Raw genomic sequence first — 54,469 nt, forward strand, 5'->3', positions numbered from 1 at the left:
GGACGCGGCGGTGTTCCGCACCCAGGAATCGCTGGAACAGGGCTGCAAGCGTATTTCGGCGATCTGGGGCGAGCTTTCCGACATCAAGGTGTTCGACCGCTCGATGATCTGGAATTCCGATCTGGTCGAAACGCTGGAGCTGCAAAACCTGATGGCCTGCGCCATCACCACCGTCCACGGCGCCGAGGCGCGCAAGGAAAGCCGCGGCGCGCATGCCCGCGAGGATTTTTCCGAGCGCGACGACAAGAACTGGCGCCAGCACACGCTCGCCCGGCTGAACGACAAGGGCAAGGTGACGCTCTCCTATCGCCCGGTCCACACCGAGCCGCTGCTTGAGGAAAAGGACGGCGGCATCGCGCTGAAAAAGATCGCGCCCAAGGCGCGGGTATATTGACGATGGACGTTGCCGGGAGAGGCCGGGCCCGCGGCCGCCCGGCTCCGATGCGCGCCACGCGAAAGGAATGCCGAGACGATGGTTGAACTCGCTCTTCCCAAGAACTCGAAGATCAACGAAGGCAAGACCTGGCCGAAACCGGACGGCGCGACCAACATCCGCGAATTCCGCATCTATCGCTGGTCGCCGGACGACGACGACAATCCCCGCGTCGACACCTATTACGTCGACATGGACGATTGCGGGCCGATGGTGCTCGACGCGCTGTTGTGGATCAAGAACCGGGTCGACCCGACGCTGACGCTGCGCCGCTCCTGCCGCGAGGGCATCTGCGGCTCCTGCGCCATGAATATCGACGGCACCAACACGCTTGCCTGCACCAAGGGCATGGACGAGATCGACGGCGGGGTGAAGGTCTACCCGCTGCCGCACATGCCGGTGGTCAAGGATCTGGTGCCCGACCTGACCGTGCCCTACGCCCAGCTCTCCTCGATCGAGCCCTGGCTCAAGACGGTCTCGCCCGAGCCCGCCAAGGAATGGCGCCAGAGCCACGAGGACCGGCAGAAGCTCGACGGGCTCTACGAATGCATCCTGTGCTTCTGCTGCCAGACCTCGTGCCCGTCCTATTGGTGGAACGGCGACCGCTATCTCGGCCCGGCAGTGCTGCTGCAGGCCTATCGCTGGCTGATCGACAGCCGCGACGAGGCGAGCGGCGAGCGGCTCGACAATCTGGAAGACCCGTTCCGCCTCTATCGCTGCCACACGATCATGAACTGTACCCAAGCCTGTCCGAAGGGCCTCAACCCGGCCAAGGCGATCGCCGAGATCAAGAAAATGATGGTGGAACGGCGGGTCTAGGACGAAACTCGCGATCTTGACGGCGTTTCATCCAAACGCCGCCAGGAGGCAGAACCTGACGGACGAAATCGGGGCCCTTTGTCGCGTGTGGGCCATGACTGCGCGCGACAGCCTCAAGCATATTGAGCGGCATCGAAAGACGCGACACGCGTTGGAACTACAACACCTCGTCGATACCCTACCGGATTGGACGCCTTGGACAGCAACGACCTCCCCCTTCTCAATCCGCTCGAGACGCGCGTTCTTGGCTGTCTGGCCGAAAAGAAAACGCTGACGCCGGACGTCTACCCGATGAGCCTCAACGGCGTGCACGGCGCGGCCAACCAGAAGACGGCGCGCGATCCGGTCATGACGCCGGAAACCGTCGAGGTCCGTCGCGCTCTTGCCCAGTTGCAGGACAAGGGCCTGGTGCGCCAGGCCTTCGCCTCGCGCGTCGAGCGCTACGAGCACCTGATGGCGCAGCGCTTTTCGCTGACCCAGGGCCAGACCGCGCTGATTGCGCTGATGATGCTGCGCGGCCCGCAGACCGCGCGCGAGCTCCTGACCCGCTGCGAGCGCATGGCGAACTACGCCGCGCTCGACGACCTGCTCGCCGATCTCGATCTTTTGATCGGCCGCCGGCCGGCCCTGGTTCAGCTCGTCGAGCGCGGCCCCGGCCAGCGCGAGGATCGCTACATGCATCTTCTGTCCGGGCCGGTGGCGGCGACCGCCCATACCTCGCGCGCCCAGCCGCTGCCGGCACCGACGCCGAGCGCGCTGGAAAACCGCGTCGCGGCTCTTGAGGAGGAGGTGGCGGCGCTGCGCGCGGACCTTGCCGCCCTCGCCGCCGGCCGCGCGCCGTAGGGCCGGCGACCGTCTCACGCAGTCGTGTTGCGCCGTGAGTTGCTCCAAAACGGTCGCCCCCTAGCTTGAGCAGGGTTCGTTCCACGGAGATCGCCATGTTTCGCTTCCTCACCGCCCTCGCCCTTTTCGCCGCGTCGGCTTCGACGCCGCTGGCCGCGCAGGAAACCCGGACCGCGATCTTTGCCGGCGGCTGTTTCTGGTGCGTCGAATTGGATTTCGATCGCGTACCGGGCGTGACCGCGACGGTCTCGGGCTATTCCGGCGGCGAACTGGAAAATCCGACCTATGGTAACCATACCGGCCATCGCGAAGTGGTCCGGATCGAATTCGATCCTTCGAAGGTCGACTATCGCACACTGGTCGACATCTTCTTCCGCTCCGTCGACCCGACCGACGCGGGCGGCCAGTTCTGCGACCGCGGCCATGCCTACACGACCGCGATCTACGCGCTCGACAGCGAACAGCAGTTGGTCGCGGAAACGGCGAAAGCCGACGCCGAGGCCGAACTCGGCAAGCCAATCGTTACCCCGGTGGAACCGGCCGGCGCGTTCTGGGAAGCGGAAGCCTACCATCAGGACTACTACCGCAAGAACCCGTTGCGTTATAAGTATTATCGCTACGCATGCGGTCGCGACGACCGGATCGAGGAATTGTGGGGCGAGGCCGCCCATCGCGGCATTCCGGCACATTAGCGCGGTTCATCCTGAGCCGTATGTTCCCCATTCGTGGCGAGGAGAAGCCCTGACCGTGTCCAACAAGATTGCCGTGACATTCTTGGCGGCGGGTGCGTTGCTGTCGGCCGCGTCTCTGGCCCATACCCAGCAGCTCGCCGAGGAAATGAGCTGCGCGCAGGCCGTCGTGCATTACGAGCAAAACGGCTCGATCTATGTCATGACGAAGCGGAAATTCGCCGTTCCGGTCACGGTCGGCACGCCCATCGGCCAGGCGGACACCGTGTTCTGCACCGGGAGCGGCGCACAACCCCGTCCCCAGACCGTACGCACGCGCGATAAACGCCGCTGCGCCATCGCCGTGCGCTGCTAGAGAGCGTTTCCAGGCGAAGTGGAAGCCGGTTCGCCGTTCAAAAACGCGTTAAGACAACACGTTAGAGCCGGTCTGCGGTCCCGTGAAAAGCAACCGGCTCTAGCGCGCCGCTTTCGCCCGCCGGGCCTTTTTCGCCCGCGCGCTCTCGATATGTTCGAGCGCGATCGCTTCGGCGACGGCGTCGGTCGTGCGGCCCTCCGCCTCCGCGCGCTGGAATATCGCGCCGAGCGTACGCGGGATCACCCTCACCCGTTTCATCGCCGCCTCCGCGTCGTAGCCCGGCGGCGTCAGTTCCTCGGCAACGTTGATCAGCCCGCCCGCATTGATGACGTAGTCCGGCGCGTAGAGGATGCCCCGCGCGCGCAGTCTTTCTGCATCCTGCGGGGTGGCAAGCTGGTTGTTGGCCGAGCCGGCGACGATGCCGGCCTTCAGGAGCGGAATCGTCGTTTCGGACAGCACCGCGCCCAGAGCGCAAGGCGCGAAGACGTCGACACCGGCCGTCACGATCGCATCGCCTTCCAGCGCGACCGCATCAAGATGCGTAACCGCCTTTTCGGCCCGGGCAGGGTCGATATCGGTCACGGAAAGCCGCGCCCCCTCGTTTCTAAGCCGTTTGGCCAGCGACCAGCCGACCGCGCCCAGCCCCTGCACCGCGACACGTACGCCGTCGAGCTTTTCCGAGCCGGTCTTGTGTTTCAGCGCCGCCTTGATGCCCAGGAATACGCCCTGCGCGGTGACCGGCGAGGGATTGCCGCTGCCGCCGCGCGTCGTTCCGGTCACGTTCGGCGTGCGCGCCCGCAGATAATCGGCATCCGCCAGCGATAGGCCGACATCCTCGGCGGTGATGTACTGGCCTTCGAGCGCGGCCAGCATCTCGGCATAGGCGTCCAGAAGCTCGGGCGTCTTGTCCGACTTGGCATCGGCCACGATCACCGCCTTGCCGCCGCCCAATGCCAGTCCCGCGACCGCCGCCTTCAGCGTCATGCCGTGCGACAGTCTGAGCGCGTCGGTCAGCGCGGCCTCGAACGTCTTGTGTGGCCAAACGCGCGTTCCGCCGAGAGCGGGGCCGAGCGTGGTGTCGTGCACAGCAACGATCGCAGTCAGTCCGCGCGCCTCGTCGCGCCCCAGCCAGACCTGCTCGTGATCGGCAAAATCAGCGAGCCGGCTCGCCTCCTCGGTGATGTCGCTGAGTTTCAGGCTCGATTTGCCGCCCGGCACCTTGACGGTACGCGGTTCTGCCGCATGCAGCATGACGTCTCCTCCGCTTCGAGGCCGCAACAAGCCCCTGATGACGGGCGGTGAGCAGCCTTTGGCAAACTATAGGCCGTTTGGGGCGACTTTTGCTTTCGAACTACCTGCCTTCGGCGACCCGACCTTGCGCGGCAACCGCCGAAACCGGTCACAATCGTTCGGGCAAGCCGCCAAGCGCCGACGTCACGCAAGCCGCGCCTCGAGCCGGATCTCGATCGCCGAGAGCGCGCCGGAAACCGGACAGGACGCCTTCGCCTTGTCCGCCAGGTCTTTGAACGTGGCCGCGTCGATGCCGGCAACCTTGCCGGCAAGAGTCAGCACGCTGGCCGTGATGGCGAAACCGCCGCCGGCCGCGGGGCCGAATTCAACCCGCGCCGAGACATCCAGCGCCTCGGCCGGCGTGCCGTTTTCAGCCAGCAGGTGAGACAACTGCATGGCGAAGCAGCCGGCATGCGCCGCCGCTATCAGTTCTTCGGGATTGGTACCTGACTGGCCGCTTTCGTCCTGGAACCGCCCCTTGAACGAATAGGGCAGGTCGGCAAGCGCGCCACTTTGCGTCTCAAGCGTTCCCTGGCCTTCCGTCAGTGTGCCTTTCCAGACGGCTTTTGACGTACGGTGCATGGCATTCTCCATCGATTCCGGCGGCAGACCGCCAATCCCGGAGCATCATAGCCGAAAGCACACGGCGCCGTGATGGCGCGATGATGACATTCGTGCGACGTGTCGAAACGCGCCCGTTCAAAAGCCGATCGAAAGTCCGGACCGTTTCAGATCGCCTCGCCGCGCAGAAGCCGCGGCGCCTCGCCGGCCAGGCCTGCCGCCTGACGGATGAAGAATTCCTTCAGCCGCGGCATCCGGTCGACCATGCCGAGCCCGAGATCGCGCATCGCGCGCAAGGGCCCGAAATCGTTTGAGAACATGCGGTTGAGCACGTCGGTGGTGATGCCCATCTGCACCGTGTCGAAGCGGCGCCAGCGCGCGTAACGCTCCAAGACGTCGAGCGCGCCGATATCCTCGCCGAGCCGATCGGCCTCGACCACCACCTCGGCCAGAGCGGCGGCGTCCTTGAAGCCGAGATTGAGCCCCTGGCCGGCGATCGGATGGATACCGTGCGCGGCATCGCCCACCAGCGCGAAACGGGGCGCAACGAACTCGCGCGCCAGCGTCAGCCCGAGCGGCCAGGCCCGGCGCGGCCCTTCGACGCTGATTTCGCCGAGCTTCAGTCCGAAACGGAGCTCCAGTTCCGTCTCGAAAACGATATCGTCCTCGGCGACCAGGCGTTCGGCCTCCTCGGTGCGTTCCGTCCACACGATCGACGAGCGGTTTCCCGTCAGCGGCAGTGTCGCGAACGGGCCGGCCGGCAGGAAATGCTCCTCGGCGCGGCCGTTGTGCGGGCGTTCGTGCTTGACCGTGCACACAATGCCGGACTGGCCGTAATCCCAATGCACGGTCTTGATGCCGGCCATGTCACGCAAGCGCGACTTCACGCCGTCGGCGGCGACCAGCAGGGACGCCTCGATCGAAGCCCCGTCGGCCAGCATGACGCTGACGCCGGCGGGTCCGGCCTCGAACCGCTCGACCGCCACGCCTTCCAGGAGATCGATCCCCAGTTCGGCCGCCCGTCGCCGCAGGGCGCCATTCAGCACCTTGTTGGGCGTCATATGCGCGAACGGCTCCCCGGCGGAGACCTCGCCGTCGAACGTCAAGAACACCGGCCGCACCGGATCGGACGTGCGCGAATCGGTAACGACCATCTCGGTGATCGCCTGCGCCTGCGGCGCGATCTCGTCCCAGCAGCCAAGCTGCGACAGCATCCGGCACGCCGCTGCGGCGATCGCCGAGGCACGGCCGTCGCGTTGCCAGACGCCGGGCGGCGCGGCGTCAACCACGACGACCTTCAGTGCGGGCCGCGCCTGCGCAATCGATACCGCCGTCGCCAGCCCGACATATCCGGCACCCGCGACCACAACGTCGATCCGTTTGCGTTTTGCCATCTTCGCCATCATCAACTCCTCTGTGCGCGGGCCGGATCGTCGCGCGCAACCCGTCGATCCGGTTGACTTCGCCCTTGCCTTTCTGCTCGAAAACCCGCCAAGTCTGAACAATCGGACGTGTCGACGAAATCGGGGCCGTGACGATGTCGCCAGCCATGCAGGAACTTCTGGCCATTCTCGACCTCGAGCGGCTGGAACACAATCTGTTTCGTGGTCGCAGCCCGCAAACGGCCTGGCAGCGCGTGTTCGGCGGCCAGACCATCGGCCAGGCCCTCGTCGCCGCCCAGCGCACCGTCGACGCCGACCGGCAGGTACATTCGCTCCACGGCTATTTCATGCGTCCCGGCGACACCAAGGTGCCGATCGTCTACGAGGTCGACCGCATCCGCGACGGCGGCTCCTTCACCACGCGCCGGGTTGTCGCCGTCCAGCACGGCAAGGCGATATTTTCGCTCGAAGCCTCCTTCCAGCTCGCCGAACCGGGGCTTGACCATCAGTTTCCCATGCCGCTCGACGTGCCGCCGCCCGAAAAACTCGAGACCCAGCGCGAACTGCTCGAGCACATGGACAACGTGCCCGACACGATTCGCCGTTTCTGGGCCCGCGAACGGCCATTGGAAATCAAGCCGGTCAATCTCGAACACTACACCAGCCGCGACAAGCTGCCGCCGCGCCAGAACATCTGGCTGCGCACCACCGGCCCGGTCCCCGACCAGTGGCCGTTGCGTGCCGCCGTGCTTGCCTATCTCTCCGACATGACCCTGCTCGACACCTCGACCTTCGCGCATGGGCGTGCCGTCTTCGATCCCGACCTCCAGGTCGCCAGTCTCGACCATGCGATGTGGTTCCACCGCGAGCACCCGCTCGACGACTGGCTGCTCTACACCCAGGACAGCCCGTCCGCGTCCGGCGCCCGCGGCTTCACTCGCGGCGCCATCTATGGCCGCGACGGCGTGCTGATCGCCTCGGTCGCGCAGGAAGGGCTAATCCGGCTGCGCAGCGGCCCCGAGCGCACAGCCTAAAATATAGGCACGGCCCGCATTCTGCATGAATTTTCTGCAGAATGCCGTTTCGTACATGCGAAACGGTCCGGCGGCTGATTGGATTTCCCAAAACATTTCAAGCGATTGTTCGCAGGCCATCGAAACTGGCACGGAGCTTGAATTGCCCTTGTCACGCTCCGGTCGTCCGCGGGCCGCCGGTGGTGTGATGGAACGCGGGACCCCGCACAAACAAGGGTGAAGCCTGATGAAAATCGTGATGGCTATCATAAAGCCGTTCAAGCTCGACGAGGTCCGGGAGGCGCTGACCGGCGTCGGCATCCAGGGTCTGACCGTCACCGAGGTGAAGGGATACGGGCGCCAGAAGGGACATACCGAAATCTATCGCGGCGCCGAATACGCCGTCAGTTTCCTGCCAAAGGTCAAGATCGAGATCGTCGTCGCCGACGAGCTTGCCGAGCGGGCCGTCGAGGCGATCGGAGCGGCCGCTCGCACCGGACAGATCGGCGACGGCAAGATCTTCGTCCACGGGATCGACCAGGCGGTGCGCATTCGCACCGGAGAGACCGACATCGATGCGATCTGACCGTCAACCCGATTTCAAGGAGACCAAGATGACCATTCCAACACTTATCCGGCGCGGCCTTCGGCCCGCCCTGGCCGGCGGCCTGAGCGCCGGTGTCCTTGCGCCCTTCGCCGCCTATGCCCAGGATACGGCCGAGGCGGCCGCGCCCGTCATGGACAAGGGCGACACCGCGTTCATGATGATCGCCACCGTGCTGGTGTTGTTCATGATCCTGCCGGGCCTGGCGCTGTTTTACGGCGGGCTGGTGCGCGCCAAGAACATGCTGTCGGTGCTCATGCAATGCACGATGATCACCGCCGTCGTCATCGTGATCTGGACCGTGTGGGGTTATTCCTTCGCCTTCGGCGGCGGCACCAGCCCGTTCTGGGGCGGGTTCGGCAAGCTGTTCCTGTCCGGCGTGACGATGGACAGCACCGCGGCGACCTTCACCGACGGCGTCGTCATTCCCGAATTCGTCTTCATCTGCTTCCAGATGACCTTCGCCTGCATCACGCCGGCGCTGATCGTCGGCGCCTTCGCCGAACGGGTGAAGTTTTCAGCCGTGGTGCTGTTCGTCATCCTGTGGGTCACCTTCGTCTATTTCCCGATCGCACACATGGTCTGGGACGGCAGCGGTCTGCTGTTCGGCTGGGGCGCGCTCGACTTCGCCGGCGGCACCGTGGTGCACATCAATGCCGGTATCGCCGGGCTCGTCGGCTCCATCATGATCGGCAAGCGCACCGGCTACGGCAAGGACAACATGGCCCCGCATTCCATGACCCTGACCATGGTCGGCGCCTCGATCCTGTGGGTGGGCTGGTTCGGCTTCAACGCGGGTTCCAACCTCGAGGCGACCGGCGGCGCGGCACTTGCCATGATCAACACCTTTACCGCGACCGCGGGTGCGATCATCGCCTGGGTGGTGATCGAAGCGCTCGCCCGGGGCAAGGCCTCCATGCTCGGCGCGGCTTCCGGCGTCATCGCCGGCCTTGTCGCGGTGACCCCGGCCGCCGGGCTGGTCGGCCCGGTCGGCGCCATCGTGCTCGGCGCGATCGCCAGCGCGGTGTGTTATTATTTCGTCGCCGTCGTGAAGATCAAACTCGGTTACGACGATTCGCTGGACGTGTTCGGCATTCACGGCATTGGCGGCATCGTCGGCGCGATCGGGACCGGCGTCTTTGCCTCCTCCGCGCTGGGCGGCATCGGCTATGCCGAAGGCGTGTCGATGGCCGGGCAGGTCTGGACGCAGATCCTGGCCGTGCTCGTCACCATCGTGTGGTGCGGCATCGGCTCGGCGATCTTCTACAAGCTCACCGATGTGTTGATCGGGCTCAGGCCGGCCGAGGACGCCGAACGCCAGGGCCTCGACCTGACCTCGCACGGCGAGGCCGCCTACCACTCGTAAACGCCAATTCCGGCCGGCAGCCTCCTGCCGGCCGGACCATTCAAAGCGCCCGCAGCCGCGAAAAGGGTTCGGCGCCGCGAGGCCTCGTGCACGAAGCGAGACTTGCACCGCGCTCCATTCTCTCCTCATATCCCAGACGCTACGCGGGGCGCCTGGGGAGGAAGAGCATTGTCGCTGGAAGATCAATATCGCATTGTCGATGCGATCAGCCGTCAGTTCGAAATCGAGCAGGGCCTGATCGCCGCACGGCTCAACTGGAATCTGACTTTTCAGGGTTTCATGATCGCCAGCTATGCGCTGGTCGCGACGGCCGAGACGTCCGATCCGGCGCGGTTTTGGATACATGGCGTGATCACGCTGGTCGGCTTCCTCGTTGCGGCCTCGACCTGGGCGGGCATCGAAGCATCGTCGCGCCGAACAACTGCGCTGCGGGGTCACTGGTTCAGGGTCGTGGGCGCCGAATCCCCGTTCCCGCGTCCATTTTCGGAACGCGGCGGATCGCTGATGGGCAGACTTCCGCCGCGCTTCATCTGCGGATCGCTGATTTTGATGTGGACGGCGCTGAGTGTTGTGGGTTCAGGTCTGTCCTTTTGACAGGTAACCGGAATCGCCGTTCCGTTTTCAAAAAGGCAAAGTCAAATCGCTCGCAAACGCGCATGGTTAATGGGGCTTTAACCCTCGCTTCCTAGGTTGGGAGGCGGCCTGCCATCCGGATCGACCGGCCGGACGACGGCACGCGTGCGAGGAAGGCGAGATGAGAACAGGCAATTCGGCGGCACTGGCCCTGGGCGGAATCGGGCAGGGAATCCAGAATTTGGTGCAACGGCTGCTGACCCGCGCGCTCGGGCTGGCGCTGCTGGCCTTCGGCGCCTTCGCCATCGCCGCCCTCGCCACCTGGAACGTCGCCGATCCCAGCTTCAGCCATGCCACCGGCAACACGCTCACCAACGCGATGGGCTATCCGGGTGCGGTCGTTGCCGATCTCGCCATGCAGTTCCTGGGCCTGGCCTCGGTCGCCGCGCTGGTGCCGGTTTTCGCCTGGAGCCTGTTCCTGCTCGCCGGCCGGCCGCCGGACCGCCTGTCGCGCCGCGGCGCGGCCTGGGCTGGCGCGGCCCTTCTAAGCGCGGCGGTTGCAGGCTGCATCGTCGCGCCGCCGACCTGGCCGCTGCCGTCCGGTCTCGGCGGGGTGTTCGGCGACATGGTGCTCAAACTGCCCGCCTTGTTGTCGGGCGGCTATCCGCAAGGCCTGCTTGCGGCCGCGCTCATGCTGCTGTTCGGCCTGCCCGCCCTATGGCTGATGATGTTCGCCACCGGCCTGATCAGCCGCAGGGCGCTGCCTGTCGACGACTTCACGGCCTCCGAGGACGAGGACGCCGACGAGGACTTCACCGAAGCCGACGATGATGATGACGGCGTTCCCGCGCTCGGCGCGGTGTTCCATTGGTGGCTGTCGGCCCGCGCCTTCGTGCGCCGGCTGTCGGGTCGGCGAGACACCGGCATCGATTACGACGACGCACCGGACGAGATCGACGACGTGTCGCAGATACGGCCCGGACGCGCCGACCGGCTGCGCGTCGAGCCTGAATTCAAGAGTCTCGACGGTCTGGCGCCCGAACCGGTCGAGGAACCGGATTTCGACGATCCGGACGAATTCGAGCCGATGCCCCGGCAAAGCGCGCCCCAGCCGGCGCGTGCGGCCGCGCGCGTTGAAAACCCGGCGCCCAAACCCAAGCCCGGCGCCCGGGTCCAGCGCGAGGCGCAAACCTCCTTCATCGACGCCAGCGACTTCGAGATGCCGACGCTGCATTTCCTGGCCGAACCGAAGAACGTCGCGCGCGACCCCAGCCTGTCGACGGACGCGCTGGAACAGAATGCGCGTCTGCTCGAGGGCGTCCTGGAGGATTTCGGCGTCAAGGGCGAAATCATCCATGTCCGCCCCGGCCCGGTCGTCACCCTTTACGAGCTCGAGCCCGCACCCGGTATCAAGTCGTCTCGGGTCATTGGCCTTGCCGATGACATCGCCCGCTCGATGAGCGCCATCGCCTGCCGCGTCGCGGTGGTGCCCGGCCGCAACGCGATCGGCATCGAGCTTCCCAACGCGCGCCGCGAAACGGTCTTCCTGCGCGAGATCCTGGCCTCGCGCGACTACGAGCAGACCAAGGCGAAGCTCGGCCTGGCGCTCGGCAAGACCATCAATGGCGAGGTGGTGATCGCCGATCTCGCCAAGATGCCGCACGTGCTCGTCGCCGGCACCACCGGTTCGGGCAAGTCGGTTGCCATCAACACCATGATCCTGTCGATTCTCTATCGCATGCGGCCCGAACAGTGCCGGCTGATCATGATCGACCCGAAAATGCTCGAACTGTCGGTCTATGACGGCATCCCGCATCTTCTCACCCCCGTCGTCACCGACCCGAAAAAGGCCGTCGTCGCGCTGAAATGGACCGTGCGCGAGATGGAGGACCGCTACCGCAAGATGTCCAAGGTCGGCGTGCGCAACATCGACGGGTTCAACCAGCGCGTCGCCCAGGCCACCAAGAAGGGCGAGGCGATCTCGCGCACCGTCCAGACCGGTTTCGACCGCGAAACCGGCGAGGCGATCTACGAGACCGAGACGCTCGATCTGGCGCCGCTGCCTTATATCGTCGTCATCATCGACGAGATGGCCGACCTGATGATGGTTGCCGGCAAGGATATCGAGGGCGCCGTGCAGCGCCTGGCGCAAATGGCGCGCGCGGCCGGCATCCACGTCATCATGGCCACGCAGCGCCCCTCCGTCGACGTCATCACCGGCACCATCAAGGCCAATTTCCCGACCCGCATCTCCTTCCAGGTCACCTCCAAGATCGACAGCCGCACCATTCTGGGCGAGCAGGGCGCCGAACAGCTTCTCGGCATGGGCGACATGCTCTACATGGCCGGCGGCGGGCGTATCCAGCGCGTCCACGGCCCATTCGTCTCCGACGACGAGGTAGAAAAGGTCGTGGCCCATCTTAAGGTCCAGGGCGTGCCCGAATATCTCGATGCCATCACCGAAGACGACGAGGACGAAGACGCCTCCGGCCCTTCGGGCTCCGGCGGCGGCAATATCGACAATTCCGACGATCCCTACGACCAGGCCGTCGCCGTGGTCTTGCGCGACGGCAAGGCCTCCACCAGCTATATCCAGAGGCGTCTTGGCATCGGGTACAATCGCGCCGCCTCGATCATCGAGCGCATGGAGCAGGAAGGCATTGTCGGTCCGGCCAACCACGCCGGCAAGCGCGAGATCCTGGTTCCGACCGAGGACGAGACATTTTGACCTGCCGGACGCATGAGAGCCAAACTAATGCCGCACTCCGCGCCTAGGTCCGACATAACGCTTAGGAGAGCCGCTATCATGAATTCTTCGCCGCACCGGGCAGGACGATTGTCGCGCCGCGCCGCGATCGCCGGTTTCGCCGCGCTCGGCGCGACCTGCCTCATGCCGCTTGTGCCCGCCACGGCAGCCGCCGCCGCGAGCCCCGAGGCGCAGAAGATTGCCAATCATTTCACCCAGATCCGCACCATGATGGGCGAATTCGTGCAATTCGGTCCGCGCGGCGAGCAGACCGGCGGCAAATTCTACATCGAACGGCCCGGCAAGATTCGCTTCAATTACGAGGCCCCCGCCGGCGTACAGGTGATCGCCGACGGCAAGTCGGTCGTCATCAACAACAAGAAGCTGAAAACCTGGGACCTCTACCCGCTGTCGAAGACGCCGCTGAAGCTGCTGCTCGACGACAGCATCGATCTGTCGACCGAAAAAGTCAGCCAGGTCAGCCAGGAAAAGGACCTGACCACGATCAGGCTGCAGGACCGCTCGGTTTTCGGCGACGCCACCATCACCATGATGTTCGATCCCGAATCCTACGAATTGCGGCAGTGGACCATCACCGATTCGCAGGGCAAGGACACGACGGTGATGATCTTCAACGTCAAGCAGGGCGTGACCTTCGATCCGAGCGTGTTCGCGATCGACTACCAGTACATTTCCCGCCACGGCGCGCGCGGTCGCGGCGCGACCAGGTAGCGCCGGACCAGGCCGGTGCGCCGCCCCTCGCGTCTTCGGCATGTCGGCGGGCAAACCGCGCTTCCGCCGCGGTGACGCAACTTTACCGGCCAATCGTCTGTGGATGAACTGCCCCCGCCGGCTCCGGCGTCGGCCTGCGCTTGCCACCACCGCCCGCGGCTGGCAGTTTCGCGCCCTCACGCCAGTCGGAACCGCCCATGCCCTTCACCCTCGCCACCTGGAACATCAATTCCGTTCGCCTGCGCCTGCCGCTGGTGGAGCAGTTCTTGAAGGACTACGCGCCCGACGTCCTGTGTCTGCAGGAAACGAAATGTCCCGACGACCTGTTTCCGGCCGCAGCCTTCGAGGCGCTCGGCTACGGCCACATCGCGATCAGCGGCCAGAAGGGCTATCACGGCGTCGCCACGCTGTCGCGGCGGCCGCTCGACGTCGTCGAAAAACGCGATTTCTGCGGCATGGGCGACCGGCGCCATGTTTCGACACGGCTTTCGGTCGGCGGCCGGTCGGTGCTGCTGCATAATTTCTACGTTCCGGCCGGCGGCGACGAACCCGACCCCGATATCAATCCGAAATTCCGTCACAAGCTCGATTTCCTCGAGGAAATGCGTTCGATCCGCGCCGGTTTCGACGGCGAGTCGGCCGCGATCCTGGTCGGCGATCTGAATATCGCGCCGCTTGAGACCGATGTCTGGTCGCACAAGCAGCTTCTCAAGGTCGTCAGCCATACGCCGATCGAGACCGAAGGGCTGGAATCGATGCGCGCCGAGGGCGGCTGGGTCGACCTGATGCGCGCCCATATCCCGCCGCAGGAGCGGCTTTACACGTGGTGGAGCTATCGCAACCGCGACTGGGCCGCCTCCGATCGCGGCCGCAGGCTCGACCATGTCTGGACCTCGCCGAACCTCGTCGACGACATGCGGGAGGTCGAGGTCCTGCGCGCCGCCCGCGGCTGGGAACGCCCGTCCGACCACGTCCCGGTCATCACGCGTTTCGGGTTCGACTAAAGCGTTTCCAGGCGAAGTGAAAACCGGTTCGCCGTTCGGAAACGCGTTAAAACAATACTTTAGAGTCGGTCTGCGAATCCGTGAAAAGCAGAACGGTTCTGGTAAAGCCCGGCAAATCCGCCTCGATCGTGGGCGCGGTCCGGTCCCGCGACTGGCACCGCCCCATCGACATCGCTAGGAAAATTTCGGCGCCAGGCGCTCGATCCGTTCCAGCATGCCGGTGAGATCGGCCGACAGCCGCCGGTGCAGCTTGGCGGCCGCGTCGGGATATTCGACCAGGATGCGCTGGAACAAGCTCCGATTGAGGCGCATCAGCTCGACTTCGCTCTCGGCCATCGCCCCGGTCAGCCGGTAGCCGCTGGAAATCAGCGCCAACTCGCCCATCACCGAACCCGTACCGAGCCGGCCGACGATGACGCGTTCGCCCTCGCGCTCGCGAAAAAGCGCGACCGTGCCCTCGACCACGACGAAGGCGCAGTCGGCCGCCGCCCCTTCGCGATAGATCTCTTTGCCGGCGGGCCGGCGCAGGCGCTCCGTCCCGAAAGCGAGAAGCCGAAGCTGGTCCTGCGTGAATTCGCGAAATATGCCCACGCCGGCGAGAATGCCGATATCGTCGTCAAGCGCCATGAAGGTGTCCCGGCCTTCCAGCCCTGCCCAACCGGTGCCTTTCGACTCAGGGGACGAGCTTGTAACCCCCGCTTTCTGTCACAAGAATTTCCGCATTGGAAGGATCACGCTCGATCTTCTGGCGCAACCGGTAGACATGGGTCTCCAGCGTATGGGTGGTGACGCCGGAATTATAACCCCACACTTCCTCCAGAAGCACGTCGCGCGTGATCACCTTCTGGCCGGCCCGGTAGAGATATTTGATGATCGAGGCTTCCTTCTCGGTCAGACGTACCTTGCCGCCGCGCTGGTCGATCAGCAGTTTCTGGCTCGGCTTGAACGTATAGGGCCCGACGACGAAGGTGGCGTCCTCGCTCTGCTCGTGCTGACGCAATTGCGCGCGCAGCCGCGCCAGCAGAACCGCGAAGCGGAACGGCTTGGTCACGTAGTCGTTGGCGCCCGCCTCGAGGCCCAGAATCGTGTCGGAATCGGTATCGTGGCCGGTCAGCATGATGATCGGCGCCTTGAAGCCGCCTTTGCGCAGCAATTTGACCGCCTCGCGCCCATCCATGTCGGGCAGGCCGACATCCATGATCAACAGGTCGATCAGCCCGGCGCGCGCGGTCTGGATGCCCTTGCCGGCCGTGGGTTCCTGGATGACCCTGAATTCCTCGTAGAGCGAGAGCTGCTCGACCAGCGTGGCGCGCAGATCGTCATCGTCGTCGACAATCAAAATGGTGCGTGAAGTCATGTTTCGGTCCATAAGCAATCGTGAAAGGGTCGATGATTCCACATCTATGAGGCACGCGCGAATCGTGAAAGACGCTCACCGTGAATTGTAAAGTCGCGTCATCATACTCCAAAAATCGTGAGCGCAATGCGGCAGGTGGCAATTCCGGCCCGCCACGGCTGGTCGTGCGGGCGCGGCCCGGACGCCCGACGCAAGGCCTGCTGCAGTGCGGGCACCACGTATTTTGCTGCGCACTCGGCCGCGCCGGCATCACAACGCGCAAGCGCGAAGGCGACGGCGCGACGCCGCACGGCCGGCTCACGCTGCTATGGGGCTATCGACGCGCCGACCGGGGCCGCGTCGACCCCTCGCGCCTGCCGCTGCGGCCGACCCCGCCCCGGCTCGGCTGGTGTGGCGCGCCCGGCGACCGCAACTACAACCGTCCGGTGCGCCTGCCCTATCCGGCCAGCCACGAGACCATGCGCCGCGCCGACCATCTCTACGATGTCGTGATCGTACTCGATTGGAACATGCGCCCCGCCGTGCGGGGACGCGGCAGCGCGATCTTCCTGCATCTGGCCCGGCCTGGCTATACGCCGACCGAGGGCTGCGTGGCCGTCTCGCGCCGCACGATGTCGCGGCTCCTGCCGATCCTGCGACAGGGCGCGGTGATCGAGGTCGTCCGCTGATTCAAGCGCCCCACCAGCCGATGATCCCGCCCATGATCAGCGCCACGCCCAGCCAGTGGCCGGCATCGATCAGTGTCAGGTCCCAGCCGAAACCCTGGTAGCGCTGGTTGACGGCGGTGATTGTCGCCATGAAGCCGAGCCAGAGGAAGAAACCGGACACGACACCGTTCCACAGCGTCACCTGGCCGGCGCCGAGATGGCCGATCACGCCGGCCATCACCCAGGCCATCACCAATTCGCACCCGAAACTGGTAATGAACAGCATGGGCTCCATGCGGGCGTCTTCCGGCTTGATTTTCGCCGCCTTCATCCAGGGCTTGCCGAGCCCGCCATAATAGACCGCGCCGAACAGGAAGGCCGCGACCGCGGCGACCAGCACCGCCAGATAGCTCACACCACCGAAATCCATGCCAGCACTCCCATGTACCCACAAAGCGTTTGCCGCATAGAACGCCGCCGATCCGGTTTCGTCAATCGAACCGCCACACCGTGGTGCGCTTGACCTCCGCGTCCTCGAGCGCCCGCGTCACCGGCACCTGGTAGGTAGCGATTTCCGTAAGCAGCGCGCGCGGCAGATAGGATCGGCCGGGATCGCCGACGAGCACGAGCGCACCGCGCGCCGAAAGCCGGCCGAGCCAGCACGACAGCCGCTCGGCGAGCGCGCGATCGTAAAAGACGTCGCCGGCAAGCACCACCTGCCAGCCTTCGTCGAGGCCGATCAGGTCGCGGTCGTCAAAGGCGATCTCGACATCGTTCGCGGTTGCGTTGAGCGCGACGGCCGCACGGCAGAACGGGTCGATGTCGGCCGCGACCACCGCGGCCGCGCCGGCCTTGCGCGCGGCGATCGCGACCAGCCCGGATCCGGTCGCGAAATCCAAGACCGTCTTGCCGGCGACGATCCGGGGATGGTCGAGGAGATGGCGCGCCAGCCCCTGTCCGCCCGCCCAGGCAAACGCCCAGAAGGGCGGCGGAAGTCCGATCGCCTCCAGTTCCGCCTCGGTCTTGAGCCACAACGCATGCGCTTCGTCGGCAAGGTGGAGCACGATCTCGGGCACGTGCGGCGGCGCCATCAGACCGGTATTGGCCGCCACGAATGCGCTCGCCTCGGTCGGCGAAAGCGTCTTTGCGGACGTGCCGACCACCGGCCGGACGTCAGATCGTATCGGGGTCGAGCCCGCCCATGCGGCAGATTTCGGCCCATTCCTCGGCGCGGACCGGTTGCACGGACAGCCGCGAATTCTTCACCAGCACCATCTCCGCCAGCGCCGGATTGGCCTTGATGTCGTTGAGGCTGACCGGCTTCGGCATGTCGCGCACCGCACGGATATCGACGCATTCCCAGCGCGGATCGTCGGTGGTGCTGTCGGGATGGGCGGGCGCGCTCACCTCCACGATCCCGACGATCTCCAGCCCCTCCTGGGAGTGGTAGAAAAACCCCTTCTCGCCGACCGTCATCGCCCGCATGTTGTTGCGCGCCTGGTAGTTGCGCACGCCGTCCCATTGCTCGCCGGCCTCGCCCTTGGCCTTCTGCTTGTCCCACGACCAGGTCGAGGGTTCCGATTTGAACAGCCAATATGCCATCTAGGCCTCCTGCGGCGTGTTGAAGACCCAGTTCCAGGCCTTGACCTCGACGGCGGCAAACAACCCGGCGCGCGCGTATGGGTCAGCCTCGGCGATCAGCGCGGCGGCCGCCCGGTCAGCCGCCTCCACGACCACCAGGCTACCGGTCGGCTTGCCCGCGTCGTCGAGAAACGGGCCGGCAAATTTCAGCGTGCCGCTGGCGTTCAGCCCCTCCAGATAGGCGACATGATCGGGTCTGGTATCCAGCCGCACCTGGAGATGGTCGGGCTTGTCGGTGCAAATCAGGGCAAACAGCATCGGTCCTCCACGTGCCTGCCGGGTCAGACTTCGCTTTTCAGCGGCCGCGACAGCAGCGCCGTCATGGCTTCGCGCACGGTGATCGCGCGGTCAAGCAAAAGCGCGACATTTCTGGTGATCGGCGCGTCGATACCGCCTTCGCGCGCGAGACGGTCGGCGATCGCGGCCGTGGCCACGCCTTCCGCCAGCGGCAGGCCGTCGAGCGGCTCGCCGCGCCCCAGCGCTACGCCATAGGTAAAATTGCGCGACTTGCCGGATCCGCAGGTCAGGAACAGGTCGCCGAACCCCGAAAGCCCCATCAGCGTTTCGCTGCGGGCGCCGAAAAACCCGGCGATGCGCCGTAATTCCACGAACCCACGCGTGACCGTGGCCGCCTGCGCGCTCGCGCCCAGCCCGGCGCCGGCCACCGCGCCAGCCGCGATCGCCATCACGTTTTTGAGCGCTCCGCCCGCTTCGACCCCTGCAAGATCGTCGCTGGAATAGCACCGCAGCGCCGGTGTCGACAAAAGCGTCGACAGGGCGCCGGCAAGTTCCGCGTCATCGGCCGCGATCGTCACCGCCGTCGGCAGGCCGGCCGCGACATCGACGGCGAAGCTCGGACCCGACAGCGCCGCGACCGGGTTTTGCGGCAGGTTGCGTGTCGCGACGACCGACAGGAGCGCGCCGGATGCCGCGTCGATGCCCTTGGCGCACAACACGACCGGGACGCCTGGCGCAAGCACCGAAGCAAGCATGCCGCTGACGGCCCCCACCGTTTGCGCCGGGGTTACCAGAAGCACCGAGGCCGCGCCGGCGACCGCATCGGCCAGATCGCCGGTGGCGCGGATATGCCGGTCGAGCGTGATATCGGACAAAAAACGCGGGTTGCGGCGCCCGCGGTTGATGGTTTCCACCGTTGCCGGATCACGCGCCCAAAGCCGGACCTCGTGTCCGGCGAGCGCCTCGGCCTGGGCCAGCGCCGTGCCCCATGCGCCGCCGCCGAGCACGGCGATCGCGGCCGCCTTCGCCTCGGGCGCGCTCATGCCTTGGCCCCGCGCTTGCCGGCCCCGATCAGCGGGGCGGCCGACATGTCGAGCGGCCAGCGCGAACGCGGCGCCTGGATCATCGGGTCTTCCTGCGCCAGCAGCCCTGCCCGCAGGCGCTCGATACCCGCCCAGGCGATCATCGCCGCATTGTCGGTGCACAGTTCGGCCGGCGGCGCCAAAAAGCCGAACCCGTGGTCTCCGCACAATCTTTCCAGCGCTGTGCGGATCGCCCGGTTGGCGGCCACCCCGCCGGCCACCACCAGCACCGGCGCCGCCACGTCGGCGAAATCGGCGCGAAACCGCAAAAGGCTGCGCGCAACGCGGTCCTCCAGCGTCTCCACGATCGCGCTTTGGAAGGAGGCGGCGATGTCGGCGACGTCCTGCTGGCTCAGCGGGGCGATCGCGCCCGCCGCCTGTCGCACCGCCGTCTTCAGCCCGGAAAAGGAAAAATCGGGCCGCGCCTCGCCCTTGAGCGGGCGCGGCAGATCGAAGCGGCTCGGATCGCCGCCTGCAGCGACACGTTCCACGCTCGGTCCGCCCGGATAGGGCAGGCCCAACAGCTTAGCGGTCTTGTCGAAAGCCTCGCCGAGCGCGTCGTCGATGGTCGACGCCCAGCGCTCGTAGGATCCCGGCCCCTTCACCAGCACGATCTGGGTGTGCCCACCCGAAACCAGCAGCATCAGATAGGGAAAGGCGACCGGCGCCATCAGCCTGGCCGACAGCGCGTGCCCCTCCAGATGGTTGATGGCGATCAACGGCTTGTTTGTCGCTGCCGCCAACGCCTTGGCCGTCATCAGACCGACCAGAAGCCCGCCTATCAGGCCCGGCCCGGCGGTCACCGCGATCGCGTCGACATCCGACAGGCGCGTATCGGCTTCGGCAAGCGCCGCCGCAACGACACCGTCGAGTCCCTCGACATGAGCGCGCGCCGCGATCTCGGGCACCACGCCGCCAAATGCGGCATGTTCCGCGATCTGGCTGAGCACGACGTTGGAGCAGATCCGGGGCGGCCGCCCCGGCTGCGCCACTACCACCGCCGCCGCCGTTTCGTCGCAGCTTGTCTCGATGCCAAGAACGCAAATGTCGGCGTGATCGGGCCGCATGATTGCCGGATGGTCCTTTCCTCGGGTAGGAAGGCCGCCAATCACAACCCTCCGTCACGGGCGGGGGTTAGCACGGACTTTGAGACATGCAAACTGGCCAGATCAGGATCGGAACCCGGGGAAGCGCGCTCGCTCTGGCGCAAGCGCACGAAACGCGCGCCAGGCTGATGGCCGCGCACGGCCTTCCCGAGGACGCCTTCGCCATCGAGGTGATCACCACCAGCGGCGACCGCATCCAGGACCGGCCGCTGTCGGAAGCCGGCGGCAAGGGGCTGTTCACCAAGGAAATCGAGCAGGCGCTGCTTGACGGCGCCATCGATATGGCGGTGCATTCGTCCAAGGACATGCCGACCCAGTTGCCCGACGGCCTGGTTCTCGGCGCGTTCCTGGAACGCGAGGATGTGCGCGACGCGCTGATCGGCGGCACCGCGCCGACGCTGGAGGCGCTCGTCGATGGTGCGACGGTCGGCTCGTCCTCGCTGCGGCGCCAGGCGCTGATCCGCAGGTTGCGGCCCGACATTTCCGTCGTGATGTTTCGCGGCAACGTCCAGACCCGGCTGAGGAAACTCGCCGACGGCCAGGTCGACGCCACCTTGCTCGCTCATGCCGGACTGCGCCGGCTCGGTATGGCCGGCATTGTCACCGAGCTGTTGCCGGTCGACAGCTTCCCGCCTGCGCCGGGTCAGGGCGCGATCTGTATTGAACACCGTCGGGAAGACCGGCGCATTGAGGCCCTGCTGCAGCCGATCCACCATCAGGAAACGGGCCAGGCGCTCGCCTGCGAGCGCGCTTTCCTGGCCGCGCTGGACGGATCCTGCCGCACGCCGATCGCCGGCCATGCCGTGATCGAGGCGGACGCGGTGCGGTTTCACGGGCTCATCCTCACGCCGGACGGCACCGAGGCCCACGAGGTTTCCGGCGCTGGCCCTGCCACGCATGCCGCCGCCATCGGTCGCGACGCCGGCGAGCGCGTGCGCGCCCGCGCCGGCACACGCTTTTTCGAAAGCTGGAGCTGACCCGGTGGCCCGCGTGCTGGTGACGCGGCCCGAGCCGGACGCGAGCATGACCGCCGCCAGCCTTCGTCAGCGCGGCCATGTGCCGCTCGTCCTGCCGCTGAGCGCGGTCGGCGGGATCGAGGCCGACTGGCCGGAGGCCGACACTGTCGACGTGGTCGCCGTGACCAGCGCCAACGCGTTGCGCCACGCCCCTGCGGTCCGACTTGAGGCCCTGCTCGGCCTGCCCTGCCATTGCGTCGGCGAACGCACGGCCGCTGCCGCGCGCCAGACCGGGTTCACAAGCATCGATATCGCCAACGGCTACGGGCAAGACATGGCCCGGCGCATGGTCGCGCGATATTCGACTGGAACGCGGGTGCTTTATCTATGCGGGCGGGTCCGCCACGGCGCTTTCGAAGAGGGGCTCGCCGCCGCCGGCCTGGACTGCACGCCCGTGGAAACCTACGAGACTGTTTTTCCGGCGCCCGACACGACCACCGTGCAAGAACTATGCGCCGGCGGCCCGCCCGACGTCGCGCTCGCCTATTCCGCGCGCGGCGCCGACGCGCTCGCCGCCCTGGCGGAGCGGGACGAAATCGCGCCTTTATTCGCGGCTATGCGGGTCGCATGCTTGTCGCCGGCGGTGGCCGAGCGGCTGGCCGGCAAAGGCGACTGGCCGATCCTCGTCAGCCCCGCGCCCGAGGAAGCGGGCCTGCTGGACCTGCTGGACAGCCTGCCCTAGCTCCGGTCGACGCAAAAGGACTACACAAGGTCATGCTGCACGTGCGAATGTAGCAGGCAACGACGGTCGCTCCCGACCGGAAACGCAAAGCTTGCGGAGCAAGGAATGGTGAAACCGCCCAAAATCCGGCATTCGAAAGGGCGCCGCGATCCCGTGACCATCGACCTTGAGCCGGACGACGTGAAACGCGACGGTCAGGGCGCGGCCAAAAGCACCAAGGCCGGTGCATCGGCGCCGGCCGAAAAGGCCGCTGCCGACAACACCAGCAAGGACGACGTATCGAAGGGCGCCGCGACGCCAGTCGGCAGCGCTGCCAGCGCCAAACCCGCCGACGACAAGACCGCCAGTATCAGGTCCGGCGAAGCCGGCAAGACCAGCGCACAGGACAAGGCGGCCGCCGGCAGCAACGAGAGCGACAAGGCCGGCCCAAAACCCGCGACGCCCGAAAACGGCGCTGCCGGGGCCGCGTCCGCCGGCAAGACCGGCGCAGCGCGCGCATTTGGCCGCGACGGCACCCCAACCTCAAAACCGGTATCGGGTGGCGCGGCCACGCCGCCGGCGGAAAAGCCCGACGAAAAACCGAAAGGGCGCGGCAGCCTCTCTTTGATCGCCGCCGGGCTGATCGGCGGCATTGTCGTGCTCGCCGGCGCCGGCGGTCTGCAATATGCAGGCCTTCTGCCGGCACCGGGTACCGGCCAGCCCGAAGACGGCGCTCTCGACACGATCCGGGCCGAGCTCGCCGCCTTGCGGCAAGAGGTCGAGGCCGGCGCCGGGCAGGGCCAGGGCGCGTCGGCCGAAGCGGTCGCGGCGGCCGAGGCGCGGATCGACGCGCTTTCCGGACGGTTGCAGACACTTGGCGAGCAGGTCGCCACCATCCAGTCCTCGATCGCCGCGGGCGGCGCCGGCGAGGCGGCCGCCCTGCAGACGCTCGATACGCGACTGAAGGCGGTGGAGGAGACCGTGGCCGACCTGGCGCAGGGATCCGGATCGGACCAATCACCGCAGCTTGATGCGCTGAACGACAAGGTCGCGGCCCTCGACGCCGCGCTGGCGCAAGCGAACCAGGCCGTGGCCAATGCGGCGGCGAGCGGAGCCGCGACCGCCGAAAAGCTCGCCGCCATCGAAACCGAGATCGCGGCGCTATCGGAACGGGTCGACGCCCAGGCGGCCAATCCGAAGATCGCGCTGGCGATCGCCGCGGCCGGGCTCAAATCGGCGATCGACCGTGGCGTGCCGTTTATGACCGAACTGGAGACCTACGCCGCCGTCGCGCCCGACACGCCCGAAATCGCCGCGCTGCGCGCGCTGGCCGCCACCGGCGTGCCGACGCGCGCCCAGATCGAGCGGGAACTGGGCGACGCCGCCAATCGCATGGTCGCGGCCGCCGCGCCGGCCGATGCCGATGCCGGGTTTTTCGAGCGGCTTCTTGCCAGCCTGCAATCGCTGGTCAAGGTACGGCCGATCGGCGAGGTCGAAGGCGAGGGCGCGGGCCCGACGGTCGCGCGCATGGAAAGCGCGATCCGCGCCGGCGACTACGAAAAGGCGATCGCCGAATTCGCCACCCTGCCCGATCCGGTCAAGGCCGCGGGCGCGGACTTCATCGCCAAAGTGGAAGCGCGGCAGACCGCCGACACCTTGGTCGAAAAGGCGCTGTCGGGCGCGCTCAGGGCCTGAGCGGAGGCATAGTCGATGATCCGAATACTCCTCTTCCTGCTTGTCGTCTTCGCGCTCGGCCTCGGCTTCTCGTGGCTGGCCGAGCGTCCCGGCGAGCTTGTGGTGACATTCGCCGGTTATCAATATGAAGTCTCGCTGATGGTCGCCGCGATCATCGTCACCGCGCTGGTGGCGGCGGTGATGATCCTGTGGTGGCTCCTGAAGGCGATCTGGACCAGCCCGCAGACAGTAGCGCGCTATTTTCGCGTCCGGCGCCGCGATCGCGGCTATCAGGCCCTGTCGACCGGCATGATCGCCGCCGGCGCGGGCGATGCCGGTCTGGCGCGCACCAAAAAGCGCGAGGCGATGAAACTGATCAGCGCCGACCAGGAACCGCTGATTCACCTGCTCGACGCCCAGGCCTCGCTGCTGGAAGGCAATCACGAGGACGCGCGACGCAAGTTCGAGGCCATGCTGGACGATCCCGAGATGCGCATACTCGGTTTGCGCGGGCTTTATCTGGAGGCGCAGAGGCTCGGCGACCGGGAGGCCGCACAGCATTATGCCGGCCGGGCGGCCGAGATCGCCCCGCAACTCGGCTGGGCCTCCAATGCCGCGCTTGAGGCGCGCACGGCGGCCGGCGACTGGGACGGCGCACTGGAAATCCTCGAGGCGCGCCGGTCGACGAAGCAGATCGAGGCCACCGAGGCCAAACGCAAACGCGCCGTGCTTTTGACCGCCAAGGCGATGGACGTGCTCGACCGCGATCCGCTTGCCGCCAAGAACGCCGCACTCGAGGCCAACCGGCTCGCACCCGACCTGGTGCCGGCGGCCGTCATCGCCGCCAAGGCTCTGTTTAGGCAGGACGATCTGCGCAAGGGATCCAAGGTGCTGGAAACCGCGTGGCACAAGACCGCCCATCCCGACATCGCCGCGACCTATGTCTACGCCCGGCACGGCGATTCGGTCATGGACCGGCTCGTGCGCGCCAAGAAACTGCGTTCGCAGCGCCAGAACAATGCCGAATCGTCGCTGGCCGTTGCCCGTGCCGCCCTTGAGGCAGGCGAACTCGACCTCGCCCGCGAGACGGCCGAGGAGGCCATGCGCATCGAGCCGCGCGAGGCCGTGTTCCTGCTTCTAGCCGATATCGAGGAAGCCCTGACCGGCGACGAGGGCCGCATCCGGCAATGGCTGGCGCGCGCTGTGCGTGCGCCGCGCGATCCCGCCTGGGTCGCCGATGGGGTGGTCTCGGAACACTGGGCGCCGGTTTCGCCGGTTACCGGCAAGCTCGACATGTTCGAATGGCGGCCGCCGGTGGAAAAGACCTCCGGCCTGCTGGAGCAGGAAAGGCAGGAAGAGGACGAACTGCGCAAACCCTTGCTGGCCGCCCCGGTCGCGCCGGCCCCGGTCGCGGAACCCGAAAAGGCCGCTGCCGGGGATGGCGAGGCGATCGAAGAAGCCGAGCTGGTGGCCGCGACACCGGCAAGCGAACCACCGACGACGACGAAAAAGGCAGACGAGGAGGCCGCCGGCAGCGCGGATGCCGATCCGTCCGAGGAGGCGCTGCAGCCGCCCCCGCCGCACGCCGCCGCCAATGACGACGCCTGGCCCAAAGAACCCGACGGGACCGCCATGCCGCAGCCCGACGACCCCGGCGTCGACCCCGAAGACAGAGACGACGATGCGCGCTCGAAGCGGTTCAAGCTGTTTTGACCGCTTCCGCTCGAAACGTCCTGGCGTCGATGCGATCGTACCTCGCCCCCGCGTATCGCGCACGCCTTCGGCAGGCGGACGGCGCGAACGATCGGGTCGGCGCGGATCGCCCTCGGCTTGATCTGTTCGCGAACCGGAGATTTGGATGTTCGATCGGCTGATTTCGTTCCTGCAGCAATTGCCCGGCGACACCGCCGATAAGGCCGAGGCCGATCGCGACGACCCGCGTATCGCCGCGGCTGCGCTTCTCATTCACCTGATGGATGCCGATGGCGTGCGCCTCGACGCCGAACGCGCCAAGCTCTCCGAAGCGCTGAACCGGGCCTATGGCCTGACCGGTCGCGACCGCGACGCCTTCATCGCGCGCGCGGAAAAGGTCGAGCGCGAATCGGTCGACCTCTACGCTTTCACCAGCGTCTTGAAACGCAATCTTGACGAACAGGCCCGCATCGAATTCATCGGCATCATGTGGGAGATGGTGTTCGCCGATGGCGAACTCAGCGAGCTGGAGGACAATATCGTCTGGCGCGTCGCCGAGCTGATCGGCGTCGAGCGTCGTGACCGGATCGCGATGCGTCAGCGCGCCGACCCGCAAAAGACGACGGGTGCCGCCGACGATGAATGACGGTGCGACGCGCCGCCGGCGCGTAGACGGACAAAAGCCCAGGATCCTGATCGTGATGCATCAGGAGATGTCGAGCCCGGGTCGTGTCGGCCACCTGCTTCTGGAAGCCGGCTTCGAGCTCGACGAGCGACGTCCCCCACTGGGCGATCCGCTGCCTGAAACACTCGCCGATCATGCCGGCGTGGTCGTGTTCGGCGGGCCGATGAGCGCCAACGACCCCGACGAATTCGTATTGCGCGAAACCGAATGGCTGAAAGTGCCACTATCGGAAAACAAGCCTTTTCTCGGCATCTGTCTCGGTGCGCAGATGTTGGTCAACCATCTCGGCGGCAAGATCGAGGGCCACCAGGCAGGTCTGGTCGAGATCGGCTGGTATCCGCTGCGGCCCACCGAGGCCGGCCGCGCGCTGATAGCCTGGCCGGAGATGGTCTATCAGTTCCACCGCGAAGGTTTTACGCTGCCGCGCGACGCGACCCTGCTGGCGACGGCCGAGACCTATCCCAACCAGGCCTTCCGCTATGGCGAAAACGCCTGGGGCGTCCAGTTTCACGCCGAACTGACCCGCATCATGATGCAGCGCTGGGTGGTGCGCGGCGCGCACCGGTTTTCCCTGCCCGGCGCCCAGCAGGGTCGCGACCATCTCGGCGGCCGGCTGATCTGGGACATGCATCTCAAGCGCTGGCTGATCGAGTTCCTCGACCTGATCTTCCACAGTCCACGACCCCATCCCGGGGACCGGCCCGACTGAAGCACGGCACCAGCCCGATGGAGTTGGCCCCCGGTTGCCTACGGCACCCCGCGCGCCGGCGGAAACCTGTTCGATCATTTCGGATTCGGGAAAATCAGCCGCTGGTGGAGCTGAGGGGAATCGAACCCCTGACCTCGTCATTGCGAACGACGCGCTCTCCCATCTGAGCTACAGCCCCGTCCAGCGGATGGCGGCATTTACTGGCCATGGACCGGCGCTGTCAAGCAGCTCGAACCGCGACATTGCCTAACCGCGCCGGTCGTGCAGGAGGGCGTGCGTGCGCGCCATACCATCAGCGGACTTGCCGCCGGGCGGGTCAATGGCTACATCTCGCGAAACCGATTGGAGACCGGCATGCTCGCGCTTATCCAGACCATCGTGCTCGCCATCGACATTTACTGGTGGCTGATCATCGCGTCGGCGATCTTTTCCTGGCTGTTCGCCTTCAATGTGATCAACGGGCGCAACCAGTTCGTCGCGACCATCGGCGATTTCCTCTATCGGGTCACCGAACCCGCGCTGCGGCCGATCCGACGCGTCATGCCTGACCTAGGCGGCATCGACATTTCGCCGATCATCCTGCTTCTGGCGCTGTTTTTCCTGCGCCAGTTCATCCTCACCACCATCGCGCCGGCGCTGATCTGATCCGGTGGCGCCGGATTTCTTCCGCGAAAACGGCGAAACGATCGAGCTTGTCGTGCGACTGACGCCGCGCGGCGGCATGGACGTGCTCGACGGTATCGGTCGCGACGCTGCCGGCCGAGCTTTCCTGAAGGCGCGCGTGCGCGCCGTGCCGGAAAAGGGCGCGGCCAACGCGGCGCTGGAAAAGCTGCTCGCCAAACGGCTCGGTGTCGCGCCCAGCCGCATCGACATCGTCGCAGGCGCAACCGCGCGGCTGAAGACCGTGCGTATCGCCGGAGCTGGCGCCGACCTGCTTGACGCGCTGCGCGCGCTCGGCTGAGCGTCGGGGCACGGCTTGGCGAAAGCCGGTTTTGCTTCCGCGGCAATATGTTTAGATTGCTTCACCACAGGCGGAGGAACCAAGAATGCGCCTACCCGCAAGACCCCTATTATTGCCGGCGGTCGCTAGCGCGGCCTTGACGATCGCCTCGCAGGCCGGCGCGCAGGACATCACCAGCGCCTACACCGACCTTGCCGCCGACAAGACCTGCACGACCTACGCCGCCGCTGACCCGAACGAAGGCGGCGACTGGGCCAATCTGGTCTGCGACGGCTATCGCGGTTACCCGGTTTTCCTGTTTTACGGCGACGCGCGCGAATCGCTGTTTTACGGTTTTCCGCCGGCCGGCGACCTGGCGCCGGTCTGGGAGAGTTTTGGCCCGTTCAATTCCACCGGTCCGAAGATCGAATGGCGGCTGGAGCGCAAGGGCGAACGCACCGTGCCCTTTGCCACCATTCATCGCTGGTTTGTCAGCGATCCCTACGACGAGACCCAGAATATCGAGGTGCTGGTGGTCGAGAAGGTCGGCCAGCCGCATGAGCGCGACGGCTGCGCCGTGGGTTATGTCGTGGCGAGTGGCAATCCAAATGCCAACGAAAAGGCGCGCACCATCGCCGACATGCAGGCAAGGGAGTTCGCCTGCGGCGCCGATCAGCCGGTCATTGACCAGGGCAGCGTCCCGGTGCCGCCCTTCCGCCGGGCGGAGAACTGAGCGGCCGCAACAGGTGATCGCGAACGCGGATGCCGCGTCTACGAAACGGTCAGCCGCGCGCCCGCTCGATCGCTTCCATGATCATCTTCTTGGCGAATGCCGCATCGTGCCAGCCGCCGATCTTGACCCATTTGCCGGGTTCCAGATCCTTATAGTGCTCGAAGAAATGCTCGACCTGCTTCAGCGTGATGTCCGGCAGGTCGGTATAGTCGGTCACGTTTTCATAACGGCGCGTGAGGTGCGGCGAAGGCACCGCGATCACCTTTTCGTCGAGGCCGGCATTGTCTTCCATGATCAGAACGCCGATCGGGCGCACATTGATCAGACAGCCGGGAATAAGCTGGCGCGTATTGCACACCAAAACATCGATCGGATCGCCGTCGCCCGAAAGCGTATGCGGCACGAAGCCGTAATTGCCCGGATAGGTCATCGGCGTATAAAGGAACCGGTCGACGACGAGCGTGCCGGCCTCCTTGTCGAGCTCGTATTTGATCGGCTGGCCGCCGACGGGGACCTCGATCACGACATTCACGTCGTCGGGTGGGTTGTTTCCAATCGAGATGGCATCGATACGCATGGGCGGCTCCTTCAAGTCGCCGATGCGCTTAAACGCTTGTGCACCGCAGCACAAGCCATCCCGGCCGACTAAGCGGCTGGCAGGCGGCGCCCGCGACGAAACGCAGCGCCGGACCTTACGCCCACACGAAGGCGATCTTGCGAATCGCCTTCTGGTCGAACACCTCGACGCCTTCAGCGACGTCGCGCCCGCCGGCGCCATGATAAAAGGACATGGCGTTGTGGTTTTCTTCCAGGGCCCACACCACCAGCCCATCGAGACCGTGATCAGCCAGTTTTTCGCGCGCGGCCGCAAACAGCCGCGAGCCGAGACCGATGCCCTGATATTCAGGCCTCAAATACAGTTCGTAAATTTCACCCTGCTGCGGCAATTCCTGCGCCCGATTGCGCCCCATCGTGGCATAACCGGCGATCTCGCCGCCGCATTCAACCACCAGCACGCAGGCCGAGCGGCGAATCGCGCTTCCCCACCAGCGACAATCGCGCCGGCTAATCATCCTGGCGAGCGCGCGATGGGGGATGATGCCGGCATAGGCGCCCTGCCAGGCCTCCATATGCACGGCGGCAATCGCCAGGGCATCGTTTTCCTGGGCACGGCGGATGTCGATCGTAAGCGCGGTCTTCATGATTTGTTAACCTTAACGCCACGGCCGGGTCGCCGGCAAGACGCTACCGAACTTGTCCGCAGGACGATCGGGCTGAAAGATCAGAGTTCGACAAGATGGTCGTCGAGCTCGTTGGGGTTGTCGGCACCCTTCGGGAAATGGCGCGCCAGGAGATCGGCGGCCTGCTCGACGGCGTCCACGAAGCCGTCTGCGATACGCGCCTCGGCCGCGCATGCAGTCAGCCGCGCGACGGCGTCATCCCAGTTCTTCTGGGCCACCTTGGTGGCGATGCCGGCATCGGCGACGATCTCGCCGTAGCGTTCGGCAAGCGACAGAAACACCAGCACGCCCGTTCGTCCATCGGTGCGATGGACGTTGTGGGCCAGGAACTGCTTGACGGCATTGTCGTGCGCGCGCCGGTAGCGCAGCCCGCGCGGCACCAGATGCAGGCGCAGCGCCGGAAAAAGCCAGATCACCGCCAGCGCGGCCGCAAACGCCGTCGCCTGCGACAGCGCGAAAGCCGGCAGGCCGATATCAGCCCAAAGCCGTTCCAGCGCCAAGGCCGCGATCACGCCCATAACCAGGACGCCCGTCGCCAGCATGAAGGCGGCCGGGAAAAAATAGTCGTCGCTGCGGCGCGCGAGCACGCAGAAGATTTCGCCCGACGTGCGCGCCTCAGCCGCGGCGATTGCCTGGTGAACGCGCTGGCGATCGGCGGACGAGAGCACGGGGTTTTCCATCATCGTCTCCTACCAGCTCCCCGAGGCGCCGCCACCGCCGGACGAACCACCGCCGCCGGAAAATCCGCCGCTGCTTCCCGAGGACCAGCCTGAACCGGACGAGCCGCCGCCCGAGCGTCCTGAAGAGCCATAGGTGATGTCCATGCCCAGCCAGCGATAGCGCCCCGGGCCGATCTTCTTGCCGAACAGCCGTGCAAACAGCGCGAAGCCGAAGGCGCCGAAAAACAACACGAACCACACCAGGATGAAAAGATGCTCGAAACCCAGCCCCGAGCCCGAAGGCTGGTTGCGCTCCGCCCGCGCCTCCAGCTCCGCCCCATTGCCCTCCAGAACCAGGATGATGTCGTCGACGGCCCGGCTGATGCCGCCGGAAAAGTCCCCGGCCCGAAACGCGGGAACCATGGTGTTTTCAATGATCAGCTTGGCGTGCAGGTCTGTCAGCGTGCCTTCCAGCCCGTAGCCGACCTCGATGCGCATGCGCCGGTCGGCCTTGGCCACAAGCAGCAGAATGCCGTTGTCCTCGCCCGCCTGTCCCAGTCCCCAGGCGCGAAAAAGCCGGTTGGCGAACGGTTCGATCGCCTCGCCATCGAGACTGTCGACGGTCGCGACCACGATCTGGTCCGACGATTTCTGTTCAAAACCAGCGAGCCTGGCAACCAGTTCGGCTTCCGTTTCAACATCGAGCAGGTCGGCATTGTCGACGACGCGGCCGGTGAGCGCGGGTAGCTCGGCCGCCCAGGCCGCCGGCGATAGGCAAAGCGCGGCTAGGCTCCAGACGGCGAGAGCGGCAACAACGCACGCCATCGCAGCGATCGGGCCTGATGCATGCCGCGATGGCCTCACCTCCACCTCCCAGCCGCCGTCAGTCGTTTTGTCCGGCCCCGAAATCGACCTTCGGCACGTCGATCTTGTCTTCGGCAACGGAGAAATTCTCGTAGGGTTCGTTGTCGGTGAACCACAGCCAGGCCCAGATCATCGAGGGCAGGGTCTTGAGCGAGGTGTTGTAGACGCGGACGGCTTCGATATAGTCGCGCCGCGCCACCGCGATCCGGTTTTCCGTGCCTTCGAGCTGCGCCTGCAGGGCGAGAAAATTCTGGCTCGCCTTCAGGTCGGGATAGTTTTCCACCACCGCCAGCAGGCGCGACAGCGCGCCGGTCAGCGCGGACTGGCCTTCCTGGAAGGCCTTGAAGGCCTCGGGGTCGGTAAGCGCGTCCGCCGATACGGTGACCTGGGTCGCCTTGGCGCGCGCTTCCACCACCGCTTCCAGCACCTCGCGCTCGTGTGCGGCATAGGCTTTCACCGTCTCGACCAGATTGGGGATCAGGTCGGCGCGGCGCTGATATTGGTTCAGAACCTCGCTCCAGGCCGCTTTGGCCCGCTCCTCGGCCGTCGGTATGGTGTTGAACCCACAAGCCGACAGCAACGGCGCCAATAAGAAAATGACCGCGAGAACGCGTGCGCCGCGCATCCCCTTGGCCGGCACAAGACCAGAAACCGCCATGAACCCTCTCCACTGCCGATCGCGCCTACAGTAGCCACCCGTCGCCGGCTTGCAAGCACATCGAAGAAGCACGCGCCCCCTGTGATGCGCCAGGCGAATCCGCTAGCATTCCGGCTCCGGAGACGAAAGATCATGGCCGAGCCCAAGAATCATGGCGACCGCGAAGCGCAGCGGATTCTGAACCGGGTCCAGCAGGAATCGGACCCGTCGGGCTCGCTTGCTGCGCGCGCGACCAAGAAAATGCGCGAGCACGTCGCTGCCGGGGATGCCGACCATAGCGACTGGATCGAGCTGTGGGGTACGCGAATCGGTCGCGTTCTGGGGCTGGTTCTGCTGGTTGTCCTGCTTGTGTCGCTGGCGCGGCTTTTTATCGGCGCATGACCGTGACATCTGCCGATCCCTCCGCCAAGCCGGCCGTCATCGTCATTTCCAGCCATGTCGCACGCGGATCGGTCGGCAACCGCGCCGCGGTGTTCGCGTTGGAAAGCCTGGGCTATCCCGTCTGGGCCGTACCGACGGTGATCTTGCCCTGGCATCCGGGCCACGGACCGGCCACGCGCATCGTTCCGGACGACGACGCCTTCGCCGCCCTGTTGCGCGACCTTGCCGGTTCGCCGCGGCTCGGCGAGGTGGGCGCGATACTGTCTGGCTATCTCGGAAGCCCGGCCCAGGCACAAGCCGTGGCCGCGCTGGTCGAGGCCGCCAGGGCGCGCAATCGGGGCCTGCTTTATGTCTGCGATCCGGTGATGGGCGATCTCGGCGGCCTCTATGTCGCCGATGGCGTCGCTTGCGCCATTCGCGACCAACTGATCCCGCTTGCCGACATCGCCACGCCCAACCGCTACGAACTCGAGTGGATGGTGCAGAGACGCCTCGACGATATCGCGGCGGTGGCGGACGCGGCCCGCGCGCTCGGTCCCGCGACGATGCTGGTGACCTCGGCGCCGGCGCGCGAGCCCGATGCGACAGCCAATCTTCTGGTGCGCGACGGCACGGCACTGCTTGCCGAACACGGTCTGATCGACAACCCGCCCAACGGGCTCGGCGATCTGACGGCCGCGGTGTTTCTGGCTCGCGTGCTTGGCGGCGCGAGCGATGCGGACGCACTCGAAAGCACGACTGCGTCGGTCTACGCGATCCTGGCGGGCACAGCCGCGCGCGGCGGCGATGAGCTCGAGATCGAAACCGACGCGCACCACCTTGTCGACCCGGTATTGCCTGTGCGCATGCGCAACCTGAGCCCGGGCAAGAGAGATGGCGTGCGATGAGCCTGGCCCAGCCGGTCGGGCGGACGGTCGCCGGGGTGGACGGCTGCAAAGCAGGCTGGATCGCGGTCACACGGAGCGGAAGTGGCCGTACCGACGTCGCGGTTTTTTCCCGCTTCACGGCCCTGGCCGACAGCCTGCCCGCCGATGCGGTGATCGCCGTGGACATGCCGATCGGCCTGCCGGACCGCTCAGGTCAGGGCGGGCGCGGTCCGGAACGGCTGGTACGCGCTGTACTCGGCGAGCGCCAGTCGGCGGTGTTTTCGATTCCCGCCCGCGCCGCCGTCTATGCCCAGACTGCGCCTTTCACCACGCTTGAAGCCTGGTATGTCGCCCATCGGCGCGCCAGTGCGGTGGCGCGGACGACCTCAAATCCGCCACGCGCCGTCTCCATCCAGGCTTTCGCCCTGTTCGCCAAAATCCGCGAGCTGGGTACGGTCCTGCGCGGCGATCCCGGCCTTGCCGGACGGGTGATCGAATCCCATCCCGAAGCAGCGTTCTGGCGGCTCGCCGGAGGCTCGCCGATGCGTCTGCCCAAAAAGATCAAGGGCCGCGTCAACCCGGCCGGCATGGCCGAGCGCCGGGTCCTTCTCGCCCGCCACGGCCTGCCGGTCGATATGCTGAACGCCGAGCCGCCGGCGGGCGCGGGCGAAGACGATCTGCTGGACGCCGCCGCGGTCCTGGTCGTAGCAGCCCGTTTTGTCAGCGGCGAAGCCGTACCGTTTCCCGATCCGCCGGCGCGCGACCGGTATGGTCTGCCGATCGCGATCTGGACCTGAAACTCGCTTTGGAATTGACCCGGGCGAAAGACTGTGGCTATCGATCATTCATGACCGATCTTCCCGAGCGCCTTCTCGCCGGATACCGGCATTTCATGGGCGGCCGCTACGCCGCCGAAACCGCACGCTATCGCGACCTTGCCGCCAAGGGCCAGTCGCCGGAGACGATGGTGATCGCCTGCTGCGATTCGCGCGCAGCGCCCGAAACCATTTTCGATTCCGGTCCGGGCGAGCTTTTCGTCGTGCGCAACGTCGCCAATCTGGTGCCGCCCTACGAACCCGACGATCGACACCACTCGACCTCGGCGGCGCTCGAATTCGCGGTGCAGAGTCTCAAGGTCAAGCACATCGTCGTACTCGGCCACGGCCGCTGCGGCGGTATCCGCGCCGCGCTCGACCCGTCCGCCGAACCGTTGTCGCCAGGCGATTTCATTGGACGCTGGATGGGGCTGGTCGCACCGGCCGCCCAGGCCGTGAGCGGCAACAGCCTGATGACCGTGGGCGAACGCCAGACCGCGCTTGAGCGCATCTCGATCCGCTATTCGATCGACAATCTGCGCTCGTTTCCATGCGTCAAGATTCTCGAGGACAAGGGCCGCCTTTCCCTGCACGGTGCCTGGTTCGACATCGGCTCGGGAGAGCTGTGGGTAATGAACCGTAAGACCGGCGATTTTTTCAGGCCCGACATCGACTGAGAGGCCCCAGCACCGCGCTCGCCGGCTCGGAAGCAAACACGTCTAACTCACCGGCCCGCCATGGCGGGGCGTCGTTGCCGTCATCGGCGCCGGCTCCGGCAACAAGCGCCAGATCGCCCAACTCGTAATCGCGATCAGTCCGAGCGCCGGCACCACGATCGCCAGCGCCGCCACCGGTTCGCCGATCAAAGCCGCCACCAGGCCGCCGACCAGCCCGGTTCCCATCTGTAGGAAACCGGTCATCGACGAGGCGGAGCCGGCGATGCGTGGAAAGGGCGCCATGGCGGCGACCGACATGGCCGGCATGACGAAGCCGATCCCGAGCGCGTGGAGGCTCACCGGCGCCATCACGATCAGAAAGGTCGGTTCCCACACGCGCAGGAAGACCGCCATTGCCAGGCTTCCGGCCGCAACGAAGGCGAGACCGATCGGCACCAGCCGCGCCGGCGGCAATTTGCGCATCGTCCAGCGCGCGGCAAGCGATCCGGCAAAGAACAAACCCGACTGCATCAGCATGCCGACGCCGAATTGCGCCGGCGTCAGCCCGACCCGGTCCATCAGGATGAAGGGAAGCACGGTGGCCTGGGCGTAGATGGCGCCCATCGTGCCGGCGATCACCAGACTGGACAGCATGAAATAGCCATTGCCGAGCAAGGTCGCGTAGGCGAAAATCAGCGCGCCCGGCCGGATGCGCGACAGGTCCCGCGACACCGTCTCGTGCAGGCAGAAAATCGTCACGAGAACAACGACGACGCTCATCAACGCCATCAGCACGAAGACCGAGTGCCAGCCGGCGAGCTCGATCGCGATCCCGCCGAGCGTCGGAGAGATCGCCGGTCCGAGCGCGAGGATAATGCCGATCAGATTGGTGATCCGTACGGCACGTTCGCCGTTGAACAGGTCCCGCACCACCGCGCGCGCAATCGCGATCCCGACGGCGGCCCCGATTCCCTGCAGCAGCCGCGCCGCGATCAGCACCTCGATCGTGGGCGCGAACATGGCCAGGACGCTGGCGGCGAAAAAAATGCCCATGAAGCCGATCGTCACCGGCTTGCGGCCAAACCCGTCCGACAGCGGCCCGCAGACGAGCTGCGCCAGGGCAAAACCGGCGAAATACAGCGAAAGCGTGAGTTTGACCGCCGCTTCGGTGGTGTCGTAGGCCCGCACCAGTTCCGGCATCGCGGGAGTAAACAGAGCCAGCGAGATCGGCCCCACCGCCGCCAGCAGCGCGCCGATCACGCCCACGCGCCGTTCCGACATGGGTGCGGATGCGTCCGGACCGGGCGCGACGACGTTCATGCCGGCCTGTCGCCGGCCTGGCTGCGCATGGTGGCCAGATCGGCACGGATCTGCTTCAGCTGTTCGAGCAACTGGGTCCACCGGGCCTGCGGCATGCCGCGCGACAGGTCGGCGCGCAATTGTTCGCTGATGCGCCGGACATGGTCCAGAACCGCGTCGGCAGCCGGCGTCAGATCGACCAGCTTGGCGCGGCGATCGGCCGGGTCAGGTCTTCGGCTGACGAGGCCGCGCGCCTCCAGCCGGTCGAGATTAGTCGACAAGGTCATGGCTTCGAGCCCCATCCGTTCGGCAAGCACGTTCTGGCGTACGCAGCCGATCCGCGCGATGTTGGCGAGCGTGCGACCTTCCGCCGGCGTGACGGACACACCGGCCTGCGCGATCCGGCGCTCCATCTCCGCGCGGATCAGCCGCGAGAGGTCGCCGATGACGAAACCGAACGTGTCGGGATCCGGATAGTGCGACAATTTACTAAGCATCCCTTATAGTAAGGTACACTTATGATTGCGCCTGTTGCGAGTCAAGCCGTTGCAAGCCGGCCCCGGCGCGCCTAAATCCAGCCGACCACACAATCGGAAAAGCCATGCCCGACACAAACGCCGCCTTCGCGCTCGAGTCTCATCCGCTGGTCGACTGGACCGGCCCCTGCGGCCTGCCGGATTTCTCGCACATCCGCGACCAGGACTTCGCCGCCGCCTTTGAGGCTGCGCTTGCCGCGCATCGCCGCGAGATCGACGCCATCGCCGGCGATCCCGAACCCGCCACGATCACCAACACGCTGGCCGCGCTAGAATGCGCCGGCCAGCCCTTGTCGCGCATCGCCGCGATTTTCTGGTGCAAGGCGGGCGCCCATACCAACGATGTGCTCCAGACGTTCGAACGCGAAATCGCGCCCGCCATGGCGCGTCATTTCTCGGCGATCTTGATGAACGCGGCGCTGTTTGCCCGCGTCGACGATCTGTATCGGCGCCGCGATGCGCTCGGCCTCGATCCCGAAACGGCCCACGTGCTGGAAAAGACCTGGAAGGGGTTTGTCCGCTCCGGCGCGCGCCTCGGCGAGGCCGACAAGCAGCGCCTGGCCGAAATCAATGAGCAACTGGCCGGGCTCGGGGCGCAATTCGGCCAGAACGTGCTCGCCGACGAAAGCGACTGGGCGCTGTTTCTCGACGAGATCGATCTCGACGGCTTGCCCGGGTCGCTGCGCGCCGCGATGGCCGAAGCAGCCGACGGGCGTGGCCGAAAGGGCCGTTTTGCCGTGACCCTGTCGCGCTCGATCATCGAACCGTTTCTCGCCCATGCCGAACGCCGCGACCTGCGCGAAGCCGCGTTTCGGGCCTTTGTCGGCCGTGGCGACAATGGCGGCAAGACCGACAACGGCCCGATCGTGGCGCGCATGCTCGCCTTGCGCGCCGAAAAAGCCAGGCTTCTCGGCTATGCCTCCTACGCCGCGCTCAAGCTCGACGACACGATGGCGAAAACCCCCGAGGCGGTGTTCGGCCTGCTCGATCCGGTCTGGCAGGAGGCCAAGCGCAAGGCGGCCGGAGACCAGGCCGAACTGCAGCGCCTTGCCGCCGCCGAGGGGCTGAACGCACCAATCGCGGCCTGGGACTGGCGCTATTTCCAGGAAAAGCTGCGCCAGGAAAAATTCGCCTTCGACGACGGCGCGCTCAAACCCTATTTCCGGCTGGAGAACGTCATCGCCGCCTGTTTCGATGTCGCTGGCCGCCTGTTCGGTCTGACTTTCGAAGAAGAAAAGGGCGTTGTCACCTGGCACGAAGACGTGCGCGTGTTCGAGGTCAAGAACGCCGACGGCTCGCACCGCGCAATGTTCTTAGCCGACTATTTCAACCGCCCGTCGAAGCGGTCTGGCGCCTGGATGAGCAGGCTGCAGGCGGGCTGGTCGCTTGGCGAGGGCGCGACGCCGATCGTCTTTAATGTGATGAATTTCGCCAAGCCGCCGGCTGGCAAGCCGGCGCTTTTGTCGCTCGACGAGGCACGCACGCTGTTTCACGAATTCGGCCATGCGCTGCACGGCATGCTGACCGAAGTCACTTGGCCCTCCGTCTCCGGCACTTCGGTCGCGCGCGATTTCGTCGAACTGCCCTCACAGCTTTACGAACACTGGCTGACCGTACCGGAAATCCTGGAAAAACACGCCCGCCACTACGAGACCGGCGCGCCGATGCCGACCGAACTGGCCGAAAGCATGAAGGCGGCGCGCAATTTCGACGCCGGATTCGCCACCGTCGAGTTCGCCGCCTCCGCGCTTGTCGACATGGCCTTTCACGCCCGTCCGGAAGCGCCCGAAGACCCTCTTCGTTTTGAAGCCGAAACGCTTTCCGCACTCGGCATGCCGGGCGCTATCGCCATGCGCCACCGCACACCGCATTTCCTGCATGTGTTTTCCGGGGACGGCTATTCGGCCGGTTATTATTCCTACATGTGGTCGGAAGTGCTCGACGCCGACGCATTCGGCGCCTTCGAGGAGAGCGGCGACCCGTTCGAGCCGGCACTGGCTGAAAAGCTGCGCCGCCACATCTACGCCGCCGGCGGCTCGGCCGACCCGGAGGCGCTTTACCGCGCCTTCCGCGGCCAGATGCCCTCGCCCGAGGCGATGATGAAAAAGCGCGGCCTCGCCTGATCCGCCATCGTCCTACCGCCTCTGCGAATAGGGGTCCTTGGGCGCGCGATCGTCCGACAGCGACGGCCGGGCGCGCGCCACCAGCGCCTCGATCGCGTCGGCAAGATGCACGGCGGCGATGTTGTAGTCGCCGCGCGCGACCCGGATTTCATGCGCGGCCATCAGCACGTCGGCATGGCAGAAACCCTGCGGCGGCTCGAACCGGTAGCAGGCCAGTTCGATCAACAGCCCGAGCGGGTCCTTGAAATAGATCGAGTCCATGAAGCCGCGATCCTTGACCCCGCTATGATCGATCCGGCGGTCGTCAAGCCGGCTCACCGCCTGCAGGAAAACCGCCCGCGACACGGAAAAGGCCACGTGGTGGACGCAGCCGGGCTCGGTCGGCGTGCGATCAGGGTCGGGCTTGCGGCTTTCGTCGGTGAAGATGGTGATCAGCCGGCCGTCGCCCGGATCGAAATAGAGATGGCTCTCGCTCGCCCTGTCGAGGTTCGGCTGTTCGAAAACGAACGGCATGCCGAGCACGCCCTCCCAAAAGTCGATCGAGGTTTGCCGGTCCGCACCCACCAGCGTGATGTGGTGCACGCCCTGCGACTGAAGTTTCTGCATCCGCGCCTCCCTTCCGGCCAATGCCGTTCAGCCGTTCTTGCTCCGCACCCGTCACCCGCCCGCACCCCGGGCCGTGACGGCGAACCGTGCCGCAACTGTCGCACAGGACGTGAAATCCGGTCTATAGTGAACACGCGTCCCGTCGGGCCGCATCCACCGCAGGAGCACCCCATGCAATGGTCCTTTCCCATCGGCCGGTTGGCCGGCAGCGAGATTCGCATTCACCTCACCTTCTTCCTGCTGCTTTTGTGGATCGGGATCGCGCATTTCCAGCATGGCGGCTCGGCCGCGGCCGTGGAGGGTATCGCCTTCGTGGTTGCGATCTTCGCCTGCGTGGTCCTGCACGAGCTCGGCCACGCGGTCGCGGCCCGACGCTATGGCATCGCCACGCCGCGCATCACGCTGTTGCCGATCGGCGGCGTCGCCGAACTGGAGCGCATGCCCGAAAAACCGTCTGAAGAGATCGTCGTCGCACTCGCCGGACCGCTGGTCAATGTCGTGATCGCGGCGGTGTTGTTCCTGATTCTCGGCGCCCGCGTCGATACGGGCACGTTGGCGGCGATGGAGGACCCCGCCGGCGGGTTCGTGGCCCGGCTGGCGGCGGTCAACGTCGTGCTTGTCCTGTTCAACCTGATACCCGCCTTTCCGATGGATGGCGGCCGGGTGCTGCGGGCGCTGCTCGCCACGCGCTATCCGCGTGTGCGCGCCACCCAGATCGCCGGCACGGTCGGCCAGTTCGCGGCCTTTGCGTTCGGGTTTCTCGGCCTTGTCGGCGGCAATCCGCTTTTGATTTTTGTCGCGATCTTCGTTTATCTCGCCGCGACCGCGGAGACCCAGGTCGTCGGGCTGCAGGATGCAGCGCGTTCGGTGGCGATCCGCGACGCCATGATCACCTCTTACGAGGCGCTGGGCCCGACCGCGACCTTGTCGCATGCCGCCGAGCTGTTGTTGCGCACCACCCAGCACGAATTTCCGGTGCTGGACGGCGGCGGCAGGCTGCGCGGCGTGCTTACCCGCGCCGGGCTTGTCGAAGGCATGCGCGACGGCGGCGGCGACGCACCGGCGATCGAGGCGATGGTGCGCGACATCCCGTCCCTGCGCGACGATGGCGGGCTCGACGCTGCGCTCGAGGCGCTGCAGAAAAGCGGTGCGCCGGCGGTCGCGATCGTCGATGGCGATGAGCGTTTTCTCGGCTATGTCACGATGGAGAATATCGGCGAACTGATGATGCTGCGCGCGGCGACAGCCGCGGCATGATCATGGGACCGGCAGGCCCGGCTCCTGTTTCACCTGAGACAGGATCACCCCTTCCAGGACGGTAGAAGAGCCGGGCACGGGCCGCGCGTCGAAAACCCGGCCTTTTCGGGTCTCCGGCCGCCACGAGCGCGTGGCTTAGTCGGGGAAACAGGCTTTTGGAATATCGGGCCAGACCGCGTCGTCGCAGCCCAACGCCGCGCGGCGGCGCCTGAAATCGTCGGACACCGGCCCGGTTACGACCGGATCGACCCAGGCGACCGACGCCTCCATCTCCTCGGGCATCCCGCCGGGATAATCCAACGCGACATCGCCCCCGTCGCGCGGCGAAGGCGGGCTGGCCGCCAGCATGCCCGGTATGCCGAGCGCAACGACGAGCGCCGTCGTCACGGCCACGCTCCGCCTTGTGTGGCGGGTTTGCACGGGTGGTTGATTATTCATGAACGCATGACGCGCGAAATTCGTAAATGTTCCGTAAATTTCTCGATATCTCCCACGAGAGCGATATTTGGCCGCCAGACGGAACGGCTGGAGCGGGAAGCCCCTTTCGCAGATGCGAAAAAGCCTGTAAGAGCGCCGCACCGAAACGGGCGCGGCAAAAGGAAGCGTCCCCGAAGCCCCCGAGAGACACATGAACATCCGCAATATCGCGATCATCGCGCACGTCGACCATGGCAAGACCACGTTGGTCGACGCGCTGCTGAAACAATCCGGCGCCTTGCGCGAACACCAGCGCGTCAGCGAACGCGCGATGGACTCCAACGACCTGGAGAAGGAACGCGGCATCACCATCCTCGCCAAGGCGACCTCGGTCGAGTGGAAGGAGACGCGTATCAACATCGTCGACACGCCCGGCCATGCCGATTTCGGCGGCGAGGTGGAACGCATCCTGTCGATGGTCGACGGCGCCATCGTGCTGGTCGATGCGGCCGAAGGGCCGATGCCGCAGACCAAGTTCGTCGTCGGCAAGGCGCTCAAGGTCGGTCTTCGCCCGATCGTCGCCGTCAACAAGATCGACCGACCCGACGCGCGCGCCGATGAGGTGATCAACGAGGTATTCGATCTGTTCGCCGCGCTCGACGCCAATGACGAGCAGCTTGACTTCCCGATCCTCTACGGCTCCGGCCGCGACGGCTGGATGGCCGAACAACCCGAGGGACCCAAGCAGGACGGGCTCGCGCCGCTGTTCGACCTGGTTTTGAGCCACGTCCCCGAACCGACAGTTGCCGAAGGGCCGTTCCGCATGATCGGCACTATTCTGGAAGCCAATCCGTTTCTCGGACGCATCATCACCGGACGCATCGAGGCCGGCTCGCTGAAGCCGAACCAGGCCGTCAAGGTCCTGCATCACGACGGCGCCCTGATGGAGACCGGCCGCGTATCGAAGATCCTCGCCTTTCGCGGCCTCGAGCGCCAGCCGATCGAGGAGGCCCAGGCCGGCGACATCGTCGCCATCGCCGGGCTGTCGAAAGGCACCGTCGCCGACACGTTCTGCGATCCGTCGGTCAGCGAGCCGATGCCGGCCCAGCCGATCGATCCGCCGACCGTGACCATGTCCTTCATCGTCAACGATTCCCCGCTCGCCGGCACCGAGGGCGACAAGGTCACGAGCCGCGTCATCCGCGACCGGCTTTTGCGCGAGGCCGAGGGCAATGTCGCGCTGAAGATCGAGGAATCGAACGACAAGGACTCCTTCTACGTCTCCGGCCGCGGTGAACTACAGCTTGCCGTGCTGATCGAGACCATGCGCCGCGAGGGTTTCGAGCTCGCTGTCTCGCGTCCGCGTGTCGTCATGCAGCAGGACGAGAGCGGGCAGTTGCTCGAGCCGATCGAGGAGGTCGTGATCGACGTCGACGAGGAGCATTCCGGCGTCGTCGTGCAGAAAATGTCGGAGCGCAAGGCCGAGATGGTCGAGCTCAAGCCCTCGGGCGGCGACCGCCAGCGGCTGGTTTTCCACGCACCGACCCGCGGCCTGATCGGCTATCAGTCGGAGCTTTTGACCGACACGCGCGGCACCGCGGTGATGAACCGGCTATTTTACGAATACCAGCCCTACAAGGGCGAACTGGCCGGCCGCACCAACGGCGTCCTGATCGCCAACGAACCGGGCGAGGCCGTCGCTTATGCGCTGTGGAACCTCGAGGATCGCGGCCCGATGGTCATCGACCCGGGCGTCAAGGTCTATCAGGGCATGATCATCGGCATCCATTCCCGCGACAACGACCTCGAGGTCAACGTTCTCAAGGGCAAGAAGCTCACCAATGTGCGCGCCGCCGGCAAGGACGATGCCGTCAAGCTGACACCACCGGTGCGCATGACGCTGGAGCGTGCGCTGGCCTGGATCGAGAACGACGAACTGGTCGAGGTGACGCCGAAATCGATCCGGTTGAGAAAGCTCTATCTCGACCCGCACGAGCGCAAGCGTTTCGAAAAGCAGAAGACCGCCGGGGCGGCCTGACAACCGTCAGACAAACAGCGCCCGCGCTTTTTCGACTTCCGCGCCGATAAACGCCGAGACCGTCTGCACTCGTTTCAGCGGCCGGACGGTCTCGTGATAGACCAGCCAGTAGGCCCGGCGGATCGGCGGCACCGCCGGCACCGGCACCAGATCGGCGTGGCTTCGGGCGATGAAGGTATGCAAAATGCCGATGCCGGCTCCGGCGCGCACCGCCTCCGCCTGGCCGAGCGCTGAGGAAATCTGGAAGCGCGCGTGCCAGCCCGGCGAGAATTCCGTGGCATAGTCGAGGCTCGGGCTGATGGCGAGATCGGCGACATAACCTACCAGCCTGTGCGCGGCCAGCTGCTGCGGGATCTGCGGCATACCGTATTGCGCGACATAGTCGCGCGAGGCGTAAAGGCCGAGCGTGTAGTCGACAAGCTTGGCCGCGACCAGCCGGCCTTCGCTGGGCCGTGCGACGGTGATCGCGATATCGGCCTCGCGCCGGGACAGCGAAAAGGAACGCGGCACCGGCACGAGTTGAACCGACAGATCCGGGTGTCGCGCCGTCAGCGCTCCGAGCCGCGGCGCCAGAAAGGCGACACCGAAGCCGTCGGGCGCGCCGACCCTGACCGTGCCGGCGATCTCGTCGCCCTCGCCGGCAATCTCGGCCCGCGCCGCGATCATGTCGGCCTCGATGCGCTCGGCCACGGCAAGGAACCGCTCGCCGGCTTCCGTCATGTCGCTGCCGGAAGTGGTGCGGCGGAACAGGCGCGTCTTCAGGCTGGCCTCGAGCGCGGCAATGCGCCGGGAAACGGTGGCATGGTTGAGCCCGAGCCGGCGCGCGGCTCCCAGAATCTGGCCGGCGCGCGCAACCGCCAGAAAGATCCGAACGTCGTCCCAGTTCATTGCCTTGCTCGCACAGGCCCTATCCTTTGCAAGGAATAATGAACCTCGTGCCGCCGTACGTCAAATTTCGCACAACGGTTGCGTCGACGCTCGCGTTGCTTTCCGCAAGGGGAAGCGGGACAATGCCATCAACAACCGATCCAAGGGAGCGAAACGATGCAGGAACTCGGACATTTTATCGGCGGTGAGCACGTCGCCGCGACGGGCGGCCGCAGCCAGGACGTGATGCAGCCCATGGACGGCTCGGTACGCGGCAAGGTCGCGCTCGGCTCCAAGGATGACCTGCGCAAGGCGGTCGAAAACGCCAAGGCCGCGCAGCCGGCCTGGGCCGCCACCAACCCGCAGCGGCGCGTGCGCGTGCTGATGAAGTTCCTCGATCTGGTCCAGCAGGAAATGGAGTCTTTGGCCGAACTGCTCGCCCGCGAGCACGGCAAGACGATTCCCGACGCCAAGGGCGACATCCAGCGCGGCCTCGAGGTCGTGGAAGTGTCGATCGGCGCACCGCACATGATGAAGGGCGAGTTCACCGACGGCGCCGGTCCCGGCATCGATGTCTATTCCATGCGCCAGCCGCTTGGCGTCGTTGCCGGCATCACGCCCTTCAACTTCCCCGCCATGATCCCGCTGTGGAAGATCGGTCCGGCGATCGCGGCCGGCAACGCCTTCATCCTCAAGCCGTCCGAGCGCGACCCCGGCGTGCCGATGCGCATTGCCGAACTGTTCATCGAGGCCGGCCTGCCGAAGGGCATTTTGAACGTCGTCAACGGCGACAAGGAGGTGGTCGACGCCATCCTCGACGATCCCGACATCAAGGCCGTCGGTTTCGTCGGCTCGACGCCGATCGCGCAGTATATTTACGGCCGCGCCACCGCCAACGGCAAGCGCGCCCAGTGCTTCGGCGGCGCCAAGAACCACATGATCATCATGCCTGACGCCGACATGGACCAGACCGTCGACGCGCTGATTGGCGCCGGTTACGGATCGGCCGGCGAACGCTGCATGGCGGTCTCGGTCGCCGTGCCCGTCGGCAAGGAGACCGCCGACCGCCTGGTGGAACGGCTCATCCCGCGTGTCGAGGGGCTCAAGGTCGGCCCGTCGACCGACGCCTCGGCCGATTTCGGCCCGCTGGTCACCAAGCAAGCGCTGGAGCGCGTCAAGGGTTATGTCGATCTCGGCATCAAGGAAGGCGCCAAGCTCGTCGTCGACGGCCGCGGCTTCACCATGCAGGGTTACGAGGACGGCTATTATATGGGCGGCTGCCTGTTCGACAACGTCACCGCCGACATGCGCATCTACAAGGAAGAGATCTTCGGTCCGGTGCTCTCGGTGGTCCGCGCCAACACCTACGAGGAGGCGCTGAAGCTGCCCAACGAGCATGAATATGGCAACGGCGTCGCCATCTTCACCCGCGACGGCGACGCGGCGCGCGATTTCGCCGCCCGCGTCGAGGTCGGCATGGTCGGCGTCAACGTGCCGATCCCCGTCCCGATCGCCTATTACACCTTCGGCGGCTGGAAGGGCTCGGCCTTCGGCGACCTGAACCAGCACGGCCCGGACGCGTTCCGCTTCTACACCAAGACCAAGACGGTCACCTCGCGCTGGCCGTCCGGCGTCAAGGACGGCGCGGAATTCGTCATCCCGACGATGAACTGATCGCCGCACCCTGCTTCGATCGTGAAGGCGCTGCCCATCCAGCGCCTTCAAACCACCGAGCCCCCTGTTAAAATACTAGCGGGGGGTTCCGTTCTCGCTTGGCGGTGCGGGACCGCGAACACGATCGTGTGTCGAGCACGAAACATGCTTGCCCACGCGTGTCGCAGCCACCATATCCTAAGACAAATACAGAACAAATCGCTCCCCCGGGAGCAGACCTGACATGACCACGCGTAACGCATGGACAGGTCGAGATCGGCCTTAAACGCTTCGGCCTAGAAATGTTCGCATCGTTCCTCGCCGGAGCTTACGGCAAGGAGAGTGCGATGTTGTACAAGGCAACCTTTGGTGCGGCGGCCATCATCATGGCCGCGACGATGGCGACTCCGATCCCTGGTTGGGCGCAAGTGATGCCACGCGGCCCGTGCGGCGCACGCGAGGAGATCGTGCAGTGGCTCGATGAACGCCATCAGGAATACAGGGCCGGGTTCGGCCTTGCCGGCGACAGGGCGCTGTTCGAGTTGTTCACCTCCAGGGACGGGACCTGGACCCTTATCCTCACGGGCACGACCAGGCGTTCGTGCCTGATGGCGGCCGGCACGTCCTGGGAAATGGTCGACAGGCCGGCCGAGCAGTCCGGCGAAGCGACCGGGGGGACTTGAGCGACGCTGATCGGCGTCCTGGAGGCAGGCTGCGCAAAGGCATGCGCCCGGCAAGACCCGGATTGATGTCGGCAGCCGCACCAATCCCCTTCCGCCTCCGCCAGGGCCGGACCGAACCGGTCGTATTGCCGACCTGTGAAGACGCGCGGCTCTAGGTGTGAAGTCTCGAAAGGTTGTTCACCCGGTTCGGGGTTAGGCTGCAATCGCCAAACTCCAGCCGAGGATCCCGAAGGATGAACAACCCGCACCAAGGTGCCCGCCTGACCGTCTATAGTCGAGAGCAGATCGTGGCCCGTGTCCTCGCGGGACAGAAGGCCGCCGAGGTGGCCGCTGCCTTCGGCGTTTCCCTCCGCACCGTTCGGAAGTGGTTGGCGCGGTTCCGCGCGGGCGGGGGCGCGGCGCTCTCCAACCGCGCAAGTGCCCCCGCCCGCGTGGCCGGGCGTCTGCCCGAACGCCTGGTCGCGCTCGCCCTGCATCTGCGGCGCGACCTGCGCCTGACGGGGGCGGCGATCGCGGCCAGGCTGGGTCTCGCGCGCTCGACCGTGGCGCGCTGGCTGGCACGGGCGAGGATGGCGCGACTGGCCCGGCGCGGTCTGCGAGCAGGGTGTGCCCGGCCTCCAGCGTTTCGAACATGTCGGCGGCCGAGCGTCCGTCGTGCGCCTGGCCCTCGGTCAGCTTGAGGCGGATCGGCCGTCCCTCGGCGTCAACGAGCGCGTGTATCTTGGTCGTCAGGCCGCCGCGCGAGCGACCCATGCAACGGGATCGTTCGTCTTTTTTTGGCCGTTGGCGGCGTGCTGGTGCACCCGGATCGAGGACGAGTCGATCATCTGCACGTCGCCGTCGTAAGCCTCTGACACAGCTTCAAGAATACGCGCCCAATGCCCCGCCTTGCGCCATCGGTTGAAGCGATTGACGCAGGTCGTGTGCGGACCGTAGCGCGCCGGAATGTCGGCCCAGGGCGCTCCCGTGCGCAGCCGCCAGAAGATGCCGTTCAGAACCTTGCGGTCATCCGCGCGCGGCACCCCGCGCACCTTCGTCGGCAGCAGCGGCTGGATCACCGACCACTCGAAATCCGTCAGATCAAAACGCGCCATGTTCACCTCCGGCCAATGGCAGGAAGGGAATCACAACCGCATCCTCTTGGGAATCCCCTTTATGGGTATGTGACCTAGAGCGTTTCCAGGCGAAGTGGAAGCCGGTTCGCCGTTCAAAAAAGCGTCAAAACAATAAGTTAGAGCCGGTCTGCGATTCCGTGAAAAGCAGAACGGCCTTAACGCCGCGCCGCCGCGCCGGCATGGGCGCGCAAAAGATCCATCAGGCGCCCGGCCTCGGCAGCCGCGCCCGCCTCGTCGCGATTGAGAATGGCGCGGATCAGGCCGACATGGTGCTCGGCCGCCTCGGTCAGGCCGGTATCGCTCTTGTAGCGAAACCAGAAGCGGCGACTATGCGTCTGCAGCGGCGCCGCCAGGCGCGAGGCGAACGGGTTTTCCGCCGCCAGCGCCATCGCCTCGTCGAGCGCCTTGTCCGCCTCGAGAAAGAAGATCACATTGCCGGAGATCACCGCGCGTTGCATCGCCATGGCGGCCGCGCGAAACGCTTCGCTGGCGGTATTGGCGACATTACGCGCCGCCTCACGGGCCAGCACGATCTCCACGCCGCGCCGCGCATCGATCACCTTGCGCCAGTCGCCGGCGTGAAGCGGGGCGATCGCGATGCCCGCCCGCGGGCGGATTTCGAGCAGCCCCTCCCAGGCGAGCCGCTGGATTGCCTCGCGCACAGGGGTGCGTCCGAGACCGACCTGCTCGATCAGCCCGCCCTCGGTCGTCACGCTGGCAGGCGCCAGCTCCAGCGTCACCACCATCCGCTCGAGCGCGTGATAGGCGCGCGCTGCGGCCGGTGCGGCAGGTTTTGTGTCCTTCACCCAGTCTCTCCTTGATATATTGTTGATATATAGCCATGCGCCGCCGCTTGACAAATCGAGGCGGCCGCAGATATATCTTAGATATATCAGATCAGGAGTCAGGAAAATGTGGGCAGGCGTCTATCCCGCGGTCACAACCAAATTCACCGAGGATGACCGCCTCGATCATGCCGAAATGGAACGCTGCTTCGGCCTGCAGATGGACGCCGGCTGCGACGGGCTGATCGTTGCCGGATCGCTGGGCGAGGGCCCGATGCTGTCCATGGCCGAAAAGCTCGAAGTGCTGGCGACCGCTCGCACGGCCGCCGCAGGCAAACCCGTCCTTTTGACCGTCAACGAGCCCGGCACCCGCGAGGCCTGCGCCACGGCCAGGGCCGCCGCCAAGGCCGGCGCCGACGGCCTGATGGTGGTGCCGAGCCCGATCTACCACACCGACCCGCGCGAGACCGCCGACGCGCTTAAGGCGGTCGCGGCCGCCGGCGATCTGCCGGTGATGATCTATTCCAACCGGGTCGCCTATCGCGTCGACGTCACGGTACCGGTCATGCACGAACTGGCCGCCGATGAGCGTTTCGTCGCCGTCAAGGAATCCTCCGACGACATCCGCCGTTCGACCGAGATCATCAACGCATTCGGCGATCGATTCGACCTATTCACCGGCGTCGACAACCTGGTCTTCGAGGCGCTCGCCGTCGGCGCCGTCGGATGGGTCGCCGGCATCGTCGTCGCCTTCCCGCGCGAGTCGGTGGCGATCTACCAGCTGATGAGGCAGGGCCGCCGCGACGAGGCGCTGGCGATCTATCGCTGGCTGCGTCCGCTGGCCGACCTCGACGTCTCGACCTATCTGGTCCAGAACCTCAAACTGGCCGAGGCGCTGGCGATCGACTCCAACGACCGCGTGCGCATGCCGCGGCAGCCGCTTGCCGGCGCCCGCCGTGCCGAGGTCGAGAAAATCGTCCGCGACGCGATCGCCGTCCGGCCCGATATCCCGGCCCTCTGACCGGCCTGGCGCCCGCTCCGATGGCTGCTGCGTGGCAAAACCCGGTCGATGTCGCCGTGATTGGCGGCGGCATTATCGGCATTTGCGCAGCGGCGGCCCTGGCCGCGGCCGGCCGCAGGCCGCTGATTATCGACCGCACCGGCATCTGCGAGGAGACCAGTGCCGGCAATGCCGGCGCGCTCGCCTTTTCCGACGTTTTGCCGCTCGCCCAGAAGGGCGTGATCCGCAACCTACCCAAATGGCTTGCCGACCCGCTCGGCCCGCTATCGGTTCCCCCCGCCTATGCGCCATGGCTGCTGCCGTGGCTTTTGCGCTTTCTGGCCGCCTCGCGTCCCGCGCGCTACGGCAATGCGCTCGCCGCGCAGGCGGCGATGATGCGCCTGGCCGAGACGGAATGGGCCGCGCTCATGGCCCGGACCGGCACTGAATCGATGCTGCGCGAGGACGGCTCGCTCGAGCTTTACCAAAGCGACGCCGAATTTCAGGCCTCGCTCGGCGGTTGGGCGGCGCGCGAGCGCTTCAACATCGCGTTTCGCCATCTCGACCGTGCCGGGATCGAGGCGCTGCAGCCTGGCCTGGCGCCGCAATTTTCCCGCGCCACCTTCGTCCCGGGCTGGAAGACGGTGTCTGATCCCCAGCATCTCGGCAAGGCGATCTGGCGCAAGGCCGAAGCCGATGGCGCCATCTGGACGCGCGGCGAGGTGGTGGTCGTGACCCCGGCCGAAAAACACGTTGCGATCCAGCTGCGCGAGGGGCGCACCCTGTTGGCGCGCGACCTGGTTGTCGCCGCCGGTGCCTGGTCGCATCGCCTTACCCGCGCCTTCGGCGACGTCGTGCCGCTCGAAACCGAGCGTGGCTACAACACCACCCTGCCGGCCGACGCCTTCGATCTCAGGCGCCAGCTCATTTTTTCCGCGCACGGCTTTGTCGTCACTCCGCTTGAAACCGGAATCCGTGTCGGCGGCGCGGTCGAACTCGGCGGACTGAAGCGGCCGCCCGACTACCGCCGCGCCAGGGCGATGCTTGAAAAAGCCCGTCGTTTCATGCCCGCGCTTCAAACCGGCGGCGGCCGCGAATGGATGGGCTACCGCCCTTCCCTGCCCGACTCGCTGCCTGTCATCGGACGGGCGCGTAATGCAGAAAACGTCTATTATGCTTTCGGCCACGGCCATCTCGGCCTTACCCAGGCCGCGGCGACCGGGCGCCTGATCCGCGATCTGGTTTCCGGAGAGACGCCAACGATCGACCTTGCTCCCTTCAGCCCACAGCGGTTCTAGACGAAAGCGCGACCATGGCCCGCCATTCCTTCCACTGCATCGACGGACATACATGCGGCAATCCGGTGCGGCTCGTTGCCGGCGGCGGCCCGCTTCTCAACGGCGCGACCATGATGGAAAGGCGGGCGCATTTCCTGGCCGAGTTCGACTGGATCCGGACCGGGCTGATGTTCGAACCACGCGGCCACGACATGATGTCCGGCTCGATCCTCTACCCGCCGACACGCGAGGATTGCGACATCGGCATTCTTTTCATCGAGACCTCGGGCTGCCTGCCCATGTGCGGCCACGGCACCATCGGCACCGTCACCTTCGCGATCGAAAACGGGCTGGTGCGCCCCGAGACGCCGGGCGTGTTGCGTCTCGACACGCCGGCGGGACGCGTTGTCGCCACCTATGAGGAAAGGGACGGCCGCGTCGAGGAAGTGCGCATCACCAACGTCGCCTCGTATCTGCATGCGCGCGATCTCGCCGTCGACTGCCCGGAGCTGGGGCCGCTGACCGTCGACGTCGCCTATGGCGGCAATTTCTACGCCATCGTCGATCCGCAGCGAAACTATCGCGACATGGCCGATTTTTCCGCCAACCAGTTGATCGCCTGGAGCCCCGTTCTGCGCGAGCGGCTGAACCAGGCGCACCGGTTCGAACACCCGCAAGACCCCTCGATCAACGGCCTGTCGCATATTTTGTGGACCGGCGCGCCGACCGTCGACGGCGCCGATGCCCGCAACGCGGTCTTTTACGGCGACAAGGCCATCGACCGCTCTCCCTGCGGCACCGGTACCTCGGCGCGCATGGCGCAACTCGCCGCCCGGGGCAGACTGCGGCCCGGCGACGATTTCGTGCATCAATCGATCATCGGCTCGCTGTTCCGCGGCCGCGTCGAAGACGAGACCACGCTCGCCGCTCAGCCCGCCATCATTCCCTCGGTCGGCGGCTGGGCGCGCATGACCGGCTACAACACCATCTTCATCGATGATCGCGACCCGTTCGCGCATGGATTCGTCGTGCGTTAAGCGGCCTGTACGGGCCACTTCAGCCGAAATGAAGCGCCTCAAAGCCATGCACGAAACGCGCAAATGTCCGTAGGTTTATGCAAGACTTAACCAAAACTACCCGCAAAACGGGAATATTAGGCAAGGACATTGCGCTGGCCCAGTGCTAGCTTCCGCGCTGGTCCAAGCGCCCGAACCCCTCGAAAAAAGGGACGGGCGGGGCCTTCGGTGCGGCTGCGGCGCGCAATTTTGTCGTTGCAATCCCGTTTTGAAGGGCTACGACTAGGGGAAATACAATAAGGGGTGCGCCGGTCCTGGCGACATTCCGCGGGGGGAGCCGCAGGCATGCTCGAATATTTCGTTCAGCAGCTCATTAATGGGCTGACTCTCGGATCAATCTACGGCCTGATCGCGATCGGCTATACGATGGTCTACGGGATCATCGGCATGATCAATTTCGCCCATGGCGATATCTTCATGGTCGGATCCTTCATCGCCCTGGCGACGTTTTTGATCCTGACATCGGTGTTCGGCTTCGTCTTTCTGCCGGTGGTTCTGCTGATCGTGCTGATCATCGCCATGCTGTTCACGTCCGCCTGGGGCTGGACGGTCGAGCGGTTCGCCTACCGGCCGTTGCGCGGCTCGTTCCGGCTCGCCCCGCTGATCACCGCCATCGGCATGTCGATCGTGCTGCAGAATTTCGTCCAGGTCACCCAGGGCGCGCGCGTCAAGCCGCTGCCACCGCAGATTCAGGGCGGTGTTACGCTGATGGAGGGATCGACCGAAAACGGCACGATCCTCGTCCAGCTCTCCTATATGCAGATGATCATCATCTTCACGACGCTGGTCCTGATGATCGGCTTCACGCTCTTGATCTCGCGCACCTCGCTGGGGCGCGCCCAGCGGGCCTGCGAACAGGATCGCAAGATGGCGGCGCTGCTTGGCGTCAATGTCGATCGCACCATCTCGCTGACCTTCGTCATGGGCGCCGCGCTGGCGGCCGTCGCCGGCCTGATGTTTTTGCTGCTATACGGGGTGATCGACTTTTATATCGGCTTTCTGGCCGGGGTTAAGGCGTTCACCGCCGCCGTGCTCGGGGGTATCGGCTCGCTGCCCGGCGCCATGCTCGGCGGCCTGGCGATCGGGCTGATCGAGGTCTTCTGGTCCGGCTACTTCACGGTCGAATACAAGGACGTCGCCGCCTTCTCGATCCTCGCCATCGTGTTGATCTTCATGCCTTCGGGCCTGCTCGGCAAGCCGGAAGTGGAGAAGGTCTGATGGCGGCCCGTACTGCGCCGCTCGCGTCCGCCAGAGACGACGACCGCCTCGCCAAATCACTGCGCGATGCCGCGATTGCAGCCCTCATGGTCTTCGCGCTCGGTTTCTTCTTTCTCGGCGTGCGCACCGACATCGCGCCGGGCGGGCTTGCGCTGAGCTTTCGCTGGGGCCTGCTGTTTTCCGCCGTGGCGATCGTGTTCGCCGGCCGCCTGCTGCTCAACCTGTTCGTGTTCAAGACATCAAGGCCCGTCACCACCCGGTTTTCGGACCTGTTTTCGGGAGCCGGAAGCAGCTTCGCCGGCCTCGGCAAATGGCTCGCCCGGGGCCTGCTGGTGTTCGCGATCGTGCTGCCGTTCTTCTTCACCTATTTCTTCCCCAACAAGGACCGGCAATATATCGATCTCGCCATTCTGATCATGACCTACATCATGCTCGGCTGGGGTCTGAACATCGTCGTCGGCCTCGCCGGGCTGCTGGATTTGGGTTATGTCGCCTTTTATGCGGTCGGCGCCTATTCCTTCGCCCTGCTGGCTCAGAATTTCGGTTTCGGCTTCTGGATGGCCCTGCCGCTGGCCGGTCTTCTGGCCGCCTTCTGGGGCGTGATCCTGGGCTTTCCGGTGCTTCGCCTGCGCGGCGACTATCTCGCCATCGTCACGCTCGCCTTCGGCGAGATCATCCGCGTCGTGCTACTCAACTGGTATGATTTCACCAACGGCCCCGACGGCATTTCCGGCATTCCGCGGCCGACACTTCTCGGTCTCGAATTTTCGCGCGGCGAGGGCGGGTTCGCCGATTTCTTCGGTATTCCCTACGACAGCATCCACCGCTTCATCTATCTCTATTACATCATCTTCGTGCTGGCGATCGTAACCAACCTGGTCACCATCCGGCTGCGCAGGCTGCCCGTCGGACGCGCCTGGGAAGCCCTGCGCGAGGACGAGATCGCCTGCCGCTCGCTCGGCATCAACACCACCAACACCAAGCTGACGGCTTTCTCGATCGGAGCCATGTTCGGCGGCTTCGCCGGCTCCTTTTTCGCCACCCGCCAGGGCTTCATTTCCCCGGAGAGCTTCACCTTTCTGGAATCGGCGATCATCCTCGCCATCGTCGTGCTTGGCGGCCTCGGATCGCAGATCGGCGTCGTCATCGCCTCCATCGTCATGATCGGCGGCATCGAGATGCTGCGCAATCTCGGCTTTCTGCAACACGTCTTCGGCGACGGATTCGACCCGACCCAGTACCGCATGCTGATCTTCGGCCTTGCCATGGTGCTGATCATGGTGTGGCGGCCGCGCGGCCTCATCACCACCCGTGAGCCGACGGCGGTACTGAAGGAAAAGAAGCGCATCGGCGCCGACATGGTCGCACAGGGTGAAGGTCACTGATGGGTTCCGTGGTGCAAAACGAAAACGGCGGCGCTGGCTTGGCGAGCTGGGACCAGACCCCGATCCTGTCCGTCGAACATCTGACCATGCGCTTCGGCGGCCTGGTTGCGATCAACGATCTGTCCTTCAATGTCGGCCGCGGCGACATCACCGCGCTGATCGGCCCCAACGGCGCCGGCAAGACGACGGTGTTCAACTGCGTCACCGGTTTCTACAAACCCACCGAGGGCCGCACCGCGATGCGGCACGGCGCCGGACTGCAGGCCAGCGCGATCGAGGAGGTCACGCGCTCCGACCGGCGTTACAAGGAATCGCAGCAGGGCAGCGTCTACCTGCTCGAGCGCATGCCCGACTTCGAGATCTCGCAGCGCGCCAAAGTCGCCCGCACCTTCCAGAACATCCGC

At 65.9% G+C, this 54,469-nt stretch carries 59 protein-coding genes, 1 tRNA gene and 2 pseudogenes (2 of these 62 only partly in view); 38 read left to right on the forward strand and 24 right to left on the reverse strand.

Going from position 1 to position 54,469, the window contains the following annotated elements; translation table 11 throughout:
* The 5 genes from sdhA to ACT2B0_RS18495 form a co-directional block, all read left to right on the forward strand.
* Nucleotides 1–394: the 3' portion of a succinate dehydrogenase flavoprotein subunit gene (gene sdhA / locus ACT2B0_RS18475; protein WP_473459795.1), read on the forward strand. Its footprint begins 1,439 nt before the window's first position; 394 of the gene's 1,833 nt are visible here — the last part of the coding sequence; the start codon falls outside the window, past its left edge; the stop codon is at nt 392–394.
* A 78-nt stretch (nt 395–472) separates the two neighbouring features.
* Nucleotides 473–1,252, forward strand: coding sequence for a succinate dehydrogenase iron-sulfur subunit (locus ACT2B0_RS18480; RefSeq protein WP_473459796.1), 780 nt, complete (start codon nt 473–475; stop codon nt 1,250–1,252).
* A gap of 195 nt (nt 1,253–1,447) precedes the next feature.
* Complete coding sequence (locus tag ACT2B0_RS18485) at nt 1,448–2,095, forward strand: YceH family protein (RefSeq protein ID WP_473459797.1); 648 nt, start codon at nt 1,448–1,450, stop codon at nt 2,093–2,095.
* A gap of 95 nt (nt 2,096–2,190) precedes the next feature.
* The gene (msrA, locus tag ACT2B0_RS18490) at nt 2,191–2,787 is read left to right on the forward strand and encodes a peptide-methionine (S)-S-oxide reductase MsrA (RefSeq protein ID WP_481658421.1); all 597 of its coding nucleotides are present in this window, start codon (nt 2,191–2,193) and stop codon (nt 2,785–2,787) included.
* Between the two features lie 55 nt (nt 2,788–2,842).
* The gene (locus ACT2B0_RS18495; protein WP_473459799.1) at nt 2,843–3,139 is read left to right on the forward strand and encodes a hypothetical protein; all 297 of its coding nucleotides are present in this window, start codon (nt 2,843–2,845) and stop codon (nt 3,137–3,139) included.
* 99 nt (nt 3,140–3,238) lie between these two features.
* Here ACT2B0_RS18495 and ACT2B0_RS18500 read toward each other — a convergent pair whose 3' ends face one another.
* The 3 genes from ACT2B0_RS18500 to ACT2B0_RS18510 form a co-directional block, all read right to left on the reverse strand.
* On the reverse strand, nt 3,239–4,390 hold the full coding sequence (locus ACT2B0_RS18500) for a Glu/Leu/Phe/Val family dehydrogenase (protein ID WP_473459800.1): 1,152 nt from the start codon (nt 4,388–4,390) through the stop codon (nt 3,239–3,241).
* A 183-nt stretch (nt 4,391–4,573) separates the two neighbouring features.
* Nucleotides 4,574–5,011, reverse strand: a complete 438-nt coding sequence (locus tag ACT2B0_RS18505; protein WP_473459801.1) for an OsmC family protein — start codon at nt 5,009–5,011, stop codon at nt 4,574–4,576.
* Nucleotides 5,012–5,157: 146 nt separating this feature from the next.
* Complete coding sequence (locus tag ACT2B0_RS18510; RefSeq protein ID WP_473459802.1) at nt 5,158–6,393, reverse strand: ubiquinone biosynthesis hydroxylase; 1,236 nt, start codon at nt 6,391–6,393, stop codon at nt 5,158–5,160.
* A 134-nt stretch (nt 6,394–6,527) separates the two neighbouring features.
* Between ACT2B0_RS18510 and tesB the strand changes: the two genes are divergently transcribed.
* The 7 genes from tesB (at nt 6,528) to ACT2B0_RS18545 (ending at nt 14,410) form a co-directional block, all read left to right on the forward strand.
* Nucleotides 6,528–7,406 (forward strand): acyl-CoA thioesterase II, encoded by an 879-nt coding sequence (tesB, locus tag ACT2B0_RS18515; RefSeq protein ID WP_473466082.1) that lies wholly within the window; start codon nt 6,528–6,530, stop codon nt 7,404–7,406.
* A gap of 226 nt (nt 7,407–7,632) precedes the next feature.
* Nucleotides 7,633–7,971, forward strand: a complete 339-nt coding sequence (locus tag ACT2B0_RS18520; protein WP_473459803.1) for a P-II family nitrogen regulator — start codon at nt 7,633–7,635, stop codon at nt 7,969–7,971.
* Between the two features lie 28 nt (nt 7,972–7,999).
* Nucleotides 8,000–9,355, forward strand: a complete 1,356-nt coding sequence (locus ACT2B0_RS18525; protein WP_473459804.1) for an ammonium transporter — start codon at nt 8,000–8,002, stop codon at nt 9,353–9,355.
* A 168-nt stretch (nt 9,356–9,523) separates the two neighbouring features.
* Nucleotides 9,524–9,949, forward strand: coding sequence for a hypothetical protein (locus tag ACT2B0_RS18530; RefSeq protein WP_473459805.1), 426 nt, complete (start codon nt 9,524–9,526; stop codon nt 9,947–9,949).
* A 160-nt stretch (nt 9,950–10,109) separates the two neighbouring features.
* Nucleotides 10,110–12,656, forward strand: coding sequence for a DNA translocase FtsK (locus tag ACT2B0_RS18535; protein WP_473459806.1), 2,547 nt, complete (start codon nt 10,110–10,112; stop codon nt 12,654–12,656).
* A 78-nt stretch (nt 12,657–12,734) separates the two neighbouring features.
* Nucleotides 12,735–13,406, forward strand: a complete 672-nt coding sequence (locus ACT2B0_RS18540; protein WP_473459807.1) for an outer membrane lipoprotein carrier protein LolA — start codon at nt 12,735–12,737, stop codon at nt 13,404–13,406.
* Nucleotides 13,407–13,603: 197 nt separating this feature from the next.
* The gene (locus ACT2B0_RS18545) at nt 13,604–14,410 is read left to right on the forward strand and encodes an exodeoxyribonuclease III (RefSeq protein WP_473459808.1); all 807 of its coding nucleotides are present in this window, start codon (nt 13,604–13,606) and stop codon (nt 14,408–14,410) included.
* Between the two features lie 174 nt (nt 14,411–14,584).
* Here the strand turns inward: ACT2B0_RS18545 and ACT2B0_RS18550 are convergent, their stop codons facing one another.
* A complete protein-coding gene (locus ACT2B0_RS18550) occupies nt 14,585–15,037 on the reverse strand; it encodes a cyclic nucleotide-binding domain-containing protein (protein WP_473459809.1) in 453 nt (150 codons plus the stop codon).
* 46 nt (nt 15,038–15,083) lie between these two features.
* Nucleotides 15,084–15,767, reverse strand: a complete 684-nt coding sequence (locus tag ACT2B0_RS18555; protein ID WP_473459810.1) for a response regulator transcription factor — start codon at nt 15,765–15,767, stop codon at nt 15,084–15,086.
* Nucleotides 15,768–15,931: 164 nt separating this feature from the next.
* On the opposite strand from ACT2B0_RS18555, the gene ACT2B0_RS18560 reads away from it, so the two are divergent.
* A complete protein-coding gene (locus tag ACT2B0_RS18560; protein WP_473459811.1) occupies nt 15,932–16,435 on the forward strand; it encodes a L,D-transpeptidase family protein in 504 nt (167 codons plus the stop codon).
* 1 nt (nt 16,436) lies between these two features.
* Here ACT2B0_RS18560 and ACT2B0_RS18565 read toward each other — a convergent pair whose 3' ends face one another.
* From ACT2B0_RS18565 to tsaD, 6 genes are all read right to left on the reverse strand, one after another.
* Nucleotides 16,437–16,844 carry a DUF1761 domain-containing protein gene (locus ACT2B0_RS18565; protein ID WP_473459812.1) on the reverse strand — a complete coding sequence of 136 codons (408 nt, stop codon included), beginning with the start codon at nt 16,842–16,844 and terminating at the stop codon, nt 16,437–16,439.
* A gap of 61 nt (nt 16,845–16,905) precedes the next feature.
* Nucleotides 16,906–17,505, reverse strand: a complete 600-nt coding sequence (locus ACT2B0_RS18570) for a class I SAM-dependent methyltransferase (protein ID WP_473466085.1) — start codon at nt 17,503–17,505, stop codon at nt 16,906–16,908.
* A gap of 82 nt (nt 17,506–17,587) precedes the next feature.
* Complete coding sequence (locus ACT2B0_RS18575) at nt 17,588–18,016, reverse strand: EVE domain-containing protein (protein ID WP_473459813.1); 429 nt, start codon at nt 18,014–18,016, stop codon at nt 17,588–17,590.
* A complete protein-coding gene (locus tag ACT2B0_RS18580) occupies nt 18,017–18,313 on the reverse strand; it encodes a YciI-like protein (RefSeq protein WP_473459814.1) in 297 nt (98 codons plus the stop codon).
* Between the two features lie 23 nt (nt 18,314–18,336).
* Nucleotides 18,337–19,335, reverse strand: a complete 999-nt coding sequence (locus ACT2B0_RS18585; RefSeq protein WP_473459815.1) for an NAD(P)H-dependent glycerol-3-phosphate dehydrogenase — start codon at nt 19,333–19,335, stop codon at nt 18,337–18,339.
* Complete coding sequence (gene tsaD / locus ACT2B0_RS18590; RefSeq protein WP_473466087.1) at nt 19,332–20,420, reverse strand: tRNA (adenosine(37)-N6)-threonylcarbamoyltransferase complex transferase subunit TsaD; 1,089 nt, start codon at nt 20,418–20,420, stop codon at nt 19,332–19,334. Before tsaD ends, ACT2B0_RS18585 begins: the two co-directional genes overlap by 4 nt.
* A 107-nt stretch (nt 20,421–20,527) precedes the next feature.
* Here tsaD and hemC point away from each other — a divergent pair, with 107 nt between their 5' ends.
* From hemC to ACT2B0_RS18620, 6 genes are all read left to right on the forward strand, one after another.
* The gene (hemC, locus tag ACT2B0_RS18595; protein ID WP_473459816.1) at nt 20,528–21,457 is read left to right on the forward strand and encodes a hydroxymethylbilane synthase; all 930 of its coding nucleotides are present in this window, start codon (nt 20,528–20,530) and stop codon (nt 21,455–21,457) included.
* A gap of 4 nt (nt 21,458–21,461) precedes the next feature.
* Entirely contained in the window at nt 21,462–22,178 is a 717-nt protein-coding gene (locus ACT2B0_RS18600) for a uroporphyrinogen-III synthase (RefSeq protein WP_473459817.1), read from the forward strand.
* A 105-nt stretch (nt 22,179–22,283) separates the two neighbouring features.
* Nucleotides 22,284–23,852, forward strand: coding sequence for a COG4223 family protein (locus tag ACT2B0_RS18605; protein WP_473459818.1), 1,569 nt, complete (start codon nt 22,284–22,286; stop codon nt 23,850–23,852).
* 15 nt (nt 23,853–23,867) lie between these two features.
* A complete protein-coding gene (locus tag ACT2B0_RS18610) occupies nt 23,868–25,544 on the forward strand; it encodes a heme biosynthesis protein HemY (protein WP_473459819.1) in 1,677 nt (558 codons plus the stop codon).
* A 145-nt stretch (nt 25,545–25,689) separates the two neighbouring features.
* On the forward strand, nt 25,690–26,169 hold the full coding sequence (locus tag ACT2B0_RS18615) for a tellurite resistance TerB family protein (RefSeq protein ID WP_473459820.1): 480 nt from the start codon (nt 25,690–25,692) through the stop codon (nt 26,167–26,169).
* The gene (locus ACT2B0_RS18620) at nt 26,162–26,917 is read left to right on the forward strand and encodes a glutamine amidotransferase (protein ID WP_473459821.1); all 756 of its coding nucleotides are present in this window, start codon (nt 26,162–26,164) and stop codon (nt 26,915–26,917) included. Before ACT2B0_RS18615 ends, ACT2B0_RS18620 begins: the two co-directional genes overlap by 8 nt.
* Before the next feature lie 102 nt (nt 26,918–27,019).
* Here ACT2B0_RS18620 and ACT2B0_RS18625 read toward each other — a convergent pair.
* Nucleotides 27,020–27,095: transfer RNA gene (locus tag ACT2B0_RS18625), tRNA-Ala, on the reverse strand.
* Nucleotides 27,096–27,271: 176 nt separating this feature from the next.
* Here ACT2B0_RS18625 and ACT2B0_RS18630 point away from each other — a divergent pair.
* The 3 genes from ACT2B0_RS18630 (at nt 27,272) to ACT2B0_RS18640 (ending at nt 28,590) form a co-directional block, all read left to right on the forward strand.
* A complete protein-coding gene (locus ACT2B0_RS18630) occupies nt 27,272–27,562 on the forward strand; it encodes a YggT family protein (protein WP_106570508.1) in 291 nt (96 codons plus the stop codon).
* 4 nt (nt 27,563–27,566) lie between these two features.
* The gene (locus ACT2B0_RS18635; protein WP_473459822.1) at nt 27,567–27,878 is read left to right on the forward strand and encodes a DUF167 family protein; all 312 of its coding nucleotides are present in this window, start codon (nt 27,567–27,569) and stop codon (nt 27,876–27,878) included.
* An 85-nt stretch (nt 27,879–27,963) separates the two neighbouring features.
* Entirely contained in the window at nt 27,964–28,590 is a 627-nt protein-coding gene (locus tag ACT2B0_RS18640) for a hypothetical protein (RefSeq protein WP_473459823.1), read from the forward strand.
* 49 nt (nt 28,591–28,639) lie between these two features.
* Here ACT2B0_RS18640 and ppa read toward each other — a convergent pair whose 3' ends face one another.
* The 5 genes from ppa to ACT2B0_RS18665 all read right to left on the reverse strand — a co-directional run bounded on the left by ppa (nt 28,640) and on the right by ACT2B0_RS18665 (nt 31,979).
* The gene (ppa, locus tag ACT2B0_RS18645) at nt 28,640–29,167 is read right to left on the reverse strand and encodes an inorganic diphosphatase (protein WP_473459824.1); all 528 of its coding nucleotides are present in this window, start codon (nt 29,165–29,167) and stop codon (nt 28,640–28,642) included.
* 115 nt (nt 29,168–29,282) lie between these two features.
* Nucleotides 29,283–29,792, reverse strand: coding sequence for a GNAT family N-acetyltransferase (locus tag ACT2B0_RS18650; RefSeq protein WP_473459825.1), 510 nt, complete (start codon nt 29,790–29,792; stop codon nt 29,283–29,285).
* Nucleotides 29,793–29,872: 80 nt separating this feature from the next.
* Nucleotides 29,873–30,511 carry a TPM domain-containing protein gene (locus ACT2B0_RS18655; protein WP_473459826.1) on the reverse strand — a complete coding sequence of 213 codons (639 nt, stop codon included), beginning with the start codon at nt 30,509–30,511 and terminating at the stop codon, nt 29,873–29,875.
* Between the two features lie 9 nt (nt 30,512–30,520).
* Complete coding sequence (locus tag ACT2B0_RS18660) at nt 30,521–31,315, reverse strand: TPM domain-containing protein (protein ID WP_473459827.1); 795 nt, start codon at nt 31,313–31,315, stop codon at nt 30,521–30,523.
* Between the two features lie 58 nt (nt 31,316–31,373).
* Nucleotides 31,374–31,979 (reverse strand): LemA family protein, encoded by a 606-nt coding sequence (locus ACT2B0_RS18665; protein ID WP_473466090.1) that lies wholly within the window; start codon nt 31,977–31,979, stop codon nt 31,374–31,376.
* A 165-nt stretch (nt 31,980–32,144) separates the two neighbouring features.
* On the opposite strand from ACT2B0_RS18665, the gene ACT2B0_RS18670 reads away from it, so the two are divergent.
* From ACT2B0_RS18670 to ACT2B0_RS18685, 4 genes are read left to right on the forward strand one after another with little or no spacing between them, the layout of a single operon-like run.
* Complete coding sequence (locus tag ACT2B0_RS18670) at nt 32,145–32,393, forward strand: hypothetical protein (RefSeq protein ID WP_473459828.1); 249 nt, start codon at nt 32,145–32,147, stop codon at nt 32,391–32,393.
* Nucleotides 32,394–32,395: 2 nt separating this feature from the next.
* Nucleotides 32,396–33,280 carry a pyridoxal kinase PdxY gene (pdxY, locus tag ACT2B0_RS18675; protein WP_473466092.1) on the forward strand — a complete coding sequence of 295 codons (885 nt, stop codon included), beginning with the start codon at nt 32,396–32,398 and terminating at the stop codon, nt 33,278–33,280.
* On the forward strand, nt 33,277–34,056 hold the full coding sequence (locus tag ACT2B0_RS18680; RefSeq protein ID WP_473459829.1) for a DUF429 domain-containing protein: 780 nt from the start codon (nt 33,277–33,279) through the stop codon (nt 34,054–34,056). Before pdxY ends, ACT2B0_RS18680 begins: the two co-directional genes overlap by 4 nt.
* 50 nt (nt 34,057–34,106) lie before the next feature.
* The gene (locus tag ACT2B0_RS18685; RefSeq protein WP_473459830.1) at nt 34,107–34,751 is read left to right on the forward strand and encodes a carbonic anhydrase; all 645 of its coding nucleotides are present in this window, start codon (nt 34,107–34,109) and stop codon (nt 34,749–34,751) included.
* Between the two features lie 42 nt (nt 34,752–34,793).
* Here ACT2B0_RS18685 and ACT2B0_RS18690 read toward each other — a convergent pair whose 3' ends face one another.
* Complete coding sequence (locus ACT2B0_RS18690) at nt 34,794–36,050, reverse strand: multidrug effflux MFS transporter (protein ID WP_473459831.1); 1,257 nt, start codon at nt 36,048–36,050, stop codon at nt 34,794–34,796.
* Nucleotides 36,047–36,514, reverse strand: a complete 468-nt coding sequence (locus ACT2B0_RS18695) for a MarR family winged helix-turn-helix transcriptional regulator (protein ID WP_473459832.1) — start codon at nt 36,512–36,514, stop codon at nt 36,047–36,049. Before ACT2B0_RS18695 ends, ACT2B0_RS18690 begins: the two co-directional genes overlap by 4 nt.
* Nucleotides 36,515–36,630: 116 nt before the next feature.
* Here ACT2B0_RS18695 and ACT2B0_RS18700 point away from each other — a divergent pair, with 116 nt between their 5' ends.
* Nucleotides 36,631–38,688, forward strand: coding sequence for a M3 family metallopeptidase (locus tag ACT2B0_RS18700; protein ID WP_473459833.1), 2,058 nt, complete (start codon nt 36,631–36,633; stop codon nt 38,686–38,688).
* Nucleotides 38,689–38,700: 12 nt separating this feature from the next.
* Here the strand turns inward: ACT2B0_RS18700 and ACT2B0_RS18705 are convergent, their stop codons facing one another.
* Nucleotides 38,701–39,294: a VOC family protein gene (locus ACT2B0_RS18705; protein WP_473459834.1), complete on the reverse strand. Its 594-nt coding sequence runs from the start codon at nt 39,292–39,294 to the stop codon at nt 38,701–38,703.
* 171 nt (nt 39,295–39,465) lie between these two features.
* Between ACT2B0_RS18705 and ACT2B0_RS18710 the strand changes: the two genes are divergently transcribed.
* Nucleotides 39,466–40,551 (forward strand): site-2 protease family protein, encoded by a 1,086-nt coding sequence (locus tag ACT2B0_RS18710; protein ID WP_473459835.1) that lies wholly within the window; start codon nt 39,466–39,468, stop codon nt 40,549–40,551.
* Between the two features lie 135 nt (nt 40,552–40,686).
* Here the strand turns inward: ACT2B0_RS18710 and ACT2B0_RS18715 are convergent, their stop codons facing one another.
* Nucleotides 40,687–41,205, reverse strand: a complete 519-nt coding sequence (locus ACT2B0_RS18715; RefSeq protein WP_473459836.1) for a hypothetical protein — start codon at nt 41,203–41,205, stop codon at nt 40,687–40,689.
* Here ACT2B0_RS18715 and typA point away from each other — a divergent pair.
* The gene (gene typA, locus ACT2B0_RS18720; RefSeq protein WP_473459837.1) at nt 41,180–43,006 is read left to right on the forward strand and encodes a translational GTPase TypA; all 1,827 of its coding nucleotides are present in this window, start codon (nt 41,180–41,182) and stop codon (nt 43,004–43,006) included. The genes ACT2B0_RS18715 and typA overlap by 26 nt on opposite strands.
* Before the next feature lie 6 nt (nt 43,007–43,012).
* Here the strand turns inward: typA and ACT2B0_RS18725 are convergent, their stop codons facing one another.
* Nucleotides 43,013–43,894, reverse strand: a complete 882-nt coding sequence (locus ACT2B0_RS18725) for a LysR family transcriptional regulator (protein WP_473459838.1) — start codon at nt 43,892–43,894, stop codon at nt 43,013–43,015.
* A gap of 156 nt (nt 43,895–44,050) precedes the next feature.
* Here ACT2B0_RS18725 and ACT2B0_RS18730 point away from each other — a divergent pair, with 156 nt between their 5' ends.
* The 3 genes and pseudogenes from ACT2B0_RS18730 to ACT2B0_RS18740 form a co-directional block, all read left to right on the forward strand.
* Nucleotides 44,051–45,547 (forward strand): CoA-acylating methylmalonate-semialdehyde dehydrogenase, encoded by a 1,497-nt coding sequence (locus ACT2B0_RS18730; protein WP_473459839.1) that lies wholly within the window; start codon nt 44,051–44,053, stop codon nt 45,545–45,547.
* A 326-nt stretch (nt 45,548–45,873) separates the two neighbouring features.
* Entirely contained in the window at nt 45,874–46,209 is a 336-nt protein-coding gene (locus ACT2B0_RS18735; protein ID WP_473459840.1) for a hypothetical protein, read from the forward strand.
* 233 nt (nt 46,210–46,442) lie between these two features.
* A pseudogene (locus tag ACT2B0_RS18740) lies at nt 46,443–46,721 on the forward strand (leucine zipper domain-containing protein); the annotation flags it as partial.
* On the opposite strand, the pseudogene ACT2B0_RS18745 reads toward ACT2B0_RS18740, so the two are convergent.
* Nucleotides 46,705–47,309 (reverse strand): annotated as a pseudogene (locus ACT2B0_RS18745) (IS5 family transposase); the annotation flags it as partial. The pseudogenes ACT2B0_RS18740 and ACT2B0_RS18745 sit on opposite strands and share 17 nt — an antisense overlap.
* A 170-nt stretch (nt 47,310–47,479) precedes the next feature.
* Entirely contained in the window at nt 47,480–48,070 is a 591-nt protein-coding gene (locus tag ACT2B0_RS18750; RefSeq protein ID WP_473466096.1) for a GntR family transcriptional regulator, read from the reverse strand.
* Nucleotides 48,071–48,236: 166 nt separating this feature from the next.
* On the opposite strand from ACT2B0_RS18750, the gene ACT2B0_RS18755 reads away from it, so the two are divergent.
* The 6 genes from ACT2B0_RS18755 to ACT2B0_RS18780 form a co-directional block, all read left to right on the forward strand.
* A complete protein-coding gene (locus ACT2B0_RS18755) occupies nt 48,237–49,130 on the forward strand; it encodes a dihydrodipicolinate synthase family protein (protein ID WP_473459841.1) in 894 nt (297 codons plus the stop codon).
* 20 nt (nt 49,131–49,150) lie between these two features.
* A complete protein-coding gene (locus ACT2B0_RS18760; RefSeq protein WP_473459842.1) occupies nt 49,151–50,407 on the forward strand; it encodes an NAD(P)/FAD-dependent oxidoreductase in 1,257 nt (418 codons plus the stop codon).
* A gap of 14 nt (nt 50,408–50,421) precedes the next feature.
* Nucleotides 50,422–51,423 (forward strand): 4-hydroxyproline epimerase, encoded by a 1,002-nt coding sequence (locus ACT2B0_RS18765; protein WP_348419404.1) that lies wholly within the window; start codon nt 50,422–50,424, stop codon nt 51,421–51,423.
* 324 nt (nt 51,424–51,747) lie between these two features.
* On the forward strand, nt 51,748–52,680 hold the full coding sequence (locus ACT2B0_RS18770; protein ID WP_473459843.1) for an ABC transporter permease subunit: 933 nt from the start codon (nt 51,748–51,750) through the stop codon (nt 52,678–52,680).
* Nucleotides 52,680–54,065: a high-affinity branched-chain amino acid ABC transporter permease LivM gene (gene livM, locus ACT2B0_RS18775; protein WP_473459844.1), complete on the forward strand. Its 1,386-nt coding sequence runs from the start codon at nt 52,680–52,682 to the stop codon at nt 54,063–54,065. Before ACT2B0_RS18770 ends, livM begins: the two co-directional genes overlap by 1 nt.
* Nucleotides 54,066–54,151: 86 nt before the next feature.
* Nucleotides 54,152–54,469 carry the beginning of an ATP-binding cassette domain-containing protein gene (locus ACT2B0_RS18780; protein ID WP_473466099.1) on the forward strand. Its footprint extends 1,047 nt past the window's final position, so the window shows 318 of its 1,365 coding nt (coding positions 1–318); its start codon is at nt 54,152–54,154; its stop codon lies off the right edge, out of view.

The organism is Nitratireductor sp. J20-h4, assembly GCF_056780505.1.

What these genes read in the sequence shown, in the direction of transcription:
- ACT2B0_RS18480 (WP_473459796.1), top strand. Translation starts at nt 473, where the DNA reads ATGGTTGAACTCGCTCTTCCCAAGAACTCGAAGATCAACGAAGGCAAG.
- msrA (WP_481658421.1), top strand. Translation starts at nt 2,191, where the DNA reads ATGTTTCGCTTCCTCACCGCCCTCGCCCTTTTCGCCGCGTCGGCTTCG.
- ACT2B0_RS18500 (WP_473459800.1), bottom strand. Translation starts at nt 4,390, where the DNA reads ATGCTGCATGCGGCAGAACCGCGTACCGTCAAGGTGCCGGGCGGCAAA.
- ACT2B0_RS18505 (WP_473459801.1), bottom strand. Translation starts at nt 5,011, where the DNA reads ATGCACCGTACGTCAAAAGCCGTCTGGAAAGGCACACTGACGGAAGGC.
- ACT2B0_RS18510 (WP_473459802.1), bottom strand. Translation starts at nt 6,393, where the DNA reads ATGGCGAAGATGGCAAAACGCAAACGGATCGACGTTGTGGTCGCGGGT.
- tesB (WP_473466082.1), top strand. Translation starts at nt 6,528, where the DNA reads ATGTCGCCAGCCATGCAGGAACTTCTGGCCATTCTCGACCTCGAGCGG.
- ACT2B0_RS18520 (WP_473459803.1), top strand. Translation starts at nt 7,633, where the DNA reads ATGAAAATCGTGATGGCTATCATAAAGCCGTTCAAGCTCGACGAGGTC.
- ACT2B0_RS18525 (WP_473459804.1), top strand. Translation starts at nt 8,000, where the DNA reads ATGACCATTCCAACACTTATCCGGCGCGGCCTTCGGCCCGCCCTGGCC.
- ACT2B0_RS18535 (WP_473459806.1), top strand. Translation starts at nt 10,110, where the DNA reads ATGAGAACAGGCAATTCGGCGGCACTGGCCCTGGGCGGAATCGGGCAG.
- ACT2B0_RS18540 (WP_473459807.1), top strand. Translation starts at nt 12,735, where the DNA reads ATGAATTCTTCGCCGCACCGGGCAGGACGATTGTCGCGCCGCGCCGCG.
- ACT2B0_RS18545 (WP_473459808.1), top strand. Translation starts at nt 13,604, where the DNA reads ATGCCCTTCACCCTCGCCACCTGGAACATCAATTCCGTTCGCCTGCGC.
- ACT2B0_RS18550 (WP_473459809.1), bottom strand. Translation starts at nt 15,037, where the DNA reads ATGGCGCTTGACGACGATATCGGCATTCTCGCCGGCGTGGGCATATTT.
- ACT2B0_RS18555 (WP_473459810.1), bottom strand. Translation starts at nt 15,767, where the DNA reads ATGACTTCACGCACCATTTTGATTGTCGACGACGATGACGATCTGCGC.
- ACT2B0_RS18565 (WP_473459812.1), bottom strand. Translation starts at nt 16,844, where the DNA reads ATGGATTTCGGTGGTGTGAGCTATCTGGCGGTGCTGGTCGCCGCGGTC.
- ACT2B0_RS18570 (WP_473466085.1), bottom strand. Translation starts at nt 17,505, where the DNA reads ATGGCGCCGCCGCACGTGCCCGAGATCGTGCTCCACCTTGCCGACGAA.
- ACT2B0_RS18575 (WP_473459813.1), bottom strand. Translation starts at nt 18,016, where the DNA reads ATGGCATATTGGCTGTTCAAATCGGAACCCTCGACCTGGTCGTGGGAC.
- ACT2B0_RS18580 (WP_473459814.1), bottom strand. Translation starts at nt 18,313, where the DNA reads ATGCTGTTTGCCCTGATTTGCACCGACAAGCCCGACCATCTCCAGGTG.
- ACT2B0_RS18585 (WP_473459815.1), bottom strand. Translation starts at nt 19,335, where the DNA reads ATGAGCGCGCCCGAGGCGAAGGCGGCCGCGATCGCCGTGCTCGGCGGC.
- hemC (WP_473459816.1), top strand. Translation starts at nt 20,528, where the DNA reads ATGCAAACTGGCCAGATCAGGATCGGAACCCGGGGAAGCGCGCTCGCT.
- ACT2B0_RS18605 (WP_473459818.1), top strand. Translation starts at nt 22,284, where the DNA reads ATGGTGAAACCGCCCAAAATCCGGCATTCGAAAGGGCGCCGCGATCCC.
- ACT2B0_RS18610 (WP_473459819.1), top strand. Translation starts at nt 23,868, where the DNA reads ATGATCCGAATACTCCTCTTCCTGCTTGTCGTCTTCGCGCTCGGCCTC.
- ACT2B0_RS18615 (WP_473459820.1), top strand. Translation starts at nt 25,690, where the DNA reads ATGTTCGATCGGCTGATTTCGTTCCTGCAGCAATTGCCCGGCGACACC.
- ACT2B0_RS18620 (WP_473459821.1), top strand. Translation starts at nt 26,162, where the DNA reads ATGAATGACGGTGCGACGCGCCGCCGGCGCGTAGACGGACAAAAGCCC.
- ACT2B0_RS18630 (WP_106570508.1), top strand. Translation starts at nt 27,272, where the DNA reads ATGCTCGCGCTTATCCAGACCATCGTGCTCGCCATCGACATTTACTGG.
- ACT2B0_RS18640 (WP_473459823.1), top strand. Translation starts at nt 27,964, where the DNA reads ATGCGCCTACCCGCAAGACCCCTATTATTGCCGGCGGTCGCTAGCGCG.
- ppa (WP_473459824.1), bottom strand. Translation starts at nt 29,167, where the DNA reads ATGCGTATCGATGCCATCTCGATTGGAAACAACCCACCCGACGACGTG.
- ACT2B0_RS18650 (WP_473459825.1), bottom strand. Translation starts at nt 29,792, where the DNA reads ATGAAGACCGCGCTTACGATCGACATCCGCCGTGCCCAGGAAAACGAT.
- ACT2B0_RS18655 (WP_473459826.1), bottom strand. Translation starts at nt 30,511, where the DNA reads ATGGAAAACCCCGTGCTCTCGTCCGCCGATCGCCAGCGCGTTCACCAG.
- ACT2B0_RS18660 (WP_473459827.1), bottom strand. Translation starts at nt 31,315, where the DNA reads ATGGCGTGCGTTGTTGCCGCTCTCGCCGTCTGGAGCCTAGCCGCGCTT.
- ACT2B0_RS18665 (WP_473466090.1), bottom strand. Translation starts at nt 31,979, where the DNA reads ATGCGCGGCGCACGCGTTCTCGCGGTCATTTTCTTATTGGCGCCGTTG.
- ACT2B0_RS18670 (WP_473459828.1), top strand. Translation starts at nt 32,145, where the DNA reads ATGGCCGAGCCCAAGAATCATGGCGACCGCGAAGCGCAGCGGATTCTG.
- ACT2B0_RS18680 (WP_473459829.1), top strand. Translation starts at nt 33,277, where the DNA reads ATGAGCCTGGCCCAGCCGGTCGGGCGGACGGTCGCCGGGGTGGACGGC.
- ACT2B0_RS18685 (WP_473459830.1), top strand. Translation starts at nt 34,107, where the DNA reads ATGACCGATCTTCCCGAGCGCCTTCTCGCCGGATACCGGCATTTCATG.
- ACT2B0_RS18690 (WP_473459831.1), bottom strand. Translation starts at nt 36,050, where the DNA reads ATGAACGTCGTCGCGCCCGGTCCGGACGCATCCGCACCCATGTCGGAA.
- ACT2B0_RS18700 (WP_473459833.1), top strand. Translation starts at nt 36,631, where the DNA reads ATGCCCGACACAAACGCCGCCTTCGCGCTCGAGTCTCATCCGCTGGTC.
- ACT2B0_RS18705 (WP_473459834.1), bottom strand. Translation starts at nt 39,294, where the DNA reads ATGCAGAAACTTCAGTCGCAGGGCGTGCACCACATCACGCTGGTGGGT.
- ACT2B0_RS18710 (WP_473459835.1), top strand. Translation starts at nt 39,466, where the DNA reads ATGCAATGGTCCTTTCCCATCGGCCGGTTGGCCGGCAGCGAGATTCGC.
- typA (WP_473459837.1), top strand. Translation starts at nt 41,180, where the DNA reads ATGAACATCCGCAATATCGCGATCATCGCGCACGTCGACCATGGCAAG.
- ACT2B0_RS18715 (WP_473459836.1), bottom strand. Translation starts at nt 41,205, where the DNA reads ATGATCGCGATATTGCGGATGTTCATGTGTCTCTCGGGGGCTTCGGGG.
- ACT2B0_RS18725 (WP_473459838.1), bottom strand. Translation starts at nt 43,894, where the DNA reads ATGAACTGGGACGACGTTCGGATCTTTCTGGCGGTTGCGCGCGCCGGC.
- ACT2B0_RS18730 (WP_473459839.1), top strand. Translation starts at nt 44,051, where the DNA reads ATGCAGGAACTCGGACATTTTATCGGCGGTGAGCACGTCGCCGCGACG.
- ACT2B0_RS18735 (WP_473459840.1), top strand. Translation starts at nt 45,874, where the DNA reads ATGTTGTACAAGGCAACCTTTGGTGCGGCGGCCATCATCATGGCCGCG.
- ACT2B0_RS18750 (WP_473466096.1), bottom strand. Translation starts at nt 48,070, where the DNA reads ATGGTGGTGACGCTGGAGCTGGCGCCTGCCAGCGTGACGACCGAGGGC.
- ACT2B0_RS18755 (WP_473459841.1), top strand. Translation starts at nt 48,237, where the DNA reads ATGTGGGCAGGCGTCTATCCCGCGGTCACAACCAAATTCACCGAGGAT.
- ACT2B0_RS18760 (WP_473459842.1), top strand. Translation starts at nt 49,151, where the DNA reads ATGGCTGCTGCGTGGCAAAACCCGGTCGATGTCGCCGTGATTGGCGGC.
- ACT2B0_RS18765 (WP_348419404.1), top strand. Translation starts at nt 50,422, where the DNA reads ATGGCCCGCCATTCCTTCCACTGCATCGACGGACATACATGCGGCAAT.
- ACT2B0_RS18770 (WP_473459843.1), top strand. Translation starts at nt 51,748, where the DNA reads ATGCTCGAATATTTCGTTCAGCAGCTCATTAATGGGCTGACTCTCGGA.
- livM (WP_473459844.1), top strand. Translation starts at nt 52,680, where the DNA reads ATGGCGGCCCGTACTGCGCCGCTCGCGTCCGCCAGAGACGACGACCGC.